Origin of the sequence: Bacillus sp. FSL R9-9410 (genome assembly GCF_038050385.1) — a bacterium.
GTDB classification, from domain to species: domain Bacteria; phylum Bacillota; class Bacilli; order Bacillales; family Bacillaceae_G; genus Bacillus_A; species Bacillus_A cereus_U.
Genome location: NZ_JBBOTV010000004.1, coordinates 115,344 through 173,014, shown reverse-complemented (window position 1 = coordinate 173,014; position 57,671 = coordinate 115,344). Strand labels below are relative to the sequence as shown.

Genomic DNA, 57,671 nt, shown 5'->3' with positions numbered 1-57,671 from the left:
AAAATTTAGATGCTTTTGTAAGTAAGGGTGTAATAGGGGTTTGTCTAGTAACGGAATAAAAACGGCAATAATATAAGAAAGTTATAAGACATTGAAAGACTTTCTCTATTTTCCTCTTAAAATCCATCCTCCTGTTTTATACTAGAAAGAAGGTAAGTTCTACGGAGGGAATTAAAAATGGGAGTAAAAAAGACAATTGATGATATGCACTTATTGGCAAAATCCAAAGGATTTCAGTGTTTATCAACTGTTTATATTAATATGTCTACACTACTAAAATGGAAATGTTCAAAAGGACATATTTGGGAAGCAAAGCCCAATTGGATTAGTAACGGTAATGGCTGTCCTGAATGCAGCAATAGAAAAAAATTAACTATAAATGATATGAATACATTGGCCGAATCCAGAGGTGGAAAATGCCTTTCCACTGAATATAAAACGAATAAAATACCTCTCACATGGATGTGTTCTGAAGGGCATACTTGGGAAGCTCGTCCTGATAACGTAAAAAATCAAGCACATTGGTGTCCTAAATGTAGAATAGGAAAAAAAGGGAACAATATAAAACTTACAATAGAAGAAATGCAGCGCATAGCTGAAGAAAGAGGAGGTAAATGTCTATCCTCAACTTATATCAATTTAGCTACAAAATTAGAATGGCAATGTCAAAAGGGACATATTTGGAAAGCAAAACCGGGACATATCAAAAATAGCAAAAGCTGGTGTCCAGAATGTGCTTTAGAAACAGCTGGGGATTCCCGAAGATTTAGTATAACAAAACTTCAAGAAATGGCTGAATCTAAAGGCGGAAAATGCTTATCAGAAACATACAAAAATTCTAGAACGGAAATGGGCTACTATTATAAAAGTAGATTTGAAGATAGCTAAAGGTAGCTGGGAACAGGTTAACAAGTATGCTGAAAATATTCAAAAGGCTGAGATTTCATTCGTAGAAGAGAAAAAATAATATTACTTCAAGAAATTGCCGAAGTAATGAAAAATATAATATACTGACTTTCCCTTTTGAAGAACACATAATGTGAGTCTCCTGTTCAAGTTTGAACAGGAGATTTCCTATATAGTTATGAAACTTGATAAAGATTATAGAATAAGAAAGTATGAAAACCCCTATTTTAATATGTTGTTTTATTTGCAATGATCGTAATTCATTTGAAGTAAAGAATAGAAGCTTATGAATTTAATAAAATACGTGATACATTTGAGAGAATAGGTGAAAAAGGTGAATAAAAAATTGTATAAGAAGGTTATTTTATCAACGATCATTACTGGAATGGCAGCGAGTAATGTAATCCCACTTCATACTTTTGCAGCAGAACAAGCTGTACAAAATAGTGTGTCCCAACAGCAAGAGGATATTAAGAGCTATTCTCTTGGTCCTGATAAATATAAAGAAGTAATGGAGAAAATGGGGGCAAGTATCCTTACAATGGATTCATATGCTCAAACAATCCGTATTCAAGAACAGACAGATTTAAGTAAAATAAGTTCTATAAATGGTAATTTACAAGCAAACATGATTCAGCATCAAAAGGATGCGCAAAGGAATGCAACATATTGGCTAGATAATCTAAAGCCTGATATTATGAAAACGAATCAGAATAGTGTAAGTTATAATGACACCTTTCAAGCGAGTTATGATCAATTACTAGCTGCTTTAGATCAAAAAGATACAGTGGCATTTAAAAATGAACTGGAGAAATTATATAATAGTATTTTGAAAAATAGCCAAGAAGTGGATGGACTACTAGAAAAGTTGAAAACATTCCGAAATACAATGGCTGAAGATACAAGAAGTTTTAAAGACGATTCTAATCAATTGAAGTCTATTTTAGAAAGTACGAACGCCGGTATTCCACTTCTACAACAACAAATCGATAATTTTAATAATATAATTAAACAAAATTATGATAATCGTGGTGGCTATATAGCTTTATCTGTATTTATGCCTCCAGTTGGTATACCATTGATTGTCACTGCTGACAAGAATATCGCATCTGCACAACAAGAAATAGAACAATTAAAGTCCAGAATTTCTGGAGCAGAGGCAGAATTAGTTATTTTGACAGATGCCAAAAATAAAACGGAACATATGACTGAAACAATTGATACAGCTATTACTGCTCTTCAAAATATATCGAATCAGTGGCATACAATCGGATCAAAATATGATTCTTTACTAAAAAATGTTGATAACATTAACCCAGACAGGATTGCTATTATAAAAGTAGATCTGAAGATAGCGAAGGATAGCTGGCAAGACCTTAAAAATTATGCAGATAAATTATATGAAGGTGCTAAGATTGTACAAAATGGAGAGATTGTCCAAATAGGACAACCACAAATAGGACCGGATTGCACCTGAATACTATTAAAAACAGACAACCTTGTATTTGTTGGTAAGGTTGTCTGTTTTTTTATAGAGATTTAACAACTTCAGGTACCTTCAATATTTTTGTGTAAGGTGGCAAAAAATGTCGAAAAACTGCTGGAATTGTCAAATTTTATTGCTGTACGACCTGTTCGATGTTAAATTCGTAGTAGGAAGAAAAAAGGAAAGGGGTTCGTTCCATTCCCATATCCTACCTTTCGTAATAATTTAGTATGAATAAGGATGGAGATTTCTTTCTTCGGTTATGTTTTATATTTATCAAACTATAGGAAGATTTACGAGCACTTATTTCTTAATTTTCAAAAAAAAAAACCGGCAGGAAATCGAAATTAATTACATTCATTCAGCGAAAGGACTTTAATGGAACTAATTGAAACGGAAAGGATTATTTATATGCAGAAAGGGAATTATTATATGTTTCAAAAACCGATGAAAGTACTTGTGACATCTGCTATTTTGACAACTACATTATTTTCACCTATCATGACAAATAGCTTGATTATTCATGCTGAAACGATTGCTGCACAGACTACAAACCAATATGAACAGAGGGATTTTGAACTTCCGGGTGTAGGAAGTTTTAGAAGTGAAGCAAAAAGAGAAAGAAGAAGTGAGCAAAAAAACTATATACCAACTGGAATCTATGTAAAACCGAATGAACAAGTTACAATTGAAGTATCGGGAACACAAAAGATTAGAGCGATTATTGGGACGCATCAATATGATAAAGAATGGGGAAAAGAAATTGATCTTTCTTCTGGTTCTAATACCATCTCCTCTCCAAACGGTGGTTTAATAGGATTTGATAATCCTCAAGATACAGGAACAGTTAAGGTGAAAGTAACACAAGGCGGAAGCCCTGTTCCATTCTTTGAACTAGGGAAGCATACGAAAGAAGACTGGATTGCGATGATGAACAAGTATCCAGATGCACATGCGGTACAATTGAAATCAGAAAAAGCAGTACTTACTGTTACGCAGGATAGTGCCAAGAAATATATTGTGGATCAAGATCCTGTTCCTCTATTAAAAAAATATGATGAAATGATTCGAGCACAAGATAAGATATCAGGGTTATCTGAAAAAGACCCAAATCCTTTACATCGTCCGACTCGTCGCATTTGGGCTTTTATAGAAAATCCTAACAAACCAGACTGGGGCATGTATGCAGGTTGGGATGGAGCCGTATTTACTACTGCTGGTAACGCAATCGAAAGTGCTTTAAATGTAAATAAATTTGGATGGGGACAAATGCACGAAGCGGGACACACAAGAGAAATACATCCTTTGACGTGGACGGACCTTCACGGTATGGTTGACGTAACGACTAATATATACTCTTTAGCTGCACAAAAGCAATTATTCCCGAATCAACCAACGCGTTTAGAAAAAGAGAGATATTACGATAAAGCTTTTGCATACTTAAAACAAACAGATAAAGACTACAAAAATATTGATAACTTGTTTGTGAAACTTGTTATGCTTTGGCAACTTAATCTAGCATACGGTGAAGATTTTTATCCGAACCTTCACAAACTTTATCGAGAGTTACCAGAAAATCAACTTCCAAAAGCGGATGAAGAGAAAAGGCAAGCATTTATTTATAATACATCGAAAGTAGCGAAACAAAATTTACTACCATTTTTTGATAAATGGGGTCTGAAAGCATCACAAGAAACGCAGCAAAAAATAGAAGCTTTGAATTATCCAATATTAATCGCTCCTATTTGGGAAGCAACTGATTCTAAGCCTGTTAAAGCGAATGTGCTCAAATTAGGTGGCCGAGTATGGGAAGATAGTAACCAAAATGGTATTCAAGATCAAAGTGAAAAAGGAATGGAAGGCGTTCGTGTTCAACTGTTAAATAAAGATGGGAATGGATTAAAAGAAGTAAAAACAGATAAAGAAGGCCACTATTTGTTTGATGGATTAATAGAAAACACATATCGTGTACAAGTAGAGAAGCTTACCGGGTATATATTCATGCCAAAACAAAGTGGGCAAGATGTAACAGTTGACTCTAATGTAAGTGAGGCTGGGGTAACAGATGCGATTACTCTTGTACATGATGATTTAACAATTGATGCGGGAGTAAATAGAAATATATTTAAGGATGTCCCACAAGGACACTGGGCATTTAATGCGATTCATCATTTAGCGAATGAAGGAATTATTGCAGGTTATGGGAATGGAATATTTGGTATGGGTGATAATGTAACACGGGAACAAGTGGCTGCATTAATTTACCGTACTTTGCATATAGAAAAACAAGATAAATATGAAAATCCATACGGAGATATCGATAAAAATTCAACAATGTTTTCTGAGGAAATACTAGCTTTAACTAAGCTAGGGATTTTCCAAGGTGATGATCAAGGAAACTTTAGACCGAAAGCTGCATTAACACGTGCAGAAATGGCTCAAGTTATTACGAAAGCTTTTAGACTAGATGTGAAGGCTCCACATAATTTCAACGACGTTCCAGCGAGTTTATGGGCAACAGATGCGATTAGTGCCGTACAATCGAACCATATTGCAGCAGGTATTGGTGAAGGGAAATTTGCTCCGGATATGAAAGTTACACGGGAACAGTATGCACAGTTTTTATATAATGCAATTTTAAATGAGCGATCTCATCAATAATAAGAAAATAAAGTTAAGTGTCATAATATAAGTTTATATTACAGATTTCGCGATACGGGAAAGCCCATATCGGACTTTAGTCCGCCTTTAGGCATGGGATGAAAGGATCGCTTTTTCATAGAAAAACAGTTCTGTTTTGGTTATACTTGAACTATAGACAAGTACAAGTCTTTAAAACGCCAATGTGTTCCTTGAAAACAAGATATCATATGGAGTTCGATAGCCGAATTCACGCTATCGGTAAAATGATATGTGTCGTCAAGAACAAGACGCTAAAACATATGAACACGAATCTGTACGGTATGGTGATAGTACCGTAGCTCACGAACCTATACGGTCTGTCGTGAGAGTGGTGATGGCACACCGCAATCTTGTACGTCAGCGATACCAGAAATGGACTTCGCCTTTGGTAGCAAGAATCCCACTGACGTTAGTCAGCTTGCCCCTTTAGGGGTGGGAGTGTCAATACCTATAAAAATTTATTTGGTGCTACCCTTAGTTGACAAATAGCTCAAAAAAAGAACCCAATTAATAGGTTCTTTTTTTGATGTTGATTATTTTTGTTCTAAAATACGTTCAATCTCATCTATGCCTAATTTACTGGCTTTAGCAATCGTTTCAAGTGGTACACCAAGTTCATGCATACCTTTAATCATCTGTATTTTCCCTTGCTGAACCCCTTCTTGAATTCCTTCTTTTTTCCCCTCATTACGAGCATGAGCAAACTTTGCAGCCTCATCCATTAAGGCCTTTTCTCTTGCTTCATATGCTTGACGGAAAGAAGAATCTTGACTCATACGTTCCCACTTATTCATTGCTTTTTGTAAAATCGGATCTTGGTTCATGGCAATGTCCTCCAATGTTTGTGTGAGATGTTCATCTTCATTCGCTGGTAATAATAATAACCAACGAACAAACGAATCTTCCCACGGATTGACTTTCTCTTCGCGCCATTGCTGTAGTAACTTTGGAATTTCTACAATATGAACTTCTATATCGTCACTTAATAACTTTTGTTGTTGCTGATTCCAAAGGATTCCTGTTGTATGAAACGCTTCATATTCTGGAAACATCACAAAGTTTAACAAGTTAATGGTAATCGTTTTATGAAGTGAACTATAAGGCATTCCTTTTTGCAATTGAGAGGTGTATAACCTTCCCCAATAATACAAGCTTCGTTTGATCATATCATGATTGTTATTCAATTGTATTTCTACATTTACCTTTGTTCCTGTATTTAATGTAGCCGAAATATCTAAAATCGATAATTTATCTTCTTCATATTCTCGATGCAAATGTGGATCTTCTAATTGCAGGGAAACAATAGGTGATTCTAAAGAATCTTTTAATATGGCATTTAAAAAAGCAACTAAAATATCTTCATTCCCATTTGTGCCAAATAACTGCTTAAACGCAAAATCGATACGTAAATTTACTAATGAATTGGACATGGTTTTCCTCTTCCTGTTTCAGACTATATCTTTACCTTTATTGTACATAAAAACAAAGTCAACATGCAAACAATCCCCTAGGATTTATATAGGGGATGCATACAAATATACACAATAGATTATCGAAGATTATTTGGGGTCACCATATCATTTTGAGAAAATTGTACGCTTAGGAATTTATAAACGTAACAAACCTTGATTTCATAGGGGTATAAGTCTTTCCCTTAAATCTTCCGTACTTAAATTATGTTTGATTCTTGGATATATCGTATCTTGAATACTAGGCATAACTAATCCCCTGGAATCTGTATATGTTTCAATATTCAAAAATCTTCATTGTGAAATAAGAACCTATCCGCAGACAGGTTTCTTGTTTATATTTATAGTATCAATTTGAATATTTCCCCAGAGTGCCCCCTCATACCTTGAATCGTTTCCGTACCCCTTTTACAGTGAAAATCTTCATTGCCATATACATTCTCATTTGTTATCTTTTTGTTACCTTCAGATGAGTCATCTATATGTTAAAATATTTATATTCCTCCTAATCAATTTATACGATTAGGCGTGCCCTTAAGAGTCCCTATCTCCTAAGGGCTCTTTTCATTAAACCTATCATTCTATCTCATTTCTTTTCTCTATAAAGCAAATAGAACCCTTATGATAAAACTTCGTACGTTTGCATACCCACGGATCATCGTCATCCTCAACATCATTGGCCAAGAATATTTCCACTTTCGCCTTTTATCCGTTCTCCATAATCACAATACCTTCTTAATAACCCTCTATATATTCTGTTTTCTCTTCTTCTGCATCAACTAATAAGCCCCATTCGTTAGGGAAACTGTCAAAAAATTGTTGCTTTGAAATAGAGTTTGATCAAAACGGATTCCTACACAACACATCTAGAGATATTATTTATAAAAAAGTTTGATTAGAACTCATGACACCATCATATAAAAGCGTTATAAAACTACTTCAATACATCATTGAATAAGCAGGCATTATAATTTAGCTATCTAATATTTCAAGGTGCGCTACAATTAATTATTCGGACGTATTCTGCTGATTACATCGATCACACAAAATCTCTTTCGCACTTTTTACTAATAGGGGTCACCATACATGCCCATCAACTTAAGAATTCAGAATTACCCCAAAACGAAAAAATGAGCTTTTTTGTTACAAGTTAGCACAAAATTTTGTTCTGAGGGTACTATCAAGTTAAGGTTTTAGACTACCCATAAATTCCAAAAGACGTTATCCTTTCTGTAGAATTGTAGCTTTGAAATAAAGTCGTATCGTTTATAAAAAAGATGTACCGTTTTGAAGAAAGATGTACTGTTTATAAAAAAGATGCACCGTTTTATCCCTTTGGATTTACTTATCTATGGGGATATTTTTATTAAGAAGAGAAATAAAATATATGAATTGAATATAAAAACGTTTTGATTCTTTAAAAATATTCCATAATTTAGTATTATTTATATATGGGATATTTTGTTTGTACGAAAGGGGTAACTTGATGTTTTTACAAAAATATAAGGGTTTGATTCTAGGGATAGTCGGTGCTGTTATAGGGATAATATCCTGGGTTTATCTTAAAGATTTAGATTATATATATAGGGCGTGTCTTAAGTTATTTTCTATAACATTAATAATTATAGGATGGGTTATTGCCTGTAATTCGAACCATTTCTATAAAAAAAAGGAGAATAATAACGTATAGGTGTTACTATTCCCAATTTTTTTATGAGTTTTATTAATCAGAGAATCAGGTTCTGGTGCGAAAACTTCAAGATAATTGCAAGTAATCTCCTAAACTTGGACATACTGATAGTATTACTCTAAAAAGGTGGGTGATCGGTATGGAAAGGGAAAGTTTATTCAAATGGAAGCATTATCAGCCTAAACTCATATTATTAACAGTAAGGTGGTACCTACGGTACAATTTGAGCTTTCGTAACCTGGTGGAAATGATGGAAGAAAGAGGATTATCCATTGCTCACACAGCGATTATGCGATGGGTTCATCAATATGGACCTCAATTAGAGGAGAAAGTACGACATCATCTTAAATCAACAAATGATTCATGGAGAGTCGATGAAACCTATATTAAAGTAAAAGGTCAATGGACGTATTTATATCGTGCCGTTGATTCAGAAGGAAATACCATTGATTTTTATCTAAGTAAATCAAGAGATAAACAAGCAGCCAAGCGCTTTTTCAAGAAAGCCTTGGCTTTTTCGTACATTGCTAAACCTCGCGTGATAACAGTAGATAAGAACCCTGCCTATCCTGTAGCAATTCAAGCGTTGAAAAAAGAGAAACATATGCCTGAAGGCATACAGATTAGGCAAGTTAGATATCTCAACAATATAGTGGAACAAGATCATCGTTTTATTAAGAAACGTGTGCGTTCTATGTTGGGGTTCAAGTCATTTAAAACAGCAATCTCTATATTGAGTGGCGTTGAAGCCATGCATATGATAAAAAAAGGACAGCTTGATTTAGAAAATCAGTCTGTCCAAAATCAAAAAGAGTTCATCCACCAACTATTCGGACTTATAGCATAAAATACGATTCCGTTAGGAATTTACTATTCTCCGTGTTATTCTTCAAATATTTGCACCAGAACCATTAAACTTTATTCCAAAGCAACAACCATCCATACCTTTACGGTCAAATTGATTCGTTTTTTTGTAAACGATTAATACCCAAAAACATTCACTTCAGCTGCTGAAGCAAGTCCATTTACTCCATTTAACACCTCTAATTTTACATATTTAGCAGATATGGAATCAAATGTTGTAAGTTTTTGTGTCTTACTATTTTCCCATGTTCCAGAAGTTACTTTTTGATAATTAACCCCATCTGTGCTTGTGTAAATATTGTAGTTTAAAATATGACCTTTTTGCACTTGATCTTGTCTTGGGAGACATGCAACTTGGGTAATTGTTCGCGTATCACCAAGATCTATTGTTAAACTGTATGGGTATTGATTCTTTATGCCCCATTTACTATGCCATATTGTATTTGGATCGCCATCAATTGCATGACTAGCTGGATTATTACGCACTAATTCTTCACTATTGGCAGTTGCTTTCATGATTTTGTTAGATAATAGAGCTAATGGTTTTACAGGTTTAGAATCAGTTGCTTCCCAAATAGGCGCAGTTAAAGTTGGATAATTCAAGGTTTCTACTTTTCCCCTTGTTTCTTCTGATGCTTTCAATCCCCATTGATCAAAAAATGGAAGTAAGTTTTGTTTCGCTACTTTTGATGTATTGTAAATAAATGCTTGTCTTTTCTCTTCATCCGTTTTTGGAAATTGATTTTCTGGTAACTCTCGATATAGTTTGTGAAGATTTGGATAAAAACCTTCCCCATATGCTAGATTAAGTTGCCAAAGCATAACAAGTTTCACAAACAAGTCATCAATATTTTTGTAGTCTTTATCTGTTTGTTTTAAGTACGCAAAAGCTCTATCGTATTTTTTCTCTTTTTCTAAACGCGTTGGTTGATTCGGGAATAATTGCTTTTGTGCAGCTAAAGAATATATATTAGTAGTTACGTCAACCATACCTGCAGTGTCAGTCCACGTCAAAGGGTGTATTTCTCTTGCGTGTCCTGCTTCATGCATTTGTCCCCATCCAAATTTATTTACATTTAAAGCACTTTCGATTGCGTTACCAGCAGTAGTAAATACGGCTCCATCTAAACCTGCATACATACCCCAACCCGATCTGTTAGGATTTTCTACAAAAGCCCATATACGACGAGTCGAACGATGTAAAGGATTTGGGTCTGTTTCAGATAATCCGGATATTTTATCTTGCGTTCGAATCATTTCATCATATTTTTTTAATAGAGGAACAGGATCTTGATCTACAATATATTTTTTGGCACTATCCTGAGTAACAGTAAGTACTGCTTTTTCTGATTTCAATTGTACCGCATGTGCATCTGGATACTTAGCCATCATCGTAATCCAGTCTTCTTTCGTATGCTTTCCTAGTTCAAAGAATGGAACAGGGCTTCCCCCTTGTGTTACTTTCACCTTAACGGTTCCTGTATCTTGAGGGTTATCAAATCCTAATAAACCACCATTTGGAGAGGAAATCATGTTAGAACCAGGAGAAAGAGTAATTTCTTTTCCCCATTCTTTATCATATTGATGTGTCCCGATAATCGCTCTAATCTTTTGTGTTCCCGAGACTTCAATCGTAACTTGTTCGTTCGGTTTCACATAAATACCTGTTGGCATATAAGTTTTTTGCTGTCCTCTTCTTTCTCTTTTCGCTTCATCCCCATAACTCCCTGTAGCTGGAAGATCAAATTCCCTCTGTTCATATTGCGCTTCGGTTTGCGTAGTTTCAGCATGAACGTTCAAATTATTGACAGTCATAGGGGTAAATAATGCCGTTGTCAAAATAGCGGATGTCATAAATACTTTCATTGGTTTTTGTAATCTACGATTCTTTCTTTTGTTCATACAAATCAATCCTTTCATTTAGCTCCAACGTTCACGAAAAACGTCGAATTTTGTCAATATTCATATATATATATTTATTACACGAATATTGGTTTGAATACAATATTTATTTTTCGTTTTGTCATATATATTTTTACTGTAAGCAAACGAACGTTTAAAAAAAGACAGACATTCCAGTAATAGGTGTCTGTCTCCAAAAAATCAATTCTTCGAAATCACTGCATAGTATGAGAGTGCGCTAAGGATCTATCTTTCTACTATAATCGTCGCTTTCGGTTATTTTACTTCTAGGGATAGCGATGGGGTACCGCCACATCGCTATCAAGCTAAGCTCATACAACGTCAATTATAGTAGAGGTTGTTTCTTTTTTCTAAAGACTACGTATAGGGAATTTAAAGATTTGCATACGAAATAAACCCTAACGGGTTTCGCTTTTTTGAATTAAGCGGCTTGATTATCAGACAGGGTACAATTGTAAACGACACCTAATATATCAAAGACCGTTTTTTTCTCATATCGATGAGATTTCCGTCCGTTTTGCTGTAGGAGGCTGAACAGGCGAAGTAAAACCTTTGATAGCTCTTGGGTGTCTTTCTGTATAGCTTGGAAAAGAAGAAGAAAATAATCTTTAATCATATATATGGCCTTATACTCACTCAATTCTCGTTTCTTTTTCATAAGAAGTAATTGCCGCATTTGAAACATGATAGAAGAACAGAGTAGAATGGCAATCAATTGTCCATACAAATGGCACTCCCATCTTTCTCGTTTTATCTTTTTGGGGTAGCACCACATGCCCATCAAGCTAAGGAATCAAAATCCCCCCATAACGAAAATTTTATACATCGTTGACTATTGATAATGATAGGTTATGTTAATAAAAATTGTATGGGTGATATATCATAGGTATTTGTATTTCAAATTATAAATTGTTATGATAACCTGGTTAATTTAGGGAAATGAAGGAGGAGGAACATGGATTTAATCAAAGAAGTCACTTTATTAAGATATCAATTTAGACTTATGCAAAGTATGATTCAGTCAGATGAATTCCCATTTTATAGATTTGTTATAGATTATGAATTTGAAGAAGAACAAGTAAATGCTTTAAGAAAAATTTTAATTGCATTTCATGATCGATTAACTAGAGAAGAAGTTTCGATTTTTGCCCAAAATGATCATTTATTTTCTAAATTTAAACTTCCTTTAGATATGCTATACAGCCCAGAAAAGCCTAATTTAGATGAGTTTAAACTATATATCACTAAGATTTTTTATCAAGAATTTGAATTGAAGTACTTGTTATTAAGTTTAAAAAAACAATGTATTTTTGTGAATGTCTGTGATTATCTTTTAGAGCAATTACAAATTAGTAATAAAGTTTGATTATGTAAATAAAAAGCCCCTTCAGATATTCTAAAGGGATTTTAATAGGATTCTAGATAGATTGACTTCTGATAACATTGATTATGTAAATAAAAATTCCCTTTAAATTTTTTAAAGGGAATTTTTATTCATAAGTACTACGGACCCTATACTTATCGTGAATTGAATAACTAATTATTACTGCTTATCAACAATTACTCCTCTGACCGCTGCCTTTATATAAGGAGCGTCTTGTAACTGTTGCAAAGACTCTGTTGTTCCTGTAATTACTACACCATATATAGGTAAATCTTTTGGATAGATACCTTTAATATTTTTATAATGTTTTTGAACATCATCATTATTAAGTTGATTATTCTCATTTAATTTTTTCATTGCATCCATAAAGTCTTTTGAATTTCTCTTTAAATTTTCTTTTGAATATTCTTCTTTTTTTGTATAGCTTCCTTGAAATCCATATACATGCGTAGACCTTTCAGCATTCAAAACAGCACCAGTTTTAGGCTCTTTTAAACCTACATAAGTATCTGGGCTATTTTCATTGTATGTGTCTACCCAATACCAAACTGGTTGTACATCTTTTGGTAACATTTTTTCAATTTGCTCAACTGTATATGCTTTATCAAAAGATATAGCTATTTCTCCAACTTTATTTTGAAGCTCTCCAATATTTTTAAGGTCATTTACATAATTTCTATATGTAACAAACGGTAAATAAAATCGCATTTCTCTCTGCATCGTTTGACTATTATAATCTGGTAATGTCTCAAATTCATCCTTCTTATTACCAGATTCTTCGTCTAATATTGTATTTCCATTAAAATTCAATTGACTATATCCCCAAATATATGAGTACTCATATATTTCATCAATCCATTTAACTGGTTGTCCAGCAATATTTTTATAAGAACTATATATAATTGTACCGCCAGTTAAACCCATACTTAATTTGGTATGTCCATTAAATAAAATATTAGGGCCTTTTACAGTATGCAATACATTCCTTTGTATTTCCATTTTAATAAAGGTCTTTTGAGAAAAATAAATAGATGAAACATAAGTTCCAATAATTACGACAATCGATGCACATATAGAGATAATCCAATTTCGCAGAAGATGCTTCCTCTTTGCTTTCTTTAGTAACCCCTTCATCTGTTTATCATCCATATCTAGTTCAAAATCTTTCCGACTCATGTTGCTTCCCCCTATACAATGCTTTAAATTGATTACGTGCCCTGTATAAATTTGTTTTAACGGTTTCTTCTTTCATATCTAATAAAGAAGAAATTTCCTTATAAGATAATTCATAATCATATTTCAATAATAAAATATTCTTATAATCTGGATTCATTGTTTCCAGCACTTCTTGTATTTCCACTTGGAATTCTTTCGTTAGAATAATTTCATCTAACGATTTTTGACCAATAAGTATAACTGACTCAATAGGTACCGGATTAAAACGTTTTGATTTTCTATATAAGTCCCGATATTGATTAATTGCTACCCGTAATAACCACGGAGTCAGTTTTTCTAACGAAATATCATCCATTAAAAACATTGCTTTGTATAATGTATCTTGTACAATATCTTCAGCATCTTTTACCTCTACACCAAGCTTTAATAAGTACTTATAAATAACCTGGGATTTTTCTACTAATAATGATTCAAATGTATCATGATTCATCTAACTCTCCCTTCTATATAATTAACGTTTGAAAACGTAAAATGTATACACACTTTGTAAAAAAAATAAAAAAGTACATCAATGTATAATGTACAATACGTATTTTCTATATAATTACATTTAATATAACACCACTTAGTTGAGGTGAAAAAAGTTAGCTCTATGCTAGCTTTTTATCATTATTGATATCAAATAAAGAAAGAGGCGCACTATATAACCATCAAGCTAAAGAAAAATTGTATCCATAAAATGAAAAAAACGTTATTCTTTTTGTAAAACTAGATAGAAAGGATGACGTTTTTGCTATGAACTTATCAATTTCTGATGAACTCGAATTGTTTTCTAAAGAGTTGCAACGATATATGTCACCCCATGCTTTGGAGCAATTAGCAAGAAATGTAGGATTTGTGGCACGAAAAAGTAAATACCGCGCACAAGATTTAGTGGCTCTATGTATTTGGTTAAGTCAAAATATAGCTCATACTTCATTGACACAACTATGTAGTCGATTAGAGGCTAACGCAGGTATTTCTATGAGTCCAGAAGGACTCAATCAGCGTTTTAATTCTCAGGCTGTTCAGTTTTTACAACAACTATTAGCACATTTACTTCACCATCAATTTTGTTCTTCTAGTAAGATTCCAACTTTGTATACAAACTACTTTCGGCGTATCCGTGTATTAGATTCTACACATTTTCAAGTTCCAGATAAATTCGCTTCTAGATATCAAGGCACAGGTGGTAGTGGTCAAAATGCTGGTGTGAAAATTCAACTAGAGTATGATTTACTAAGTGGTCAGTTTATACATGTTCATGTAGGATCAGGAAAGCACAATGATAAAACGTATGGTTCTACTTGTTTAACATCGCTTCAGCCGAACGATGTATGTATACGTGATTTAGGATATTTCGACTTAAAAGACTTACATATTATAGAAGAGTGTAATGCTTATTTTATTTCAAGGTTAAAGCTCAATACACGTATATATCAGAAGAATAAAGAGCCTGAATACTTTCAAAATGGAACATTAAAAAAGAACTCTGAGTACATTCAATTAGATATGGAACAATTCATTGACCAATTACAATCAGGTGAAACATATGAAATTCCTGAAATTTATATTGGAATGTATCAAAAACTCCCTGCAAGACTAATTCTGTATAAATTAACTGAAACGCAAATGGAACGTAGACAAAAGGATTTAGCATCTAAAGAACATAAGAAGCAAATTACCTATAAAGAACGCAGTAAGCGGCTCAGTGCAATTAACTTTTATATTACAAATATTCCTTTGGAATATCTACCAAAGGAACAAGTATACGATTTTTACTCCTTACGATGGCAAATTGAACTTATATTTAAAACATGGAAATCATTTTTTCGTATTCATCAATGTAATTCTGTAAAAATAGAACGACTAGAATGTCATTTATACGGACAATTAATAAGTATCCTTCTTTGCTCCTCCATTATGTTTCAAATGCGTCAATTACTCCTAATCAAGAAGAAACGAGAATTAAGCGAATATAAAGCGATCTATATCATAAAAGATTATTTTCCACTTCTTTATCAAGCTCTACAAAAGGGCATCCAAGATATATCAAAGATACTACTACGTTTGTTCAATCTCTTACAGAAAAACGGACGAAAATCTCATCGATATGAGAAGAAAACCGTCTTTGATATATTAGGTGTCGTTTACAATTGTACCCTGTCTGATAATCAAGTCGCTTAAAGTAAAAAAAATGAAACCCGTTAGGGTTTATTTCGTATGCAAAGCTTTAAATTCCCTATACGTAGTCTTTAGAAAAAAGAAACAACCCCTACTATAATTGACATTGTATAAACTTAGCTTGATAGCGATGGGGTAGCACCAACAAAACGCGAATTTCGTACGCTAAGCAAATTTCCATAGAAAAAAAGCCGTTTTCCTCTACGTTTAGAGATAATCGGCTTTTTCTTTGTAAATCAAAGCAGTAAAATCATATGAAACTTATAATTATATATTATTACTAAAAACATGATTCTTAGTATTCTATAATCAATTAATCCTCATCATACAAATTATCTAAAGATTCTTGTAAAGAATCTAATAGATAGTCGCTGAAGTTTTCATAAGTAATGGCATACAGTTCCTTTGAAAAACGACTCCAAAAGACAACAGGGCACTCACCATCTTTCATTTGATTCGTAGCTAAACATGTCACAGTACCATCGATATCATTTAAAACAATGTATTGTTCAGGTAGGTTATATGTTTCTCTATATAACTTGGTGTGGTAAACAACGGAAGAATCCGCAGCTGTTGTCTCACAACCATGGATATCTATACCATCCAGTCCACCGCTACCATACTGTTTTAAAAACCAAAGATAACTGTTTGGGAATGTAATATTTAGCATTTGCGCTGCTTCTTGGATCGTATCTTCATTTACACCGCCCATAAAATCTCCATCTTTTTCATATGTAGAAATGATTGAAATAATCTTGTCATTCATCTTTTTATTTCCCTTCTAAATGTTCTTTCGCTCTCGTTTTCCAATAGTTGTTTCTAAAATTATTATACTGTTTATATAGCTCTTTGTCGTTTCTAAAACTTTCCCCTGATTCCACTAAACCATGCAGTGCTTTGGTAAATTCATCATGTTTATTAGCTGGTATTTCAACCATTGCTCCAGGTTCTTTTTGCGTTAAATGATGTAACTCTATTTTATGATTATCCTTTGTAAAAGGAACACCACCATCTAAAGCGAGTTGAAGGTTCGACTTTCCGCTTTTATTTACGGATGGAGGAGCAACATAATCCCAGTCAATATTTTTCATGCGGTAAACCCGTCTACTAATATCTTTCGTTTGTCCTGCTACTTTAACAGTTCCTGTTACTTCATGTGCTGCATATTTATCACCAAACTTATCTAGCCAAGATAAATCTATCTTTGTGGTGGTAAATTTTTGTCTCTTCGTAACTTTACTTATCGAGCCTAAGAATGCTGCACCAGCTTTAATTTCTCCACCACCGAGAACAGCTAGCATGTTTAATGCATAATCAGACGCCTGGAAATCAGCATCACTATTCAAATTTTTACCAGAAAGTAATTCAGCAAGGGAGACGAAGTTACCTGTAACTGGCATAAAAGCAAGTATATTATACATTGCTTCATCACGCTGTTGTTGACGTAATTTTTCCTCTGGTGAACTTGTAGGTACAATATTAGAAAAATCAAAATCCAAATGAATTGTTTTTAAATCGGAATTTAGTGCCTTCGTTGGTGCGTCAATTATACTATTAATCTCTTTAACGGATACATCGATACTATTAGTTGCCTTATCTAGTCCTTGTTGCATTTTATTTATGGCATTTAGCATTTGCTGTATCCCAGTGTTCATTTGTTGAATTGCAGCATTGGACTGATCTATTGCACTGTTTGCTTCGTTAATGCCTTGAATCATTTCTTGAATACCTTTGTTTGCTTGGTTAATCCCTTCATTCATGCCTTTCATAGCCACATTCGCTCGGTTAACCCCTTCGTTCATCTCCTTCATGCCTTCGTTCGCTTGGTTAATTCCTTCATTCATGCCTTTAACTGCTTGATTCATTTGCTGCATGCCTTCGTTCGCTTGGTTAATTCCTTCATTCATGCCTTTAACTGCTTGATTCATTTGCTGCATGCCTTCATTTGCAACACGTAATGCGTCATTGATTTCAACAAACACTTTGTCAAATATTGCATTACTAGACTTTAAGTGTTTATTGGCCTGTTCGATTTCTTTTCCAGCTTCTCCCATAATCTTATTGAATTCTACAGAATCAAAACTAATGTTGAAATCAAACTTGTTTTGATTTGGAGGTTCAGATAGCCACTTCTTTATATCATCCCATTCTTGCTTATCAATTGCATCGTCATGCCCATTTGTAACTACATTCTTTATCTGTAATAATGAAGCGTAAACGTTAGGTTGTCTTGTGTATCTTTCCCAATCTGTTCCTTCGACAAGTTCTCTTTTAAAAAATGTTAAAAATCCATACACATATTGACCATTCCATAAAATTTTATCGTCTTCGGCCATGGTAACAATAGTACCTTTTGGAATGGTACCAATACTGGGGCTCATCAAATCATTTACCGCTTTATACTCTAAATCTTCTTTCATTCTATATTTAATACCGTTTGGTGCGATCCAATGTTTACCTTTTGAACTTTTAATTTGATACCAACCGCCTGGTTGTTCACCAATAATTGCGACTTTTTCTGAAGCAATTGTTCCTTCTAGCCCATAAAAGTCGTAGTCCTTATACAATTGTGTGGGTTTCGCAATTTGATAAGGTACGCCATCTGGAACAATCCAGCGATCCCCATATGCTGTTTTGATTCGTTTCCAACCATCAGACCTATCTTCTAGTAGAATTAAGGTTTGTTGCATTAAACCATATAGCTCTTTCTCGGCAAGAAATGATGGCTCTCTATACATCGCTACATTTTGTTTTAGTTCGTATGTAACGCCTTTAGGAGCAATCCATGTGTCACCTATATAGGTTTTGATTTTCAGCCAGCCATTTTCCAAAGCATCAACAACTCTTACTGTTTGCGGAGCAATACTACCTACAGTGTTACTTTTATAATCTGGGGAAGAATACAGGGTTTGTCCGTTTTCCACCTTATAATTTATACCTTCTGGCCCAATCCAGCGCGTACCAGCATCTGTAAGAATCTTTTTCCAACCATCTGGTTGCTCATCCAGTAACGTTACCATTTGCGCACCTAATATACCCATGCTCTTTTCCTCTACTGAAGGCTTGAGATACATTTTTACATTTGCTTGTAAATTATATTTTTGCCCTTCTGGTGCAACCCATTTTTCTCCGTTTTGTGTTTTGATTTTCTTCCATCCATTCCCTTTTTCCTCTGTTACTGTGACAGTACGGGGATAGATATCATCTTGTGTTTGTTTTAAATAAGAGGGCTCGCTATATAATAAAGTCGGCCGTTGTATGACAAATTCTTTATACGTCGCAACCGATTCATTATTTTTCATATCTGTTACTTTCATAATCGTTCTATATAAAAACATAGAAAATTGTTCTCTAGTTACATAGCCATTTGGGTTGAAATTGCCGTCACCAGTACCGCTTGCTATCTGGTTTCCAGCTAGAATTTTCACATATTCATTGGCCCAATGACCTTTCATATCCGTAAATTCAACATTTCCTTGCGGTTTTAAATCAAATGCCTTTACAAGCACGACAGCAAGTTCTGCACGGGTCATGTTATTCTTCGGATTGAATTTTTTCTCTGCATTTACACTGAAAATACCACGTGCTGTTAGTGCCAAAATTTCCTTTTTGAAATTGCTGTCACCAATATCAACAAATGGATTATTGGCATTATCTTGCGGTTTTAAATACCGATACAAGAAAGCAGCGAGATGTTCGCGAGTAATAGGATCCGTAGCACCGAAATACCCATTTCCGTATCCTGTTATAATCTTATTCTCAGCCATATACATCATTTCTTTATACGCCCAGTGGGTTGTAGGAACGTCAATAAAAGATAATGAATTCCCTTGACTATTTTGTTCTGCATAAGCTGTTCCTAATGTACCGAATAATAAAATACATACCATAGAACTTACAAATAATTTCTTAATTTTGTTCACAATAGACCTCCTATTCAATTGTTAAAGATATAATTTCTAAATCAGCACTTATTTTATCATTCATTTGTGATGTTTTATATATAATTATTCACATTTATTAATGCTGATATTTTTCATAGGGACAAACTAAGTAATTCTGTCTAACCTATAATTTATTAATAAGATGTTTCACTTTTTAAATTTAGTAGACAGCAGTTCCGTAAACGACCGTTTATGGCACTTGTTTGTTTTTTTAACAACAGCGTTAAAAACCCATCCATATCGAGTACCAAAACCCATATCCAAAAACAAAGTTTCTTATTTAAATTTAATGAGGTTTTTGGTACTATTTTAATAGATATATTTAGATAGGACGTGAAATAATTTGATTTTTGGTTATGCTCGTGTCAGCACAGAAGAACAAAATCTCGATATGCAAATAGATGCTTTGCAACAATATGATGTAGAAAAGCTATATCAGGAGAAAATGACAGGAATAAAAAAAGATCGTCCGCAACTCGAAGAGTTGCTAAAAGTATTACGTAAAGGCGATAAGATAGTTGTTTACAAACTTGATCGAATTTCTCGCTCTACAAAACACCTAATTGAGTTAAGTGAAAAATTCAAAGAACTAGGTGTAGATTTTATTTCTATTCATGACAACATTGATACCTCTAATGCTATGGGGAAATTCTTCTTTCGAATGATGGCAAGTATTGCAGAATTAGAAAGAGATATTATTAGCGAACGTACCAAAACAGGATTAAATGCAGCTAGAGCTCGTGGAAAAAAAGGCGGAAGACCACAAAAACATACAGATAAGGTAGAAATGGCTCTTAAAATGTATCAAAGTAAAGAATATAGCATTAAACAAATTACAGAGGCTACCGGTCTAAGTAAAACAACATTGTATCGATACATTAACAAATAACCTCATTACTTTTATAAATGGAGGAAATATTATGAGAGGAAAAGAACTTCTCACACCTGTACAAAGGGAAGAACTATTACATATTTCTGTTGAAACAGAACATGAGCTAGCACTGCATTACACATTCTCTGCAGAAGATCTTGAAATTATTAATCAACATCGTAGAGATCACAATCGCTTAGGATTTGCTGTTCAGCTTTGTGTCATAAGATATCCTGGATGTACTGTTACGAATATACCAGTAATTCCTGAAGGACTCTTAAAGTTTGTTGCTAAACAAATTGGTGTAGACCATACGGTCTATGAAGCATATGCAAAACGAGAACCTACTAGGCGAGAACATCTAGAAGAAATACGTAAAGAATATGGATATCGTAACTTTACCACTCGTGATTATCGAAGGATTTCTAAATTTCTACAACCATATGCATTAGAAAATGGAAATACAATGTATCTGATTCAAACTGTATTACAAGAACTACGAAAAGAGAAAATTATTTTACCTGCAATACCAACAATAGAACGAGCTGTATGGGAAGTACGTAAGCGTACAGAAGAAAAAATTTTTAAAGTACTAACATCCTCTTTGACTTCTTCACAACAAGAAAAGTTAGATAGCCTACTTCATCCAATGCCTAATACTTCAAAAACTTATTTATCGTGGCTAAGAGAAATACCTGGCCAATTTTCTCCTGAAGCATTTTTAAAAGTAATTGAACGCTTAGATTACATAAGAAAATTAACATTAAAGCTTGATACCAAAGGGTTACATCCAAATCGAATACGGCAATTATCTCGAATAGGAGCAAGATATGAACCTTTCTCTTTCCGACGATTTCACAGCACCAAAAAATATGCAATCATGATTGCATATTTAATAGATTTAACACAGGATTTGGTTGATCAAGCATTTGAAATTCATGATAAACAGATTATGAATCTTCAACTAAAAGGAAGGAAACAGCAAGAAGAAATTCAAAAACAGAATGGAAAATCAGTTAATGAAAAAATCAATCATTACGCGAATCTAGGAACAGCTTTAATTAAAGCTAGACAAGAAAACTTAGATCCATTTTTATTATTAGAAACGGTGATGCCTTGGGATACATTTGTAGCCTCTGTAGAGGAAGCAAAAAAGTTATCTCGTCCTATGAATTATGATTATCTTGATTTATTAGAAAGTCGTTATAATTATTTACGTAAGTATACGCCAACACTACTCAGAATATTAGAATTTCGATCTACCAAGTATGCAAATCCCGTTTTATTAGCTTTAGATACTATCCACGAGTTAAATGAAGCTGGAAAACGAAAAGTTCCAGAAGGTGCTCCATTAAGCTTTGTTTCCAAGCGTTGGGAAAGATATGTATATGATGAAGACGGAAGTGTTAATCGACATTTTTACGAATTGGCCGCATTTACTGAACTTCGAAATTATGTACGCTCAGGGGATATTTCTATTGTAGGTAGTAGACAACATAAAGATTTTGATGAATATCTTATTCCACAACAAGAATGGACAAAAAGTAAAAATATCGGTACCAGGTTAGCGGTTCCGATTCAAGTAGAAGAATATATAAAAGAGCGCACTGAAACCCTTTTGCATCGAATTGAATCCTTTTCTAAAAATATAAATTCTCTAGAAGGCGTAGATTTAGAAAAAGGAAGTTTGCGTATTCATCGTTTAGAACGAGATGTCCCAGAAGACGCCAAGAAACTAAGCGCTAAGCTATACAATATGTTACCACGTATAAAACTAACGGATTTATTACTAGAAGTGTCGAATTGGACAAATTTTGAACAGCAACTGATTCACGCATCAACAAATAAACCGCCTAAAGGCGATGAAATTATTATATCTCTTGCTGCAATGATGGCGATGGGAACTAACATTGGTCTAACTAAAATGGCTGATGCTACTCCAGGCATCTCCTATCATCAGTTGGCTCACGCTAGCCAGTGGCGAATGTATGATGATGCTTTTCAACGTGCTCAATCCATACTCGTAAACTTTCAGCATAAAATTCCTTTATCCTCTTATTGGGGAGATGGAACTACTTCATCATCGGATGGAATGAGAGTTCAAATTGGGGTATCTTCTCTCAGTGCTAGTTTTAATCCACACTATGGGACAGGAAAAGGAGCAACCATTTATCGATTCGTAAGTGACCAATTTTCTTCTTTTTATACAAAAGTGATTAACACAAATGCTAGGGATGCTGTACATGTTATCGATGGATTATTACATCATGAATCTGATTTGGTTATTGAAGAGCATTACACAGATACAGCGGGCTATACAGATCAAGTCTTTGGATTGGCTCATTTATTAGGTTTTCGCTTTGCGCCTAGGTTACGTGATTTAGCCACTTCTAAATTATATACGATTGGATCACCTAAAGAATTCTCAAATATAGAATCCTTAATACGGGGACAAATTAATATGAAGTTAATTTGCGATAATTATGATGATGTTTTACGGCTAGCTCATTCTATCCGAGAAGGTAAAGTATCGGGTGCATTGATTATGGGGAAATTAGGGTCTTATACCCGTCAAAATAAAGTGGCGAAGGCACTAAGAGAAATAGGAAGAATTGAGAAAACAATTTTCATCTTAGATTATCTTTCAGATAAAACAATGCGTAGACGTATTCAACGAGGATTGAATAAAGGAGAAGCTATGAATGCACTTGCTCGAGCTATTTTCTTTGGAAAACATGGTGAATTACGAGAAAGAGCGCTACAAGATCAACTTCAAAGAAGTAGTGCACTAAACCTCTTAATTAATGCAATTAGTGTGTGGAATACTGTTTATTTAAGTGAAGCAATAAACGTTTTGAAGAAAAAAGAAAAATTTGATGAAGAACTATTAAAACACATTTCTCCATTAGGATGGGAACACATTAACTTCCTAGGAGAATACCGATTTAGTAAAAAAGAAATTGCACCATTAGACTCTCTACGACCATTACAGATAACTTAGTAGTAAGAAGCCGATTATCTTCTTAGCGTACAGGAAATCGGCTTTTTCTTTATAAAATTTTGCTTAGCGTACGAAATTCGCGTTTTGTTGGTGCTACCCCTTTTTACACTGATGAATTTGAAAGAATGACTTCCACGTTTTAAATAAAATTTCGATTTGCCAACGTAAAGAATACCAATCATGTACTTGTCCCATCGGGACAGTATCTGTGGGGGTGTTTGTCATATATACATTGATACCACTGAGTCGTTTACTACGAGGAGAATACTTCATTCCTTTCTTTTTTTCTCTTACAATTTGATCTTGTAATCGTTTTTGTTGTTGTTCTTTTGTTAGCCGATGAATAATCACACGAGTTGGTACTTTATCAGTCATTCCTACATAAGCATCGGATACTTCACATATTTGTCCTGGTTGAAGAGAGTTCATTAAGACCTCCATATCTATCTGGATATACTCTGTACTCTTCTTGATTCTTCCATCTTGAAAATAATCAGGGGTGGGATTTTTTTGATAAATACGTGTATTGGATTTAATACGAGAGATATAGTAAGCCTTTTTATCTTGTATATGTTGAAGATCTTTCAAGTGAAAATAACCTAAATCTCGGATACATAAATCATTCGCTTTCAAAGTTGGGACACACAGAGAACCATAGGTTCGATCATGTTGTTTACCTGGACCTGTATGAATATGTAGGAACTGTCCACTTAATAGATCATACTCAAGCTGAATCTTCACCCCCGCTGTATGGCTGCATCCTCCTGCGCCTGGATAAACAGATGAAAATACATCGGGAAGTTGAAATGCAGTTGAATCTAAAATACGAATACGCTTGAAAACAGAAGTATAGGGAGAAGAAATCGGCATAGATGAGGTCAATTTTTGGTTTAGTCGTTCAGCTAATAGGTGTTGTAAAAATTGGACAGCCGCTTGATTAAATCGTTGATTCAATCCCTCAGGGCTGATGAGCACTTTTGTTGATGCTTCCAAACAGCTAGATAATTGAGTTAAAGAGGTCGTAGCGATATTTTGACTCATCCATACACATAAAGCGACTAAATCTTTTGCTTGGTATTTACTGGTTCGTTGCACGAAACCAACATCTCTAGCAAGATCTCGTAAGGTATTTGGAGATAAAAAGCTTTGAATCTCTTGAGCAAATAGTTGTAATTCATCAGATACAGAAATAGACATATAAAAAAGCCATCCTTTCCTATGATTCTACAGAAAGAATAGCGCTTTTTTCGTAAACTAAAAAGTTATTTTAATGTCTTTTTCACAAACAAAATAAAAATTAACAGACTAATAAACCCAGATACAGCACAAACAAAAAATAACATTTGATATCCCATGAGTTGTGAAACAAACCCTAGAATAATAGAACCTAAACCAATCCCTAAATCAAAAGCAGTAAAAAATGTAGCGTTCGCTACTCCCCTTTTCTCAGGTGGAGCTAATCGTATCATTGCTACTTGAAGAGCAGGTTGTGCTGATCCGAATCCAACTCCGTACAAAATAGCTGTAATAACTAGTCCAACAAGCCCTTTGGTCATTGTTAGGACGAATAGTGCGACTATCAGTGTAAAAAGCGCAGGAACAATAATGACTCCTTCTCCATGTTTATCAGATATCTTCCCTGCAAGTGGTCTAATTACTGTGAGCGTGACAGCATAAACTAAGAAAAAAGTACCAGCATTAACTTGAATATTTGACGCAAACAGTGGTAAAAATGTTGTAATGCCACCAAAAGTAAGGGATAGGAAAAATGTAACAATAGCGATTGGTACAACAGTTTTTTCAAAAAATGATATTGGTTTTTTTGATGTATGTTGAACTGCTGGAATTTTTGTACCCAGCGAAAGTATGAATGCAATAAGTGCTAATGCTGTGCATAGAAGAAATAGATAATGAAATGAAAATGATTTTGCTACCCAAAGACCTAATATTGGTCCTATAGCCATACCTAATGTCATTGCAAGTCCATACCATCCCATTCCTTCTCCGCGACGAGATTGTGGAATCACATCAGTCACAGCTGTTCCGATCGAAGTTGTAGCAATTGCCCAGCTGATTCCATGAAGGATACGTACTACCACTAAAAATATAACTCCTGTTACCCAACCATAAAAATACATTGTAATTGCAAAAAATAGTAGTCCGCTTATTATAAATACTCGTCGACCATATCGATCCATTAATCCTCCAACAATAGGACGTAAAATGACTGCCGATATTGTAAACACTCCTATAATAAATCCAACTTGAGATTCACTTCCACCTAATTGTTTAATAAAAATAGGTAGTGTTGGCATGAGTAAATAAAAACCACTAAATAGTAATAATGCTGTAATGGTCAGCATTATATAGTTTTTTGTCCATAAACGTTCCATTGTAATGTAATCCTGCTTTCTATCGTTTAATAAGTTGAGAATGGAAAGCTCGAATCAATTGGGTCCTTACTGCCCAATTGATTCGAGCTAAGCGAATAAAAAAGCAGTACCACCCGCTATAAAAGTGTTGGTACTGCTATATAGAGTGACAAATGTTTTGTTAATTAGAACGTACTTGCTACTTTAACAGCCTTTTCAAGCCCTGCAGCAATAATTTCTTCTGCTTTATCAGGGAATTGATTGTGTCCTTCAATCACTACTTTCTCTATATCTTTTGCACCGAAGAAGCCCATCATACTTGCTACATATTTAACAGCCATTTCCATTTCAGCTTTTGGTCCTTCAGAATATACACCGCCACTTGCATTTAATAATACAATTTTCTTATTTCCAATAAGACCTACTGGACCTTCTGGCGTATATTTAAATGTTTTGCCCGCGCGGTTTAGGTAATCAATATATGTGTGTAGTACAGCTGGGATTGTTAAATTCCATAACGGGAAACCAAATACAACTTTATCAGCTGCAAGGAATTGATCTAAATATTTATCAGCAACAGCTACTGCTTTTGCTTCTTCTGCTGTTAAATCAAATCCTCTACTTGCTTTAAATGTGCCGTTAATCATATCTACACCTACATATGGTAATTCCTCATTGTATAAATCAAGCTCTACCACTGTATCATTTGGATGTGATTCTTTATAACTTGCTAAAAAAGCCTCATATAATTTCACACTAACTGCTTGTTCTGCTGGACGATTGTTTGCTTTTACAAATAAAACTGTTGTCATGCTTTTTTCCTCCTATTACTCACTCTTACGTTTTTCTATATTTACTCATTGAAAATGGGTAGCCTATTACTTTTATAACAAAAATAATAAAGTCAACTTAATTGACTTTATTATGCATTTTACAATAGAATCCCAATACAGTCAATCTGGTTGACTTCATTTTTTGAAATTTATATTTCACCACTAATTTAATCTAGCATTAACAATCCCCATCTATACTACATTGCAGTCCATCCAACTCATTCTCTTTATTTTTTTCTATTTCTTGATCAATTGCCTTTGCTAATTTTTCTTTGCTAGTAAAACCTTGAATAACTTCGTCACCAATAATGAACGTTGGAACAGCCATAATTTGTGCTTCTACAAGGGCATGCTTTATAGCTTCTCGATGCATTTTTTGGTACTTTCGTGATACTAATGCTTCTTTAAATGCTTCCTGAGAAAGTCCCACTTCGTCCGCTAATTTTGTTAACACTTCAATGTTTTCAATACTTTGTTGCTCTTGAAAATGTGCAATAAACACTCTATGGTGAAACTCATTTCCTTTTCCATGTTCCTTTGCAAATTGGTAACCTTCAAACGCAAGGTGCGTATACGAACGCAAATGTGGTAACTTTATTTCTAATCCTAATTTTTTAGCAGTAGGATAAATAAATGAATTCCAAGCTTCCATTACACGAGGTTGAGTCCGTGGATCAATTTTCGGAGATGGACTAGGACGCAATTCAAATGGCATCCATTCTACTTCTACATCTTTTTCCTTTACAACCTCATCTAAAGGACCTGTTCCTAAAAAACAAAATGGACATATAAAATCAGAATAAACTTTAATTTTCACAGTCATATATACGTTCCCTCACTTTTCTTTTTATCGCTTCTTGTGTGTGGGCTAAAATAACCTTAAAATAATTTGTATATTAGCTCCCATAGGACAAGTGAAATTCGGTTTTTTATGGAAATGAATCAACTTTTCCTCTTCTACATCATCCTCCACTCGATACATGTCTAATAAGGTATCTACACTGGTTTTTTAGAAAAAGAAAATCGTTTCTTTTGAAACTGATATTTTTTAATCCTATCTTGATAACGATGGTATACCGCCAGGGAAATGAGACAACTCTAATTTTTCTTAATGTGAGGTCTTCCCAGTTTGCGTACAATATACCGATTATGAATACAAATTTATCTTAGTTCGATGACAATGTAGCAATACATTGACTTTACAATATTTTTTTAAAACTATAATCCATTTCTCCAGCTAGCGCTTCAGGTGTATCACCTGTTTCTCTGAAATCATGTGTATAAATTTCTTCAAATGGTCCAAAATCTATTTGCTTATAAAACTCAAAACAAGGGAATCCATCATGTGTACCTTGAATATCGACAGTACCATCTTTTTGGACACGTACAGTTAATAGATAGTCAACAGGAGGTGCATATACATTTAATGGTTGGCTAGCACTTGCACTCATTTGAAACTTGACGTCATCAGAACTCCATACAATATCAGTGCACAAAATACCTTCCGTACTAGCTTTTCCTGTTCTTTTATTAACAGAACCATCTAATGTTGTGACTTTTTCTGTTGTTATACCAGTATTTGCATATGAAAAAATTTCTTTTTTATAAAAATCTACAACTACTTCCTGTTCAACTCTTGAACGCATAGTGTTTACAGTATAAGGGATAAATTCACGTGAATCACCTTCGAATTGAATTATATTACCCGTTTGAGTATCCTTCATAGGTTCAGTCCAAGACATTGGAATAAATACACTTGCTCTAATTTTAACAATGTGAGTCATATAGAACCTCCATAGTATATTGATTTTTTATTAAATCATATTTCTTTCATAACAAAAGCAATATAGTCAATTTGATTGACTATATTACTTATAGTACAATGAGTTTTGAATAAAGTCAACTCAATTGACTTTATTCAAGGAGGTTTTATACATGAATCAACGAGTATTTAGTGAATTAGATCTTACATCACTTTTGTCATTATCCTTTAGTACGGTGATTAATGAACTACATGACAGATTGAATGAATTGGGGTTTGGAGATATAAGACCTGCACATGGTTTTATGTTTAAATGTATTACCCCTGATGGAGCAACAGGTATAGAACTAGCCGAATACTTAGGAATTACAAAACAAGCTGTAAGTAAAATGGTGGATTATCTTGAGAAAAGTGGTTATGTAATGCGCCAAACTCATCCCACTGATAAAAGAGGGAAGATTATCGTTTTGACCGAACGAGGTTGGTTAGTATTGAAAGCAAAAGAAGAAATACTAACTGATATTGAGAGACGCTGGATTGAAAACATAGGCGCTGAGCGCATGCAAATGCTCAAAGAAGATTTAACAAAATTAGTTTGTGAAACAAATGAAGGTAAATTGTCATTGGGGTTTAGACCTGTTTGGTAAATATAGAGTGTCTCAAAATATTAGATTGATGGGTATACGTGGAGGAAACTACTATTGAAGAGATATATCAACCAATATTGAATAACAAAATAGCTTCTGACTCATATATGGAATGATAACAAAGGCGAGGAATTAGCAAGACTTGTAAGTAAATATCTACTTGAAAAAAGTATTGAACTGGATATGGGTGCTATTAAGACGCATAGATATAACATCTAACATATAGTGATTATATTGAATTTGTAAATATACGCAATAAGAATAAACCACATAGACAGAAAATAAATACTAAATAAAATAAAAGGAGCGACAAATAGATGAATGGAAAAGTAGCAATCATAACAGGAGCAAGTCGAGGAATTGGTGCGGCTACAGCAAAAATATTGGCACAACGTGGAGCAAAAGTAGTCGTGAATTATGCAAGGAATGCGACTGCAGCAAAAGAGGTGGTGACATCAATTCGAGAAAAGGGTGGAGAAGCTATTGCTATACAAGCAGATGCTAGAAATATGGAGCAAATGAGTAATCTTGCAGAAGAAACTATAAAAACATATGGAACTGTAGATATCCTCGTACATAATGCAGGCGTGAGCTTTGTGCAGAAATCATTTGAAGATATAACGTGGAATGAATTTATTCAAAAAACGAATGATGAACTTCAAGCGGCTTTTGTGTCTACAAAGAGTGTAATACCTTATATGAAGAAACAGAATTATGGGAAACTTATCTATGTATCTAGTATTTTAGGTAACCAACCAGGACCTAATTTTATCTCACACGGCACTTCAAAAGGAGCTCTAAATAGTTTTGTAAGATTTATTTCTCAAGAACTGGGGAGTTGCGGTATTACAGCAAATGTCGTCTCTCCAGGATTAGTGGAAACAGATGCGACAAGCTTTATACCAGAAGAATTTAAACAACAAAAAGCGGCTTTTCTCCCACTTGGTCGAATTGGACAGCCTGCTGATATTGCAAAAGCTATTGCTTTTTATGCCAGTGATGATAGTGCCTACATCACAGGAAGTTACCTTCCTGTGAGTGGTGGAAGCGAAATGAAATAATTTGTTGATTAAGAGGTTAATCAAGTTGATAGGTTCAGGTGCAAAAGTCTCTTAAACTTGAATATACTGATATTACTACTCTAGAAAAGGTGTGTGATCAGTATGGAAAAGGAAAATTTGTTCAAATGGAAGCATTATCAACCTGAACTAATCTTATTAACAGTAAGGTGGTACCTACGGTACAATTTGAGCTTTCGTAACCTGGTGGAAATTATGGAGGAAAGAGGCTTATCAATTGCTCACACAACGATTATGCGCTGGGTTCATCAATATGGGCCTCAATTAGAAGAGAAAGTACGATATCACCTTAACTCAACAAATGACTCATGAAGAGTCGATGAAACCTATATTAAAGTAAAAGGGCAATGGATGTATTTATATCGTGCCGTTGATTCAGAAGGAAATACCATTGATTTTTATCTAAGTAAATCAAGAGATAAACAAGCAGCCAAGCGCTTTTTGAAGAAAGCCTTGGCTTTTTCGTACATTTCTAAACCTCGTATGATAACAGTAGATAAGAACCCTGCCTATCCTGTAGCGATTCAAATGTTGAAAGAAGAGAAGCATATGCCTGACGGCATAAAGCTAAGGCAAGTTAGATATCTCAATAATATAGTAGAACAAGATCATCGTTTTATTAAAAGACGTATACGCTCTATGTTGGGATTTAAATCATACAAAACATCAACCTCTATATTGAGTGGTGTAGAAGCGATGCATATGGTCAAAAAAGAACAAATTGATTTACGGGATCAGTCTGTCCAAAATCAGAATATTTTCATCAACCAGCTGTTTGGATTAACTGCTTAACAGGTGATTCCGTTAGGAATCCTTGATTCTTTTTTATTTATCATCTTTTTGCACCAGAACCATTATTTTTTCGTTATGGGGAGAAAAGAATTTCTTAGCTTGATGGCGATGTGGCGGCACCCCTAATAAGAGTTCCTGTAGCTGCATGCAGTTGACTACACAGTCTAACTAAAGAATCACTCGCTATCCGTTGACTCACCCAAACACAGATAGTGGCTAAGTAATGTCCTGAAAACTTACGCTTTCGTTGAACAAAATTTAATTCTCTAGCAAGCTCTTCTAAAAATGAAGGAGTAAAATATTGATATAATTCCTCAGTAAATAATTGGAGTTCATCTTGAATCGAAAGACTCATAAAAAATGCCATCCTTTCTGCATATTTATACAAAAAGAATAGCGGTTTTTTCGCTATATGGATACAAATTTAATCTTAACTTGATGGTGATGTGGCGAGACATGTTTTTTGCAGCGAAAAAAATGCAGAGTTGCGCAGTATATTAAATTCGAATTTTCGATTAAATATTCATTGGTGTTTAATCAGGGATGGCTTGACTTGGAGGCTCTACAGGCATGGTTTTCCTGCCAAGAACCCAGCTATCAAAAAGATTGGCAGAATTCGAACAAGTCTATCACGCCTACCTCTCCAAATAAAGCCGCGTTGTATATCGATGAATAGAAATTCTGCAACATTCTGTATTTTTATTTTGCAATAAACAGAGACCCCACCTTATACTTTTTCCTTTATATACATTTTTCTAATCGTTTTGGGTTAAGTTATTTCTAGAGGGGACATAGCAATTTCAATGAGTATATTTATATGTTACTGTTCCTAAAGTTTAAAATATAAATTTTTGAATGTATTATATAGTTTATTTCTGAAGGGAAGGGTATTGTAAATTGAAACAGCATGAAAAAATCCCTTGTTATCCTATAAAATCTTTGCATGACCTTATTCAATTGCTCAAGAAATCTGGAGATTTCACTGAATTAAAAATCCATTCAGATAATTCTCCTGTAGTGGTCTCATATTTTCGGACATTGATTGATGTAAATATGTTACAAGAAGATGTTTTACCGTACATAAAAGAAAAACCTTTCGATTCACTACAAGATATTCAAGCTGCTTTACCAATTGGAGTTTCAAAAGTAACAAAACAAATAGAAGACATTCAGAATGATATTTTAGACGGGTATATACTAATTCAAATAGATAAAGATGTATCAAGTGGTTTGTTAATAAATATATCAAAAAAAGAAGGCAGGGATATTTCAAAAGCTGAAATTGAATATAATATTGTAGGCCCACAAATCGCATTTGTTGAAGATCTGGATACAAATTTGAATTTGCTGCGCAGAAGGCTTCCAACGCCATTTCTCCAAGTAGAAGCATTGAGAGTAGGAGATCTTTCTAATACCTCTGTGGCGGTAGTATTTATTGAAGGAATCGCAAACAATCAAAATGTAGAGGAAATCATAAAACGGGTAAGTAAAGTTAAAATAGACCACATTCTTGATAGTACTTACTTAGCCCGACTACTTGTAGATAATCCAAATTCTATTTTCCCACACTTTCTTAATACAGAGCGTCCAGATCGTGTAGCTGCTGTTTTGGCAGAAGGAAAGGTTGCACTATTTGTAGATGGCTCACCGTTTGCAATCACACTCCCTACGACATTGATTGAATTTTTTTCTACAACAGAAGACTATACCATGCCTTGGGTTATAGCTTCTTTCTTTCGGCTGTTAAGAATTTTTGCTTTTATATTCTCTGTTCTAACTACTCCCTTATATGTTGCGATATTAACATATCATTACGAGCTTATTCCGAAAGAACTTCTTGAAACATTGGTGATTTCTAGAAGTAAGATACCTTTCCCTCCGGTAATCGAAGCATTTTTTTTAGAAATAACTATTGAATTACTGAGAGAAGCAGGGGCGCGCTTACCAACTAAAGTGGGATTAACCGTAGGTATAGTAGGTGGTATTGTAATTGGACAAGCATCAGTAGAAGCCAGTCTTACAAGTAACGTGCTTATCATTATTGTTGCTCTTTCAGCACTAACATCATTTACAACTCCAATTTATAGAATTGGTATTACAATTCGAGTAATCCGCTTTCCCTTTATAGTAGCAGCACAACTACTAGGGTTACTAGGGATTGTTATAGCAAGTTCTTTTCTTCTAACACATTTATTACGTACAAAATCGTTAAAACGTCCTTATTTATTCCCTTTTTATCCTACAAGACTGGCAGATTGGAAAGACAGCATTATTCGTATGCCAATCTCATCAATGTTTGAGCGACCTTTATTTTCAAGAACCAAACAGCGCATTCGTTTTAATCCCGAAGACGCAAAGAAAAATGAAATTTTATCACGAAATGATTTTGATGATTGAATCTAACATGGAGGAACGTTATGAAGAACATTCCAACTGAGTATCAAGTCTCCCCATTTGTTGTATTTTTTTTAATTTGTACTATGCAAATGGGAGTCGGTATGCTTGGTTTTGAAAGAGTTAGTGCAAAGTTAGTAGGAAACGATGCATGGATTAGTACCCTATTTTTTGGATTGTCTGTTAACCTCATGATTTGGATTATATATCAAATTTTGAATCAAGGTAATGGGGACATCATCATAATCCATCAGAATGTCTTTGGAAAATGGATTGGCGGAGTATTCAACCTCATTTTTCTAGCATATGTGTTAATGCTGGGTGCAACAACATTACACAGCTATATTGAGGTAGTGCATGTTTGGATGTTTCCTTCTATGCCTACGTGGATTCTTTCAGGGGTTTTTTTGATTTTATGTTACTACATTGTAACAGGAGGATTTCGTGTAGTTGCAGGCATTGGTTTCTTTGGAATTGTCATTCCAAGCATACTGTTCTTTACATTTTTCTATCCTTTGCAATACGCAGATTTTCGAAACCTATTTCCAATATGGCAGCATTCATTTCAAGAAATTATTAAGGGAATGAAAGGAACTATGTTCAGCTATCTAGGATTTGAAATGTTATTGATTTATTATCCCTTTATTAAAAATGCGCGAACCTCTCAGAGATATGCGCACTACGGGAATTTAGTAACGACGGTCATATACACATACCTTATGATTTTATCACTTGCATTTTTTAGTGAAAAACAACTTTCTAGTGCTATATGGGCATATTTGAGTATGACCAAAATCATCCAGCTTCCCTTTATAGAGCGATTTGAGTACATAATAATCTCTGTCTGGGCGTTTTTTATATTACCGAATATAGCCATAACATTATGGGGAGTAAGTCGTGGCATAAAAGAGACATTGAGGATAAAACAAAAATATGTATTGCCGTTTCTTATTCTATTTATCTTCATTTTAACATTTTTCTTGAATAATCGTAATAAACTGAATTTGTTGAACGGTTGGATAGGCCAAGCTGGCTTTATTTACATATATATGTACCTTCCTATATTTTGGATTATCCAAACCATTCGAATAAAACTAAGGAGATAAAGATGAAACAGTGGGTATTTTTTCTCATATTAAGTGTCCTCTTAACAGGGTGTGCTAAAACTAAAATTGTTGATGACATCGATTTAATTCAAGTTGCTTCATATGATTTAGAGGCTGAAGATAAAATAAGAGGAACGTTTGCGATTTCGGCATATACAAGTAGTGGCGGTGGACAAACAAAAATTTATTCAGCATCGGGGAAGAGTAGTAAAGAAATTCTGGCAAGAGCATCTGAAAAATCTTCTGGACCTCTAGAGTTAGGTCAATTACGCATGATTATATTTGATAAAAAATTAGCTAAAAAGGGAATGCAAGAAATTTTAGAAACTATGAACCGAATCCCAAGTATCGGAAATGCAATCTATTTAGCGATTGCAAATGAAAGTGGAGAGGCACTTTTAAGAGGGACTTACTCTAAAGAAAAAGGAGTTTCCACCTATTTATCTTCCTTAATTGAGCAAAATATTAAGAATGGGGTACAACCAAGAACAAATTTTTATTTATTTTTAAATCAACTTTATGATGATGCGAGAGATTCATATTTGCCCCTAATTTCAAAAAAAGGAAATTTATTAGAGTTAACTGGCGTGGTTTTATTTAAAAGGTATAGGATGGTTGATACGCTCTCATCTAAAGATTTGTTTATATTCAAAGTGTTGACCGATAAATTTAAAAGTGGAACGTACCAATCCCACCTTCCTGGTTTTTCTGATAATTATGCCACGATAGAAAATATTAAATCTGGAACAAAATACAAAATGAAGGGGAATAGCCGGAATCCATTCATAGATGCTCATATTCAAGTGACGGGTGAAATTCAAGAATTGACAAAAACAAAAAACTTGGATAATGCCAAAGAAATACGAAAGTTAGAAAAGATAATGGAAAAAGAAATAGAGAAAAAGGCAACTAAATTAATAAAAAGATTTATCAATAAAGGGACAGATCCTATAGGTCTTAGAAAATTTGGTAGGACTCAAACAAAAAAGTGGAACGATAAAGAATGGGAAAACTCCTATAAGCATTTACGTTTTCATGTAACCGCGGATGTGAAAATTATCCAATCTGGTGTGGCGGAATAAAAAGTCACATAAAGTATGAAGGTTTTTAATAAATGAAACAAGGTATCATATGAGTTTTCAGTAAAAAAGCCATGATAAAATAATTGTTTGTATAAGAGATTTGTGAAAGGAATTTTTTAATTCCGTAAAAGTCGGATTGGTGAGGGCTAATAATCAGTGAAGCCCCTTCACTGATTAAAGTTTCACTTTATAAATGAATAAATACTGTGTTTTATGAGGGAGCTGTTAATAGGGTATCCCCTTTTTTGTGTCAATTTTAAAAACTTATTTCACTATCCCAAAAAAGATTGAACAAAATTTCACAAGCATGTTTACACTTGTTCAAATTAAAGTTAGAATGAAGTTGTTAAAAGATATGAGGAGTGAAGAAAACGAACATTGCAAAGTTAATTGATCATACAGTTTTGAAACCAGATACTAAGAAAAAAGATGTTATGAAAGTTTTAGAAGAAGCAAAGAAATATAATTTCGCTTCTGTTTGTATTAATCCTACATGGGTAAAATTAGCTGCTGAAGAATTAGCAGGCCATGATGTGGATGTTTGTACAGTTATTTGATTCCCTTTAGGTGCAAATACAACTGAGACAAAAGTATTTGAAACGAAAGATGTATTTGCAAAAGGTGCAACTGAAGTAGACATGGTAATCAATGTTGGTGCTTTAAAAGATGGTGATAATGAATTTGTTGAAAACGATATTCGTGAAGTTGTAGAAGCTGCAAAAGGAAAAGCACTTGTAAAAATTATTATTGAAACTTGCTTATTAACAGGTGAAGAAAAAGTTCGTGCTTGTGAATTATCTGTAAAAGCTGGTGCTGATTTTGTAAAAACTTCAACTGATGGAGCAACTGCTGAAGATATCGCATTAATGCGTAAAACAGTTGGAGAAAACGTTGGTGTGAAAGCATCCGGTGGTGTTCGTACACGTGAAGATGCAGAAAAAATGATTGAAGCTGGAGCTTCTAGAATTGGCGCAAGTGCAAGTGTTGCAATCGTATTAGATGACAAAAATGGCGTTTCAGATAATTACTAATCAATAAAAGCTAGAAAGAAATTGGGAAAAACAGTTTTTTTTCCTAATTGTGAAAACGAATAGATTTTAATAAAGAAATAAATTGTACAGATTACTCGATATGTGAAACGAGTAAGAATTTTAGTTGGATTATAGTTCTTGATGGTTAAGTAAATTAAAAAATAGAAATGGAGAGATTATAATATGACAACAGCTCATAATACCGCGAAAGTTGGAGAAATTGCAAAAACAGTTTTAATGCCAGGGGATCCGCTACGTGCGAAATATATTGCGGAAACATATCTAGAAAATACAGTGCAGTTTAATAGTGTACGTAATATGTATGGCTTTACAGGAAGTTATAAAGGAAAACAAATATCTGTAATGGGATCTGGTATGGGAATGGCAAGTATAGGGATTTATTCATACGAGTTATTTAAGTTCTACGATGTAGAAAATATTATTCGTATTGGTAGTGCAGGTGCTTATACAGATGAACTTAACATTCATGATATTGTTCTTGTAGATAGTGCATGGAGTGAATCAACATTTGCAAAGGCTCAAGCAGGAGTTCAAGATGATATTCAACTTCCTAGCGAGTTATTAACGAAGAAAATTGAAGATGCTGCAAATCGCATTCATTCTCCTATTGTTAGAGGTAGAATACATTCAAGTGATGTATTTTATCATGAAACTAATGTTCCAAATCATGTTGATTTTTATAATGAACATAATTGTATTTGTACAGAAATGGAAAGCTATGCATTATTCCATACTGCAAGAATTTTAGGGAAACAGGCAGCGTGTCTTCTAACTATCTCAGATTCTTTAGTAACCCATGAGAATATTAGTGCTGAGGCAAGGCAAACATCATTCAATAAAATGATGGAAGTTGCATTAGAGGCTTGTTTGTAAAGTGTAGGAATATGAAATGTCAATAGATCCAAGAGCATGTATTGGCATTTCTATTTTCGAAAACAGGAGCTTTTTTGAGTACCGCCACATGCCCATCAAGCTAATATTTTGAGGTAGCCCCATATCCATCAACTCTATAATGGGTGGGCGATTTTTTGTAACAAAAAAGACAAATTCCAAAAGAAAGGTATGATATCCTTTTCATTGTTCAGATGCATACAATTTTTTAGACAACTATACAATATTGTATATCCCAAAGAATTATCATGCATCGTCATGAAAGCGCAATCAAAAGGTGAGATGTTTTTGGTTCTTTATGAAAACGTTTCCTTTTCAAACACCAGAACGAACAAAAATCGGTACAACTGTGCACAAGGAAGCCTCGCATATGAAACAAAAGGTGTAGAAATTACTGAAACTATCCTTTTACAAAAGGAGCAATTGGTAGTTAAAGGCCAGACAATCATGACTCAGGGAGACAATTTCCTGAATAACAAGAAAAGAGGAATATAGCTATGTCTACCATTAATGAAGATGTGAGCATGAAGAAAACTCAGGAATATAGTGCTAAGAAAGCAGTACCTATTACCTTACTGTTATTTCTATTATGTTTGATAATTGACAATTCGTTTAAGATTATTTCTGTTGATATGGCAAAGGATTTTCACATTTCAGTGACAACAGTTAGCTGGCAAGCAACCCTAGCTGGCCTTGTAATTGGAATTGGGGCAGTGGTTTATGCAGCTTTAGCGGATTCCGTTAGTATCAGAAAACTTTTTAGCATTGGTATTATTTTAATATGTGCCGGTTCAGCCATGGGGTATATTTTTCAACACTCGTTTTTACTAGTTGTTATCTCACGAATTATCCAAACTGCCGGTCTAGCATCAGCTGAAACCTTATACGTGATATTTGTAACAAAACATTTACCTGCAAATGAACAAAAGAAATTTTTAGGATTAAGTACAAGCAGTTTTGCTCTTTCACAGCTTATAGGTGCATTAACTGGAGGTTATGTTTCAACATATTTCCATTGGACAACTCTGTTTTTACTTTCTTTTGTAACACTTTTCACCCTTCCTTTTATTTTAAAGTATCTTCCTAAGGAAGAAGCGAAAAACAGTAATGTAGATGTATTGGGATTATTTCTAGTTGGAGCCATTTCAGCATCCCTACTACTATATATTACCGATTTCAATTGGATTTACCTTCTCTTGTTTATTGTTGCAATTACCTTGTTCCTTACTTATATCAGCAAGAACTCAAAAGCTTTTATCGGAATATCATTCTTTCAAAATAAACAGTTTATCTCATTGCTTGGAGTTGCTTTTATAATTTACTCTGTACAGTTAGCATATATTTTCTTATTTCCATTCTTGCTTGAAAAGATTTATGGTTTGAAGCTAGATACCATTTCACTATTATTGATTCCAGGCTATATAGCAGCTACTATAGTCGGGGCTCTTTCTGGAAAAGTTGCGAAGGTTATGGGAAGCAAGCAATGTATTACACTTGCTATGTCTAGCATTATCGTCAGCTTACTATTAGGCGGATTCTTTATAAAAACTTCGGTTGTTGTATTTGTGATATCCATGATTTTATTCTCTAGTTCATTTGCATTCATGTATGCACCATTACTTGATTCTTGCATTTGTACAATTGAAAAAGAAAAAACAGGAACAGCGATCGGTTTTTATAACTTAACACTTAATGTCGCTATGTCAATCGGAATTGCCTATACAGCAGCAATGATGGACCATTCCGCAATGCAAAAAAGCTTCCTAGGGATTACAAGTAATTTGGATGCTTCCATGTTTAGTAATATCCTATTCATTCTCGTACTCATTACCCTTTTTAGTTTATCTCTGTACTGGGTATTAGTAGGACGAAAAGCGACAAAATAGATTTATAAAACCTTAAAATGATTATTTCATGTTAGAACCCCATATCCCATTGCTATCAAGCTAGGCATTGGTGAAAAAAGGTTTACCTGATGTATACGCAGCTATTGATGCTTATACAATTAAGCCTGCTGTAGATTTGAAATAAAGTCGCGATGTTTTACCCCTTTGGATATTTTTTATCTAAATGGGTTTTTTATAGTGAAAAGGAAAAGAACATCTGAATTGAAAAGTGGATTAAGGAACTGTTGAGTGACAATAGAGTTGTTCCGTTAAAGGGCCATATTCTGGAATAACGGGTAACCCCAAGATACCTGTAACTTTTACATTTAAACTTTAGCGGAAATAATAAAATCCTTTTTGGTTAAGCCTTAGAGGATATTAGAATCTTTAATTCCTGGTGTTAATGTCCTCTATCTTGATAACGCTCATTTAGGTCTGCACGACATTCTGTTCAGGTTCCAGTTGATTCGGATTTTGAGAAAAACGGTAGTATGTAACTCGTTTTTTGTTATTAGCTTGATGGGCATGGGGCTGAACCCCACATCCATCAACTTAAGAAGTTTATAACACCCCAAAACAAAAAAATTGTACATTTTCATATGAAGATGTCAATTTTCTCGTTTTGGGGGTATTTGCATTTCTTAGCTTGATAGCGATGTGGTGCTACCCCAAGTTGTCTCTAAAAAATCGTTTTTTAACGAATTTTTGAGACAACTTCTTTTCTCATATATTGTATTAGTAAACACATATTTCAAGTTAAATTTGAGAATAAAATAGAATTAAGAATGTTATTATTTTGTAGAATTTCCTACATACCCTGAAATATCAACATTTAATGCTTCCGCTAGGCGCATACCATACTCACGGTCTGCACGGAAGAAATTGCAAATTGCAAGTAGTTTCGTTTGCTCATTCACATTTTTTAAATCGCTTGTTAAGTTTGCGATTAAATTATCTTGTTCCTCTTTAGAGAATGAACGGTAACGCTCACCAGCTTGCTGGAAGTCGTTTGGTTTATCAATTTTTTCACGAGATACATAGCCTTCAAGTTTCATATTCGAATCACGGTAAGCTGAATCTTCAACAGGATTTTCAGCATGACGACTTGGCTCGTAGTTAATTGTTGATGGGTTTTGATTGATTTGCATTGCACCATCACGTTGTTGATTACGAACAGCTGCGTATGGGCAGTTTACAGGAATTTGTAAATAGTTTGCACCAAGGCGGTAACGCTGTGTATCTGGGTAAGAGAATAAACGACCTTGTAATAGTTTATCTTCAGATGGTTCAATGCCAGGTACAGTTGCACTTGGCGTAAATGCCGCTTGCTCTACTTCCGCAAAGAAGTTTTGTGGGTTGCGATTTAAAGTCATTGTCCCTACTTCAATTAATGGGAAGAGATCTTCTGACCATACTTTTGTTGGATCTAGTGGATCGAACTCTAAAGAATCCATTTCATCTAATTGCATAACCTGTACGTGTAGATCCCATTTTGGATAGTTTCCTTTTTCAATCGCTTCGAATAAATCACGAGTCGCATGGTTGAAATCTTTACCTTGTACTTCTTCCACTTCTTTTGCACTTAAATTGCGGACATCTTGCTGTGGTTTCCAATGATATTTAATGTAAACAATTTTCCCTTCCGCATTAATCCATTTAAATGTATGTACGCCGAAACCTTCCATTTCACGATAGTTTGCCGGTGTACCATAATCAGAAAATACCCATGTCAGCATATGTGTAGATTCTGGAGTTAACGTCATGAAATCCCAGTAACGATCTGGTGTTTGAATATTTGTATCAGGTGCTGGCTTTAAAGAATGCACCATGTCAGGGAATTTAATTGCATCACGAATGAAGAAAACAGGTAAATGGTTACCTACGATATCGTAGTTTCCTTCTTCTGTATAAAATTTAACAGCAAACCCGCGTGGATCACGAGCTGTTTCTGGAGAACCTTGACCATGAATAACCGTTGAGAAACGAACGAATACAGGTGTTTCAGTTCTTTCATTTTGTAAAAACGCTGCTTTCGTATATTGCTTCATACTGTTTTTTGTTACGAACATACCATGAGCACCTGCACCACGTGCATGTACAACACGCTCTGGGATACGTTCACGATCAAAATGAGCAAGCTTTTCTATTAAATGATAATCTTCTAATAATACCGGCCCACGACGACCAGCTGTACGTGAATTTTGGTTATCTCCAACTGGAGCACCTTGGTTTGTTGTTAAGCGATTATTCGGATTCATAAAGGGAAACCTCCTATTTATATTCAATAATAATTATTTAGTTGTAAATATTATAATTTAATATATATTTAGTTTTATTACTTGTCAATAATTTAAAATCGTTTTTTTCATTTTTTTGAGATAGGGTCCGCGAAACAATCCATAAATATATCTTGTTTATTTAGCATAGCCAGTCTAAAATACTCTGCAATAAATCTAATTGGACAATAAACAAAAGAGTCATAACCTACTTTATATATAAACCTCTCGTCAAGTCTTGTACATCTGATCAAATCCATGAATCTGGTGTATTCCCTACACTTCGCCAACCAATTAGTAATCTTCTAAACTTGAGCATACTAATCACACATCTTTTCTGGAGCTTTAATTTCCTTATATTTCCGGATGTTAATCCGTAATGAGCATTCACTCATCATCCGTAGGATTATTTTAAAATCCCTTTTTTGATAACTATATGTCCAACTAAGTAATTATTACACATTATGTAGTATGTCTATTAAGTTATAATAATTATAAAATGATAATTGATAAAAGTAAATATTTTGTCGAGAAATGTTATTAAAAATCCAATATCAATTCTTTTTTTATAAAAATTATAAAAAAAGAATTGATATTGGATGGAGATTGTATTAATATCATTCGAGGACATTATGTACTATTCACTAACTAATGAAGGATGTAAAAAAGAAGATATTTAGTAAAATATAATTTTAAATAAACTTTGAATATATGGCTGTGTTAGGAGTGATTTGTTTAAAAAATAGATTGAAAGAGCTTTATTTATGTTCGTTTGCAATTATTGCAATGGGGTTTTTTGAAGTAATTTATGAACATACTGCAGCTGAGCTCCTTTTGTAGTTTGCGAATAATCGATAAAGGAGTACCGCTAGCATTTTGGAAAAACCCCACGCTAAGAAAAAAAGATATCAAAATGGACTGAAGTACGTTTAAAATCAGTTCCAAAACTCATTACCAAAAACAAAGTATCATACTAAACATCAAATACCGTTTATGGAACCTTCTTAACGTACGGAAAAACCAGGTTTCTTAAATGAAAAAATCCCTAGCGTACGATATTCGCCTTTAGGTTGGGAATATATCAATTTCTTAGGAGAATATAAGTTTGAGGGATTACATTCAACAAGTTTACATTCCTTACGTCCTTTGAATATTAAAGAGGCGATTTACTCTTAACGAGGTAAAATCTGGCTCTTTTCTTGTCTGACTTTTCTTACCGTGGGGTTTTTCTGAAATAAATGTTAATTGCGAGGAGAGGATGTCGTTGTTTGGGAAATGCCGAGATGTAGGGAGTTTATTATTAATTCTTTCTTTGCTGATCATAGCTTGTGTATTACAGGCTCTGGGAGAGGAGAATGGGGAATGATGGATGCAATTATAGAAATTTGCATAAAATTTATTATGATTTATTGTATAGGCTGTTTTGGTGGTAGTTTGTTATGGAAAACGAAAACAAATTGAAAGGATAGGAGATTCAATATGAGCCTTTCACCAAAAAAAAAGATGTTGCAGCGGGTTGAAGAAGATGAAACTTCATACTGTAATGATGATCCATTGGCTATTGCAAAAGGGATTAGAAATGGATTTCTAATGGTAATGCCATTTTGGTTAGTTGTATTGTATTTAGTTATATGAAAACTACATAATTACTAAAGGGTGAAAGAAATGATTGTTTCGAATGGAATTGCTGATGATATTCAAACGAAAAAGCAGGCACAGAAACCCGCAATGGAAATGACAAAACAAGTGCTTCATGAAGGCACTGGATTAACATGGGTGAGAAATACACATTCATTTTTAAGTGGAGCAATCCTTTATATTAAGGATAAGCATAAAGAACAGGCTCATTTATCCGATTTGAAGGCGTTTGTTGTAAAAGGTGAGAAGAAGAACGGCTTTTTAGAATATATCACTAGCCATTTGGAAAAGGATCCTCCTTCAAATCATGCTTTTCAAATCATGTTATCGTGTAAAGAATCGACGCGTGCCCTTTGTTCTTATTCTTTCTGGATTGTGTATGAGAGCAATAGAGAGATAACAAAATGAGTTTAATCATTCCACATTATTTACTTGTAGGCGGATGTTCGAAAGACAAAGTGTTACAGGCACATAAAAAAGCGAAAGAAATATTTAATCTGAAGGGTCAAACGAATAAATTGGTGAGTCAGTTGAGAAACATTTCCTTTTTTGTACTTTGTGACGGCAGCCATCACAGATGGAAAAATGAAGATGAATATATGAAAGCGAAAACGGCATATATTCGTTACCTTGTAGAGTCTGATATTCAGTTTGTAGAAATGGCAACACAAGAATTGATTTCTTGAAATCATGCAAAAGACCAAAAAAGCTAGAACACCATACTTATCATGTAGAAAGAAAAAAACAGTGTATCATTAATCAGCTGATCGATTGCGGATTTTACAAGGATGGAAGAAGACAACTCTATGAATTAGAGCCTTCAGAACTAGAAAAGCATCTAAAAAATATTAAAAAGGAGTGGTGAGTCTGACAACAATATTAGTATTAGAAAATGAGATAACAATTCGGAGTTTTATTACATTAAATATGAAGCGTGCTGGTTTCAATGTTTTAGAAGCCGATACAGGTGAAAAAGCTCTTGAGCTTTTAGAAAATCATAATGTTGATATTGTAATACTTGATGTTATTTTACCAGGAATAGATGGTTTTCGGGTATGCAAAAGAATACGAAAAAACAATGAAAAGATTGGTATTATTATATTAACGGCACGTGTTCAAGAGAATGATCAGGTACACGGTTTGACAATTGGAGCAGATGATTATATTAAAAAACCATTTAGTATAATTGAATTAGTAGCACGTGTACAATCATTGCTAAGAAGAGTAAAAGAAAATAAAAAGGATATGAAGTCGATTCATTCGGGACCATTTCAATTAAATCTTCTGCAAGGAAATTTATATAGGGATGAGATAGTAATTGATTTAACTCCAACAGAGCATATTATTTTACGATATTTAATGGAAAATTCCATAAAACCAATTTCACGTGATGAACTCTTAAATAAAATATGGGGTATAAGTTATGTAGGTAACACAAAAGTAATAGATGTGAATATCAGTCGTCTTCGTCAGAAGATCGAACCTAGTCCTTCTGATCCTCAGTTTCTCCTTACGGTACGGGGAAAAGGATATAAATGGAAAGAAAGCAAACAATGAGACGGAAAATTAGCTTGTACTTTATGAATGTCATAGTTCTTATGCTTATTCTATTTGTAGTAGTTTTTTGATTTCCATTTATCGTTATTATTACAATGGAATAGTTCGCGATATAGAATTACATGTGGAAACCAGTACACACTTTTTTTCCAAGTATAACGCATTTAATTATAACTATTTTATCTTTTTTGGGTTCTTATGCAATTTTACATATCCAAATAAAGGATATCAATATACAGATTATGAGTAAATTATATTGATAATATCCAAAATTTATTTAACTTTGAATTAATTAAAATATTTTCCCAAAAAAACCATATCTATCAAGTTGTAACTGTTATAATTACTAAAATCAAATTGAACAGTAATTTTAGAAGTATAATATTTCCGCTCATTCTAATATATTATAGTTGAATTATTTAATGTAATTCGACAAAATCCTACTATTTACGCATGGATAATTTAATGTTTTAATAAAGGTGTAATTGATTATCCACTGAGAAGGGAGAAAAATACTAATAAAAGTAGAGGAAAGTTGCAAGTAACATTATGTCGAATTAATTTCCTGAATAATCAGTGTATTTTTGAGGGAAATCTAGAATCAGCAAATTAGCACATTTTCACACAGTATTAGTTTCCTTATTTCGATAATCAACAATGAGTATGATTTCTTCAGAACACTAGGAGATGACTAATATGCTTTCTATTAATGTTGGAGCAGATGTACATGGAACTGCCGATTAAAAAATACTGGGAATATATCAGAAGTCATATGCGATTCCATCAATTCATTGAAAGCGCATTCATTAAAAAAATTAAGAAGAAAGGTTGGTCTATATGAACAGAGGAAAGAATCGTAGATTACAAAAACCAATAAAGGTGCTTGCAACATCCGCTATTTTAGCAACTACGTTATTTACACCTATAATGCCAAATAATTTAAATGTACATGCTGAGACAGTTTCCACACAGACTGTAAATCAATATGAACAGAGGGAGTTTGATCTTCCAGCCACGGGGAGTTATTGGAATGAAGGGAAAAGAGAGAGAAGAGGCGAGCAAAAAAACTATATGCCAACAGGCATCTACGTAAAACGAAATGAACAAGTTACAATTGAAGTATCGGGAACGCAAAAGATTAGAGCGATTATTGGGACACATCAATATGATAAAGAATGGGGAAAAGAAATTGATCTTTCTCCTGGTTCTAATACTATTTCCTCTCCAAATGGTGGTTTATTAGGGTTTGATAATCATCAAGATACAGGAACAGTTAAGGTGAAAGTCACACAAGGTGGCAGTCCTGTTCCATTTTTCGAACTAGGAAAGCATACGAAAGCAGACTGGATTGCGATGATGGACAAGTATCCAGATGCGCATGCTGTTCAACTAAAATCAGAGAAAGCAGTACTTACTGTTACTCGTGACAGTGCTAAGAAATATATAGTGAATCAAGATCCTATTCCTCTATTAAAAAAATACGATGCAATGATTCAAGCACAAGATAAGATATCGGGATTATCTGAAACAAATTCTAATCCGTTACATCGTTCAACTAAGCGCATTTGGGCTTTTGTAGAAAATCCTAACAAACAAGACTGGGGTATGTATGCAAGTTTGGATGGAGCCGTATTTACTACTGCTGGTGAAGCAATTAAAAGTACTTTAGATATAAATACATTTGGATGGGGACAAATGCATGAAGCGGGACATGCAAGACAACAACACCCATGGACGTGGAATGACCTTAGAGGAATGGGAGAAGTAACTGTTAATCTATATTCTTTGGCTGCACAAAAGCAATTATTCCCTGATCAACAAACACGTTTAGAAAAAGAGGGGGATTATGATAGAGCCTTTGCGTATTTAAAACAAACGGATAAAGATTACAAAAATATTGACGACTTGTTTGTGAAACTTGTTATGATTTGGCAGCTTCATTTAGCGTATGGGGAAGATTTTTATCCGAATCTTCACAAACTATATAGGGAATTACCAAATGAACAACTTCCTCAAACAGACGAAGAGAAAATCCAAGCGTTTATATACAATACATCAAAAGTAGCGAAACAAAATTTACTTCCGTTCTTTGATCAATGGGGACTGAAGGCAACGCCAGAAACAAGACAAAAAGTAGAAGCTTTGAATAACCCGACATTAGTTGCTCCTATCTGGGAAGCAACTGACTCTAAACCTATAAAACCACTAGCTGCATTGTCGAAAAAAACAATGAAAGCAAGTGCGAACAGTGAGGAATCACGTGATCCAGCTAGTAATGCAATTGATGGAAATCCAAATACAATTTGGCATAGCCAATGGAATGTACAAAATCAATATCCTTACAATTTAACATTAGAACTTGATAAAAATCAAACAATTTCACAAATAGACTATCTGCCAAGGCAAGATGGGAACCAAAATGGCCGTATTTTAAACTACAATATTTATACAAGTGTAGATGGGGTTAATTATGAAAAAGTATCATCGGGAACATGGGAAAATAACAGTGATAAGAAAAAAGCGAAATTTGATCCTGTTACTGCAAAATATATAAAAGTAGAAGTGACGAATGGAAATATTGGATATGCCTCAGCAGCAGAAGTAGATGTTCTAACTGATTCTACATCTGTTAAACCATATTTATTGCCTAAAAGCACGATGAAAGCAAGTGCAAATAGTGAGGAATCAACTGGTTCGGCTAGTAAGGCGATTGATGGAAAAACAGATACAATCTGGCATAGCAGTTGGACAGCAAATCAATATCCATACAATTTAACATTAGAGCTTGATAAAAATCAAACGATCTCAAAAGTAGACTATCTGCCAAGACAAGATGGTTCGGAAAATGGCCGTATTTTAAATTACAATATTTATACGAGTGTAGATGGCGTTAAGTATGACAAAGTATCTTTTGGAACATGGGAAAATAATAGTGATATGAAAACGGCAATATTTAATCCTGTTACTGCGAAATTTGTGAAAATAGAAGTGACAAATGGCCAGAATGGCTTTGCATCTGCAGCTGAAGTAGACATTTGGGGATATTAATCATTTAGCGATATGAATGAACACGTTATCGCAGGGGGAGAGCTATTTGAGAATCCCCTTGTGATAACGTGTAATAGTTTCGTAGAAAAGTACCAACAAGGATAAAACAAAGGGGAGGAAATGAATTCACTAGCAAGAGCAATATTTTCTGAGAAACACGGAGAATAGTAGTTTTTTATTACAAGTATTATATTGAGGCATCCTCGTATTTTGAAAAACACGTTAAGAGTTTTTTGCTAGCTAATTTTACCACGTTTTCAATTGTGTTGCATGCTGTTCTAACTTTGGTAAACTACCGGCCACTTAACGTCCTTGTGGACTGTTTGAAATGGGGGCTTCTTTGGATATTAGCTATCTATATTTACCAAGCTATAAGGGCAGTCCCTGCCCCTATAGCGAATACCAATTACATGGCCAGTTTTAGCAAGTTGATACTTGCGTTTACATCCCTATCATGATGGCTATTACATTCTGGACAAGTCCATTCACGAAGATTTAGATTTTTTACTTCTTGGTTTTTATAGCCACAGCAAGAACACAATTGACTACTTGGGGTCACCATACATGCCCATCAACTTAAGAATGGAAACAAAATGAACTTTCGTTCATATGAATTAAAAAACGCTTAAAATATTTTATGTCTTTAAAAATGAGCATGCCAAATAAGCCTCAATAGGCCTACTTTTAAAAATTATGCAGCTTTCTTTTGCTTTCGCAACCCATTATATTCATAGACAACACCCAAAATATCAAAGACTGTTTTCTTCTCATATCGATGAGATTTCCGTCCATTCTTCTGTAGGAGGTGGAACAGGCGGATTAGGAACTTTGTTATTTCTTGGGTGTTTTGTTGTATGGCTTGATACAAAAGGTATAAATGGTCTTGAATCATTCCAATTGCTTTATATTCGCTTAATTCCTGTTGTTTCTTTTTTAGAATCAATTGTCGCATTTTGAACATAGTAGAAGAACATAAAAAAATGGCAATGAGTTTTCCATAAACATGACATTCTAATCGCTCTTGTTTAATATTTTGCCAATGATGGATTTGAAAAAGTGATTTCCAAGTTTTAAAGATAATTTCGATTTGCCAGCGAAGGGAGTAAAAATCATGTATTTGTTCCACCGGAACAATCTCCCAAGGTGTATTGGTAACATATATGTTCATACCAGTTAATCGTTTGCTTTTTTCTGAATACGTAATGCCCTTTTTACTTTCTGTATACATTTGTTTTTTCCTACGTTCACGAAGTTGTTTTTCGGTTAATCGATACATAATCACTCGCGTGAATAGTTTTTTATCCTTTCCAATATAAGCATCTGTGATTTCATAGACCTGCCCTGGTTGTAAAGCATTCATAATGTTTTCTAAATCGACTTTGATATATTCGGACTGTTTTTTTATCGTCCCATTTCGAAAGGATTCAGGAAATTCATTTTTGATATATACCATATTATTTAATTTTATCCGTGATATATAATACACACCACGTTGGTCCATTTCATCTAAATCGTCCAGCGAATAATAACCTAAATCTCGAATACATAGGTCTCCGGGGCGTAAAGTTGCTAAACATTCTGTTCCAAAGGTCTTATCATTGTTTTTCCCTGGTTCAACTTGAAAATTTAAAAACTGTCCACTATGTAAATCATATTCTAGTTGAATTTTTATACCCGCTGTTTGTGCACAATCCCCTGAACTTGGATACACACTAGCTAAATCTTTCGGTACTTGGAAAATGGTTGCATCTAAAATACGAATTCGTTGAAAATAGGTTAGTGAAGAACTTGGAATTACTGATTTTTCACAAATTTCATTTTTTAATAATGCAGAGAAAATATGTTTTAAAAAGCAAACAGCTTTTTTATTGAAACGTTTATTTAGTCCTTCTGGACTCATAAGAGTTCCTGTAACGGAATGAAGCCTACTACATAATCGAACCAAGGGATTACTTGCTACCCGTTGACTCATCCAAATACAAATACCAGCTAGGTCTGAGCCAGAAAACTTGCGTTTTCTCTTTACAAACCCAAGTTCTCTTGCAAGCTTTTCTAAAAATGAAGAGGTAAGATATTGATGTAATTCTTCAGCAAATAATTGTAGTTCATCTTGAATCGAAAGATTCATAAAAAACGTCATCCTTTCTGAGCTAGCTTGTTTAGAAAGAATAACGTTTTTTTATACCTGGGTATAGTGAAAACTTCGCGTCTTTCTTACAAAAATCGTGACTCTATTCAAAATTCAAAGTTTTCTGTTCTTTTTAAGGAAACTGAATTGGATATATATGTTAATACAGAAAAGGAATTGTAAAGAAACGTACTTAAGACATCGCATGCAGAAGGGTTTATAGTGAGTATTAGTTATGGTCATTGGGAAAGTTCTTTTTAATTAATATAAGTTATATATGGAATAAAGAAACATAAATTTCATAATATTCTACTTTAGCATTTGATAAATCTGTTATATTCTTTTTATTAAGAGATAATTTAAGGTAATAGCCAAATAAGGAAGGGAGATACTTTTAAAATGAAAATAGCAAAACCAAAATCTAAAAGGATATGGAAAAAAAGAATGCTTATATCTCTTATAGTAGTTTTCGGATTGGCTCTTGTGGGAGTCAGTTATTGGAATCTTTCACCAGATCCAAAGGCATTTTTGATTAAAAAAGCTTTTGAAGGAGGAACATTTGTTCAATCGGATAACTATGACAATGCCTTAAAAGAAACAAGAATCGTTAGAGATATCAATTATAAATCTAAATTTCCAGATGGGACATTGGACATCGTTTATCCGAAAAATCATACAGAAAAAACTCCTGTTATTTTTTGGGTACATGGAGGTGGATTTGTGGGGGGAGATAAATCAGATATTACTGGGTATGCGGTAGAATTAGCTGCTCGTGGTTATACAGTGGTGAATATAAACTATGCTCTTGCTCCTAAAAGAGAATATCCTACGCCAGTACTCCAACTAGGTGAAGCTTATGAATACATAAAAAAAAATGCAAAGAAATATGATTTAAAACTAGATCGTGTTTATTTTGCAGGAGATTCTGCTGGAGCACAAATATCTGGTCAATTCGTTAATATTCAGACATCTGAAGAGTATGCAAAATTAACAAAGATTGACGCTATTGTTGATCCTTCTACAATAAAGGGCGTACTGCTATTTTGCGGTCCATATAATATGTCTGAATTAGCTAAGATAGAATCAACTAAAGAAATACAAGATTTTATGCGTACCACTGGTTGGGCTTATTTGGGCAAAAAAAATTGGGAAGGATCATCAGAAGTAAAAATAGCTTCGATTTTAAATCATGTTACAAAAAATTATCCACCAGCATTTATCACAGATGGGAACACTGGATCATTCGAAGAGCAAGGTAAAGCATTGGCTTCTGCTTTACAAAATAAAGGAGTGCCTGTAGATAGTCTTTTCTTTGATAAAAATATTTCTGGTGAGTTAGCACATGAATTTCAATTTAAAATGAATACTCCAGCAGGTTTAGAAACCTTTAACAAAGTTCTGGAATTTTTAAGTGAAAATAAATGATACGTTTAGGGGTACCGTCACATCGCTATCAAGCTAAGGTTTTGAAGTACCCCCTAAATGAAAATTTTCTTTCTCTACAGTTAGTTATTTTGAGAAGTCAGCTCATTTTTTTGTTTTGGGGGTGTTTACTTTTCTTAAGTTGATGGGCATGGGGTCACCATATCAAAAAAAGAAAATTGTACGTTTAAACACATTTTAGACACAAATCAACCGATTCCCTGTACGCTAAGGAATCGGTTGTTCATATTATGGCTTCTTCACGGAATTTTTTCTCGCAGTGGCCGTAGATTATTAAAATTTGTTTTTTGGTTTAAGTTCCATACATAATCACCTGTTAACGTGATATGTTCCCAACCAAGTGGAGATATGTACTGTAAATATTCTTCTGTAATATCCACTCCTTTTGCACGTAAAGCCTTTGATATATACACTGTATTCCATAATACAATAGCCGAAATAAGAAGTTGCAAACCACTTGCTCTATGTAATTGGTCTTCATAAGAACGATCACGAATTTCCCCTAAACGATTAAAGAATACAGCTCGTGCAAGGGCATTTTTCGCTTCTCCTTTATTTAATCCAACATGAACACGTCTTCTCAGTTCAGGACTCTGCAACCATTCTAATGTATATAAAGTTCTTTCTACTCGTCCTATTTCACGTAACGCTACAGATAAACTATTCTGCCGAGGATATGATGCAAGTTTTTTTAGAATCAGAGAAGCTGTTACTGTTCCATTGCGAACAGAGCTGTTTAATCGTAGTAGATCATCCCAATTGTCTCTTATTTTCTGTACATTAATTGTTCCTCCAATCATAAAGTCCAAATGAGGATGTTCTGCAAGTTTGTTACGTGATTCCTCATCTTTATAAACAATATGACAAACTCAGATACTTTGCTCTTCTTCGTAATGTGTACAACGACGAGTACTCCTAAAACTATCGTATTTTCAATTCATATTTTTGACACATATTTTAATTTCCTAACATTGATGTTTTAAACTTCAGCTATTACAACTTATAACCAATGAAAGACTTCTGTAACATTTATGAAAGAGATATGAAAGATGTTTAAAGTAACATGAACTTTAGAACATTGATTTTAAATTATTCAAAAGTGAAAAATCGTACTAAGAGAGGACAATAAAAATGAAAAAAACATTTAAAACAAATGGGATCGGAAAGAAAATAATTCCTGCCACAGCGGATTAGGTATTTTTGTAGAATATATTTGATGTACGGAAGTGCAATTATGAGTAATGTAAAAATTATTACTTACGTTTTAAGTAAACCAGAACGAGATCATGAAGACCTTATTAAAGCTATCAAAGATTATGAAACATGGGCAAAAATCACAGAGTTTACTTGGATTGATGAACTATTAAGCATACAGTATTCTTGTGTTAAAATGACCATTTGGCGTATATAATTATGATTTCTATTGAATGTACGTTCAATGTGTTTTATTATCAATTGGCAATAATATTCTGTTACGTTTATATGAATAACTTATGTATTCTTTAAGAGGAAATAAGAGAAATATTTTTTCGCTATCAATAAAAGAACCGAGGAGATTTTACGAATGAAAAAAAGAATTGCAATAATAGAAGATGAAGACAATATCCGAGAAATATGCAAACGGTACTTAGAAAGGGACGGGTATGAAGTATATACAGCTGTAAATGGAACAGAGGGTTGGTATATATTTCAGCAATATCAACCAGATTTAATCATTTTAGATCTGATGATGCCGAAAAAAGATGGCTGGGAACTATGCGAGGAAATTCGTCAACAATCTAATGTTCCTATTATTATGTTAACCGCTAGGGCAGAAGAAAGAGATCGAATTTTGGGTTTAACAATGGGAGCAGATGATTATGTAACAAAGCCGTTTTCACCTCGCGAATTAGTACTAAGGATTCAAATTATATTAAGAAGAGGAAATCAGACAATTATAGAAACGAAAGAACCCGTATCAGAAGTAATAAAGTTCCGAGATTTGGAGATTTATCCAACGAAGAGATGTGTACTTGTTTGTGGATGTGAAGTTGAGTTAACAAATAAAGAATTTGAGGTACTTTATATAATGGCCACCCATCCAAAACAAGTGTTTTCTCGTTCACAACTTCTTGAACAAATTTGGGAGTTTGAGTATGAAGGATGTACGAACACAGTAACGGTGTTAATGAGTCGTTTACGTGAAAAATTAGAGAAGCATTCAACAAAGAACCGTTGGATTCATACGGTTTGGGGAATAGGGTATAGCTTTGATTCAAATGGAGGAAATGAAACATGAAATTACGTTATCAATTGTTACTGATGAATCTATTAAGCACGAGTATTATGGTAGTTGCTATATGGTATAGTGATACGAAAATGTTACTTGAACCGGAACAAACACGGTTATTAACAGGAATTGCAATCATAGCAATGATTTTTTCAACCTTTCTTTACTGGTTACTAACACGTCCTATTATGAGATCTATTCAAAATTTAATTGAATTAACAAAACAATTTAGTGATAGACATTTTGAAACGATATATATAATAGGAAAAGAACCACGAGAGTTTAAAGAATTAGCAACAGCTTTTCAACAGATGGCGAAAAAATTAGAAGAGGGGTTTACTAAGTTAGAGGAAGGAGAAAAAGCACGTACAGAGCTGATTGCGAATATTTCACACGACTTACGAACACCTATGGCTAGCATACAATTGATGATAGAAGCATTACAAGATAATTTAATTGAAGATCCTGACATGAAAATGCAGTACATAACGACAATCCTAAAAGAAATACAACGATTAAATGGATTAATCAATGACTTATTTGATCTTTCAAAGTTAGAACTTGGACAAGAAGAGTTTTATCCAAGTTTATCACATGTGGACAGCATTCTACTAGAAGTACTAAATTCACATTCTATCTTATTAGAGGAGAAACATATCCATTTACAACTGTACGTTTCTGATACATTGCCTCGACTTTGGATTATGCCATGTAAAATAGCACGAGTTATCGGTAATTTGTTACACAATGCAATCCGACATTCCCCTGTATCTGGAAAAATCGAGCTGATTGTAGAAGAAAATAAACAAAGGCAACAAGTCAAATTTATTTTGCGTGATGAAGGAGAAGGCATTTCTCTTAATGATAAATTGCGCATATTTGAACGCTTTTTCAGAACGGACCCATCAAGAAGTTCACAATCTGGAGGTTCAGGGATCGGATTAGCCATTGTAAAATCATTAATTGAACTGCACAAAGGAGAAGTTGGCGTTCGAGATCGTTCGGATGGTAAACAGGGATGTGAATTTTGGTTTACTCTTCCCATTACTTCAGAACAGAAATAAGATCGTTGCAAGACTTTTGTAATAGTTATGTTATCGAAATGATAGACTTCCTTGTTAACATACATGTAAGCATTATGTTAGAGGAGGAGCTTTACTTTATGAAAATAAAATATGTATTGTTTATCGGGGGATTCATAATAGTTGGGGAAATTTTATTGCTTTGATTCCGTCCTGAAAAACTATTTATTGATAAGCAAGTGAATCAAGCATTGCCACAAACAGAAATAAAATCAAAAGAATCTCAACGACAAGAACAAATAGGAACCAAAGGGCAGTTTCAGAACGGTGTCCATGAAACAACTGGAGTAGCAACAATTCATCAATTATCGGATGGCAAACGTATTTTACGACTCACCAATTTTGTAACTTCTAACGGGCCAGATGTTCAAGTTGTATTGATTCCTACGAAAATCTTAAAAAATAATGAAGATGTTAAGAATCATCGCTATATTGAATTAGGGAAATTAAAGGGTAACAAAGGCGATCAAAACTATGAAATTCCTGATGAGATAGATGTAAGTACATACGGTGCAGTTTCTGTATGGTGTAAGAGATTTAATGAAAACTTTGGTGCAGCTTATTTTGCAAAATAAGAAATAATAAAAACAGGTGATAGAGTTGAAATCTATTACCTGTTTTTGTGTTTTATAGAACGTATAGAAGAAGGGGAAGTTGCGCGAAGATTTAGAGAAGGTAAGAACGAGTCATATCGCTGGGGATAACTGTAAATAAGTGGAATTTTCGTTTGGTAACACCCTCTATGTTAGTGAATGAAAGAGTTCAAAATTTGTTTGCGATATTAAGTAATTTAATAGAAGTCTGATTTATTTGTGATTTCATGAAAGACTTTTGTAACATTTATGAAAGAAATTTGAAAGGTATTTAAGTTATGATGAACTTCCGAACATTACATTCAGTTTAATAAGTAGGAAAAAACACATATACAAAGTGAGGAATGACGTTATGAATGAGAAATACAAAAAAAGGATACCAAAAGTCCTACCTGTAGGAATTGCAATGGGGATTTTATTCAGCGCTAGCCCATTACCAAGTCCATTAACGGAAAATAAGGTGAAAGCAGATGTTGATACGTTTGCAACAATTGTTACAACATTTGGAAGTATCTATGATGCGTTTATTAAAGAACCGTTTGGGAAATGGTTAGAGGGAATCGATGTAAAAAGCTATTATTATGCTGAGCATGAAAACCTTGCTTACAAAGCTCCTACATTTCAAAAGGGAGAGTTTGGTATTAGTGTATTTGATTATTATAAAGATGAAAATTTTAGCAAGAAAGTTAAACTTGTTTATCCAAATGGAAAAGTTGAATATAAAACGATAAAGCACGGGGAACAAATTCGTATTAAGCAAACTGGTACAATAGTAGACTTAACTCCTGATGAACCAGAACTATCTAAACATGATATTTTGTATATTACACAAAAACAATTAGATGAAGGGAAGACGGGGGTTGCACTTGCAACTTTCAAAACCTACTATCTACAAAGTGATAATAGCGGTCGTAGAAATAATTTAGCAGATAAATATTTACGAGACACATTCCCAAACGCTTATCTGAATAGCGGTCTGCCTGATATTCGTATTGATGAGAATGAACTGTTTAAGAAACTACCAGAAGAAAAACGAATGCTGGGAACAATTACTTCAGAACCGGTTGGTAAAGAAGTTCTTTCTAATTATGTTACGAATGACTCTAAAGCCCTTGCAGATTTTAATGACCGAGTAGAAAATGTATTTGCAGATACGAATCTGATTCTAGAAACACCGGTTGCATTACCATTTATTACATTAAATGATGGTAAACCTTATCAAATTATTCCTTATAAAAAAGGTTCAAATAAAGTGTTTGTAAAAGCAGGTTCAAAATACCTTTCAGGAAAAGAAGGAAATAAGCTTCAATACTCCGATTCAATTGGTGATGATGAATTGTTTGAACTTGTTGAGGTTGAGCCATTCAATTTTGACGGTAAAGTTCTGTACCCTCAGTTCCGTTTGAATAACAAGAATGGAGTAAGTTTGGCTGGTAATCAGTATATTTCCCAATTTGGTAATGATCAGAGTTTTAGATCCGAGATTCGTTTCACTGCAAAAAACAACAATGAAATTCATAATTGGCTAAGAGAGTGGTATCCGGGTAAAGAAAATGAGAAACAGAATCATGATGGAATACAGATAGTAGTTGATGAAAAAGATCCTACGAAATGGTCTGCAAAAGATTCTTCTGGGAACGTGATAAAAAACAGTTGGGTAAATCGAGATTCTGATTATTATTATGCAGGTCACGATGGAGTTTTCTTAACAGGTTGGAAAGAAATCGATGGGAAGACATACTATTTTCATCCGAATTATCATGGGGCAGTATTGTCGACAAGTGGTTCTAATGGCGATCATGAGATTGACGGGAAGAACTACCACTTTGATGATAAAGGTGCCTTGCAAAGATCAGCATGGAGAGATCAAAACTATTCTGATCATACTGGAGTGTTTGTTAAAGAAGGTTTACAAGAAATCGATGGTAAAATTTATTATTTTAAAGATTATCAAGTCAATAAAAATGAACTACGTCTAGAAGATCAAAATATAATGCTTCATTTTTCTGATAAAGGCGTACTTGAGAAGGCTTCTAGTCTGAATGGAGAAGCACTAAGTAGCCAGACTTATGTTACTTTTAATGAGAAACAAGTAGTGTTTGAAAAAGATGGTTCTATTAGA

General features: G+C 33.9%; 39 protein-coding genes and 9 pseudogenes (1 of these 48 only partly in view). 31 read left to right on the top strand and 17 right to left on the bottom strand.

Features of this window, described 5'->3' with window-relative positions; all coding sequences use genetic code 11:
• Nucleotides 1–177 precede the first annotated feature (177 nt).
• The 3 genes from MKX77_RS29875 to MKX77_RS29865 all read left to right on the top strand — a co-directional run bounded on the left by MKX77_RS29875 (nt 178) and on the right by MKX77_RS29865 (nt 5,053).
• Entirely contained in the window at nt 178–888 is a 711-nt protein-coding gene (locus MKX77_RS29875) for a zinc-ribbon domain-containing protein (protein ID WP_341308643.1), read from the top strand.
• A 352-nt stretch (nt 889–1,240) separates the two neighbouring features.
• Nucleotides 1,241–2,383, top strand: a complete 1,143-nt coding sequence (gene nheC / locus MKX77_RS29870) for a non-hemolytic enterotoxin subunit C (RefSeq protein WP_341308642.1) — start codon at nt 1,241–1,243, stop codon at nt 2,381–2,383.
• A gap of 441 nt (nt 2,384–2,824) precedes the next feature.
• Nucleotides 2,825–5,053, top strand: coding sequence for a M60 family metallopeptidase (locus MKX77_RS29865; protein WP_341308641.1), 2,229 nt, complete (start codon nt 2,825–2,827; stop codon nt 5,051–5,053).
• A gap of 554 nt (nt 5,054–5,607) precedes the next feature.
• Here the strand turns inward: MKX77_RS29865 and MKX77_RS29860 are convergent.
• Nucleotides 5,608–6,504 (bottom strand): Rpn family recombination-promoting nuclease/putative transposase, encoded by an 897-nt coding sequence (locus MKX77_RS29860; RefSeq protein WP_340804862.1) that lies wholly within the window; start codon nt 6,502–6,504, stop codon nt 5,608–5,610.
• 1,525 nt (nt 6,505–8,029) lie between these two features.
• On the opposite strand from MKX77_RS29860, the gene MKX77_RS29855 reads away from it, so the two are divergent.
• Nucleotides 8,030–8,233 (top strand): hypothetical protein, encoded by a 204-nt coding sequence (locus MKX77_RS29855; protein ID WP_341308640.1) that lies wholly within the window; start codon nt 8,030–8,032, stop codon nt 8,231–8,233.
• Nucleotides 8,234–8,372: 139 nt separating this feature from the next.
• A complete protein-coding gene (locus MKX77_RS29850; RefSeq protein WP_341308639.1) occupies nt 8,373–9,080 on the top strand; it encodes an IS6 family transposase in 708 nt (235 codons plus the stop codon).
• A gap of 134 nt (nt 9,081–9,214) precedes the next feature.
• Here MKX77_RS29850 and MKX77_RS29845 read toward each other — a convergent pair whose 3' ends face one another.
• Together MKX77_RS29845 and MKX77_RS29840 are read right to left on the bottom strand one after the other, a co-directional pair.
• Nucleotides 9,215–10,999 (bottom strand): M60 family metallopeptidase, encoded by a 1,785-nt coding sequence (locus MKX77_RS29845; protein WP_341308638.1) that lies wholly within the window; start codon nt 10,997–10,999, stop codon nt 9,215–9,217.
• A 442-nt stretch (nt 11,000–11,441) separates the two neighbouring features.
• Nucleotides 11,442–11,780 (bottom strand): annotated as a pseudogene (locus MKX77_RS29840) (IS4 family transposase); the annotation flags it as partial.
• Nucleotides 11,781–11,975: 195 nt separating this feature from the next.
• Here MKX77_RS29840 and MKX77_RS29835 point away from each other — a divergent pair.
• The gene (locus tag MKX77_RS29835; RefSeq protein ID WP_016128022.1) at nt 11,976–12,386 is read left to right on the top strand and encodes a DUF1878 family protein; all 411 of its coding nucleotides are present in this window, start codon (nt 11,976–11,978) and stop codon (nt 12,384–12,386) included.
• 177 nt (nt 12,387–12,563) lie between these two features.
• Here MKX77_RS29835 and MKX77_RS29830 read toward each other — a convergent pair whose 3' ends face one another.
• Nucleotides 12,564–13,580 (bottom strand): anti-sigma factor, encoded by a 1,017-nt coding sequence (locus MKX77_RS29830; RefSeq protein ID WP_016128021.1) that lies wholly within the window; start codon nt 13,578–13,580, stop codon nt 12,564–12,566.
• The gene (locus MKX77_RS29825) at nt 13,561–14,070 is read right to left on the bottom strand and encodes a sigma-70 family RNA polymerase sigma factor (protein ID WP_107886556.1); all 510 of its coding nucleotides are present in this window, start codon (nt 14,068–14,070) and stop codon (nt 13,561–13,563) included. Before MKX77_RS29825 ends, MKX77_RS29830 begins: the two co-directional genes overlap by 20 nt.
• 305 nt (nt 14,071–14,375) lie before the next feature.
• On the opposite strand from MKX77_RS29825, the gene MKX77_RS29820 reads away from it, so the two are divergent.
• Complete coding sequence (locus MKX77_RS29820) at nt 14,376–15,806, top strand: IS4 family transposase (RefSeq protein WP_341308637.1); 1,431 nt, start codon at nt 14,376–14,378, stop codon at nt 15,804–15,806.
• A gap of 310 nt (nt 15,807–16,116) precedes the next feature.
• Here the strand turns inward: MKX77_RS29820 and MKX77_RS29815 are convergent, their stop codons facing one another.
• Together MKX77_RS29815 and MKX77_RS29810 are read right to left on the bottom strand one after the other, a co-directional pair.
• Nucleotides 16,117–16,569 (bottom strand): SMI1/KNR4 family protein, encoded by a 453-nt coding sequence (locus tag MKX77_RS29815; protein ID WP_341308636.1) that lies wholly within the window; start codon nt 16,567–16,569, stop codon nt 16,117–16,119.
• A gap of 4 nt (nt 16,570–16,573) precedes the next feature.
• Nucleotides 16,574–19,726 carry an S-layer homology domain-containing protein gene (locus MKX77_RS29810; RefSeq protein ID WP_341308635.1) on the bottom strand — a complete coding sequence of 1,051 codons (3,153 nt, stop codon included), beginning with the start codon at nt 19,724–19,726 and terminating at the stop codon, nt 16,574–16,576.
• Nucleotides 19,727–20,090: 364 nt separating this feature from the next.
• Here MKX77_RS29810 and MKX77_RS29805 point away from each other — a divergent pair, with 364 nt between their 5' ends.
• Both MKX77_RS29805 and MKX77_RS29800 read left to right on the top strand, forming a co-directional pair.
• Entirely contained in the window at nt 20,091–20,636 is a 546-nt protein-coding gene (locus MKX77_RS29805) for a recombinase family protein (protein WP_341308634.1), read from the top strand.
• A gap of 31 nt (nt 20,637–20,667) precedes the next feature.
• Nucleotides 20,668–23,619, top strand: coding sequence for a Tn3 family transposase (locus tag MKX77_RS29800; RefSeq protein ID WP_341308633.1), 2,952 nt, complete (start codon nt 20,668–20,670; stop codon nt 23,617–23,619).
• A 99-nt stretch (nt 23,620–23,718) separates the two neighbouring features.
• Here MKX77_RS29800 and MKX77_RS29795 read toward each other — a convergent pair.
• The 5 genes and pseudogenes from MKX77_RS29795 to MKX77_RS29775 all read right to left on the bottom strand — a co-directional run.
• Nucleotides 23,719–24,816 (bottom strand): annotated as a pseudogene (locus tag MKX77_RS29795) (IS4 family transposase); the annotation flags it as partial.
• Nucleotides 24,817–24,881: 65 nt separating this feature from the next.
• Nucleotides 24,882–26,012 carry an MFS transporter gene (locus tag MKX77_RS29790; protein ID WP_090835614.1) on the bottom strand — a complete coding sequence of 377 codons (1,131 nt, stop codon included), beginning with the start codon at nt 26,010–26,012 and terminating at the stop codon, nt 24,882–24,884.
• Nucleotides 26,013–26,176: 164 nt separating this feature from the next.
• Nucleotides 26,177–26,803, bottom strand: coding sequence for an FMN-dependent NADH-azoreductase (locus tag MKX77_RS29785; RefSeq protein WP_090835613.1), 627 nt, complete (start codon nt 26,801–26,803; stop codon nt 26,177–26,179).
• A 199-nt stretch (nt 26,804–27,002) separates the two neighbouring features.
• A complete protein-coding gene (locus tag MKX77_RS29780) occupies nt 27,003–27,647 on the bottom strand; it encodes a DsbA family oxidoreductase (protein ID WP_340804890.1) in 645 nt (214 codons plus the stop codon).
• Between the two features lie 376 nt (nt 27,648–28,023).
• Complete coding sequence (locus MKX77_RS29775; protein ID WP_341308632.1) at nt 28,024–28,608, bottom strand: DUF3238 domain-containing protein; 585 nt, start codon at nt 28,606–28,608, stop codon at nt 28,024–28,026.
• 151 nt (nt 28,609–28,759) lie between these two features.
• Between MKX77_RS29775 and MKX77_RS29770 the strand changes: the two genes are divergently transcribed.
• The 3 genes and pseudogenes from MKX77_RS29770 (at nt 28,760) to MKX77_RS29760 (ending at nt 31,104) form a co-directional block, all read left to right on the top strand.
• A complete protein-coding gene (locus MKX77_RS29770) occupies nt 28,760–29,233 on the top strand; it encodes a MarR family winged helix-turn-helix transcriptional regulator (RefSeq protein ID WP_340804898.1) in 474 nt (157 codons plus the stop codon).
• A gap of 317 nt (nt 29,234–29,550) precedes the next feature.
• On the top strand, nt 29,551–30,294 hold the full coding sequence (locus tag MKX77_RS29765) for an SDR family NAD(P)-dependent oxidoreductase (RefSeq protein WP_341308631.1): 744 nt from the start codon (nt 29,551–29,553) through the stop codon (nt 30,292–30,294).
• Nucleotides 30,295–30,396: 102 nt separating this feature from the next.
• Nucleotides 30,397–31,104 (top strand): annotated as a pseudogene (locus MKX77_RS29760) (IS6 family transposase).
• A gap of 124 nt (nt 31,105–31,228) precedes the next feature.
• Here the strand turns inward: MKX77_RS29760 and MKX77_RS29755 are convergent.
• A pseudogene (locus MKX77_RS29755) lies at nt 31,229–31,459 on the bottom strand (IS4 family transposase); the annotation flags it as partial.
• Between the two features lie 542 nt (nt 31,460–32,001).
• Between MKX77_RS29755 and MKX77_RS29750 the strand changes: the two are divergent.
• The 6 genes and pseudogenes from MKX77_RS29750 (at nt 32,002) to MKX77_RS29725 (ending at nt 39,515) form a co-directional block, all read left to right on the top strand.
• Nucleotides 32,002–33,501 (top strand): spore germination protein, encoded by a 1,500-nt coding sequence (locus MKX77_RS29750; RefSeq protein WP_341308630.1) that lies wholly within the window; start codon nt 32,002–32,004, stop codon nt 33,499–33,501.
• Between the two features lie 20 nt (nt 33,502–33,521).
• Complete coding sequence (locus MKX77_RS29745; protein WP_341308629.1) at nt 33,522–34,604, top strand: GerAB/ArcD/ProY family transporter; 1,083 nt, start codon at nt 33,522–33,524, stop codon at nt 34,602–34,604.
• Nucleotides 34,605–34,606: 2 nt separating this feature from the next.
• Nucleotides 34,607–35,686 (top strand): Ger(x)C family spore germination protein, encoded by a 1,080-nt coding sequence (locus MKX77_RS29740; RefSeq protein WP_341308628.1) that lies wholly within the window; start codon nt 34,607–34,609, stop codon nt 35,684–35,686.
• Between the two features lie 434 nt (nt 35,687–36,120).
• Nucleotides 36,121–36,717: pseudogene (gene deoC / locus MKX77_RS29735) on the top strand (deoxyribose-phosphate aldolase).
• Between the two features lie 183 nt (nt 36,718–36,900).
• The gene (gene deoD, locus MKX77_RS29730; protein ID WP_341308627.1) at nt 36,901–37,611 is read left to right on the top strand and encodes a purine-nucleoside phosphorylase; all 711 of its coding nucleotides are present in this window, start codon (nt 36,901–36,903) and stop codon (nt 37,609–37,611) included.
• Between the two features lie 515 nt (nt 37,612–38,126).
• Nucleotides 38,127–39,515, top strand: a complete 1,389-nt coding sequence (locus tag MKX77_RS29725) for an MFS transporter (protein ID WP_341308626.1) — start codon at nt 38,127–38,129, stop codon at nt 39,513–39,515.
• Nucleotides 39,516–40,306: 791 nt separating this feature from the next.
• Here MKX77_RS29725 and MKX77_RS29720 read toward each other — a convergent pair.
• The gene (locus MKX77_RS29720; protein WP_341308625.1) at nt 40,307–41,773 is read right to left on the bottom strand and encodes a catalase; all 1,467 of its coding nucleotides are present in this window, start codon (nt 41,771–41,773) and stop codon (nt 40,307–40,309) included.
• Between the two features lie 1,497 nt (nt 41,774–43,270).
• Between MKX77_RS29720 and MKX77_RS29710 the strand changes: the two genes are divergently transcribed.
• The 7 genes and pseudogenes from MKX77_RS29710 (at nt 43,271) to MKX77_RS29680 (ending at nt 48,034) form a co-directional block, all read left to right on the top strand.
• On the top strand, nt 43,271–43,426 hold the full coding sequence (locus tag MKX77_RS29710) for a hypothetical protein (RefSeq protein ID WP_340804919.1): 156 nt from the start codon (nt 43,271–43,273) through the stop codon (nt 43,424–43,426).
• A gap of 30 nt (nt 43,427–43,456) precedes the next feature.
• On the top strand, nt 43,457–43,837 hold the full coding sequence (locus MKX77_RS29705) for a hypothetical protein (protein ID WP_341308661.1): 381 nt from the start codon (nt 43,457–43,459) through the stop codon (nt 43,835–43,837).
• Nucleotides 43,834–44,115 carry a hypothetical protein gene (locus tag MKX77_RS29700; protein ID WP_340804921.1) on the top strand — a complete coding sequence of 94 codons (282 nt, stop codon included), beginning with the start codon at nt 43,834–43,836 and terminating at the stop codon, nt 44,113–44,115. The genes MKX77_RS29705 and MKX77_RS29700 overlap by 4 nt, the downstream gene beginning before the upstream one ends.
• Nucleotides 44,112–44,294 (top strand): Fur-regulated basic protein FbpA, encoded by a 183-nt coding sequence (locus MKX77_RS30815; RefSeq protein ID WP_445819134.1) that lies wholly within the window; start codon nt 44,112–44,114, stop codon nt 44,292–44,294. Before MKX77_RS29700 ends, MKX77_RS30815 begins: the two co-directional genes overlap by 4 nt.
• 2 nt (nt 44,295–44,296) lie before the next feature.
• Nucleotides 44,297–44,986, top strand: coding sequence for a response regulator transcription factor (locus MKX77_RS29690; RefSeq protein WP_341026932.1), 690 nt, complete (start codon nt 44,297–44,299; stop codon nt 44,984–44,986).
• Nucleotides 44,983–45,170: pseudogene (locus MKX77_RS29685) on the top strand (sensor histidine kinase); the annotation flags it as partial. The gene MKX77_RS29690 and the pseudogene MKX77_RS29685, both read left to right, overlap by 4 nt.
• 653 nt (nt 45,171–45,823) lie before the next feature.
• Nucleotides 45,824–48,034: a M60 family metallopeptidase gene (locus MKX77_RS29680; protein WP_341308624.1), complete on the top strand. Its 2,211-nt coding sequence runs from the start codon at nt 45,824–45,826 to the stop codon at nt 48,032–48,034.
• 406 nt (nt 48,035–48,440) lie between these two features.
• Here MKX77_RS29680 and MKX77_RS29675 read toward each other — a convergent pair.
• Nucleotides 48,441–48,584 (bottom strand): annotated as a pseudogene (locus MKX77_RS29675) (zinc ribbon domain-containing protein); the annotation flags it as partial.
• 141 nt (nt 48,585–48,725) lie between these two features.
• Complete coding sequence (locus MKX77_RS29670) at nt 48,726–50,162, bottom strand: IS4 family transposase (protein ID WP_341308623.1); 1,437 nt, start codon at nt 50,160–50,162, stop codon at nt 48,726–48,728.
• A gap of 399 nt (nt 50,163–50,561) precedes the next feature.
• On the opposite strand from MKX77_RS29670, the gene MKX77_RS29665 reads away from it, so the two are divergent.
• Nucleotides 50,562–51,587 carry an alpha/beta hydrolase gene (locus MKX77_RS29665; RefSeq protein ID WP_341308622.1) on the top strand — a complete coding sequence of 342 codons (1,026 nt, stop codon included), beginning with the start codon at nt 50,562–50,564 and terminating at the stop codon, nt 51,585–51,587.
• A 257-nt stretch (nt 51,588–51,844) separates the two neighbouring features.
• Here the strand turns inward: MKX77_RS29665 and MKX77_RS29660 are convergent.
• Nucleotides 51,845–52,426, bottom strand: a pseudogene (locus MKX77_RS29660) (Tn3 family transposase); the annotation flags it as partial.
• 413 nt (nt 52,427–52,839) lie between these two features.
• On the opposite strand from MKX77_RS29660, the gene MKX77_RS29655 reads away from it, so the two are divergent.
• From MKX77_RS29655 to MKX77_RS29635, 5 genes and pseudogenes are all read left to right on the top strand, one after another.
• Entirely contained in the window at nt 52,840–53,016 is a 177-nt protein-coding gene (locus MKX77_RS29655) for a hypothetical protein (RefSeq protein WP_341308621.1), read from the top strand.
• A gap of 153 nt (nt 53,017–53,169) precedes the next feature.
• Nucleotides 53,170–53,883, top strand: coding sequence for a response regulator transcription factor (locus MKX77_RS29650; protein WP_341308620.1), 714 nt, complete (start codon nt 53,170–53,172; stop codon nt 53,881–53,883).
• On the top strand, nt 53,880–54,938 hold the full coding sequence (locus MKX77_RS29645; RefSeq protein ID WP_341308619.1) for a sensor histidine kinase: 1,059 nt from the start codon (nt 53,880–53,882) through the stop codon (nt 54,936–54,938). The genes MKX77_RS29650 and MKX77_RS29645 overlap by 4 nt, the downstream gene beginning before the upstream one ends.
• A gap of 98 nt (nt 54,939–55,036) precedes the next feature.
• Nucleotides 55,037–55,531 (top strand): annotated as a pseudogene (locus MKX77_RS29640) (DM13 domain-containing protein).
• Between the two features lie 370 nt (nt 55,532–55,901).
• Nucleotides 55,902–57,671, top strand: partial view of a cell wall-binding protein gene (locus MKX77_RS29635; RefSeq protein ID WP_341308618.1) — the 5' portion only. It continues 516 nt past the right edge of the window; the window shows 1,770 of its 2,286 coding nt (coding positions 1–1,770); the start codon lies at nt 55,902–55,904; the stop codon falls past the right edge of the window.

Bases quoted from the DNA above. Each gene is read 5' to 3' on its own strand.
- MKX77_RS29875 (WP_341308643.1), top strand. From the start codon at position 178: ATGGGAGTAAAAAAGACAATTGATGATATGCACTTATTGGCAAAATCC.
- MKX77_RS29865 (WP_341308641.1), top strand. From the start codon at position 2,825: ATGTTTCAAAAACCGATGAAAGTACTTGTGACATCTGCTATTTTGACA.
- MKX77_RS29860 (WP_340804862.1), bottom strand. From the start codon at position 6,504: ATGTCCAATTCATTAGTAAATTTACGTATCGATTTTGCGTTTAAGCAG.
- MKX77_RS29855 (WP_341308640.1), top strand. From the start codon at position 8,030: ATGTTTTTACAAAAATATAAGGGTTTGATTCTAGGGATAGTCGGTGCT.
- MKX77_RS29850 (WP_341308639.1), top strand. From the start codon at position 8,373: ATGGAAAGGGAAAGTTTATTCAAATGGAAGCATTATCAGCCTAAACTC.
- MKX77_RS29845 (WP_341308638.1), bottom strand. From the start codon at position 10,999: ATGAACAAAAGAAAGAATCGTAGATTACAAAAACCAATGAAAGTATTT.
- MKX77_RS29835 (WP_016128022.1), top strand. From the start codon at position 11,976: ATGGATTTAATCAAAGAAGTCACTTTATTAAGATATCAATTTAGACTT.
- MKX77_RS29830 (WP_016128021.1), bottom strand. From the start codon at position 13,580: ATGAGTCGGAAAGATTTTGAACTAGATATGGATGATAAACAGATGAAG.
- MKX77_RS29825 (WP_107886556.1), bottom strand. From the start codon at position 14,070: ATGAATCATGATACATTTGAATCATTATTAGTAGAAAAATCCCAGGTT.
- MKX77_RS29820 (WP_341308637.1), top strand. From the start codon at position 14,376: ATGAACTTATCAATTTCTGATGAACTCGAATTGTTTTCTAAAGAGTTG.
- MKX77_RS29815 (WP_341308636.1), bottom strand. From the start codon at position 16,569: ATGAATGACAAGATTATTTCAATCATTTCTACATATGAAAAAGATGGA.
- MKX77_RS29800 (WP_341308633.1), top strand. From the start codon at position 20,668: ATGAGAGGAAAAGAACTTCTCACACCTGTACAAAGGGAAGAACTATTA.
- MKX77_RS29790 (WP_090835614.1), bottom strand. From the start codon at position 26,012: ATGGAACGTTTATGGACAAAAAACTATATAATGCTGACCATTACAGCA.
- MKX77_RS29785 (WP_090835613.1), bottom strand. From the start codon at position 26,803: ATGACAACAGTTTTATTTGTAAAAGCAAACAATCGTCCAGCAGAACAA.
- MKX77_RS29780 (WP_340804890.1), bottom strand. From the start codon at position 27,647: ATGACTGTGAAAATTAAAGTTTATTCTGATTTTATATGTCCATTTTGT.
- MKX77_RS29775 (WP_341308632.1), bottom strand. From the start codon at position 28,608: ATGACTCACATTGTTAAAATTAGAGCAAGTGTATTTATTCCAATGTCT.
- MKX77_RS29770 (WP_340804898.1), top strand. From the start codon at position 28,760: ATGAATCAACGAGTATTTAGTGAATTAGATCTTACATCACTTTTGTCA.
- MKX77_RS29765 (WP_341308631.1), top strand. From the start codon at position 29,551: ATGAATGGAAAAGTAGCAATCATAACAGGAGCAAGTCGAGGAATTGGT.
- MKX77_RS29745 (WP_341308629.1), top strand. From the start codon at position 33,522: ATGAAGAACATTCCAACTGAGTATCAAGTCTCCCCATTTGTTGTATTT.
- MKX77_RS29740 (WP_341308628.1), top strand. From the start codon at position 34,607: ATGAAACAGTGGGTATTTTTTCTCATATTAAGTGTCCTCTTAACAGGG.
- deoD (WP_341308627.1), top strand. From the start codon at position 36,901: ATGACAACAGCTCATAATACCGCGAAAGTTGGAGAAATTGCAAAAACA.
- MKX77_RS29725 (WP_341308626.1), top strand. From the start codon at position 38,127: ATGTCTACCATTAATGAAGATGTGAGCATGAAGAAAACTCAGGAATAT.
- MKX77_RS29720 (WP_341308625.1), bottom strand. From the start codon at position 41,773: ATGAATCCGAATAATCGCTTAACAACAAACCAAGGTGCTCCAGTTGGA.
- MKX77_RS29710 (WP_340804919.1), top strand. From the start codon at position 43,271: ATGAGCCTTTCACCAAAAAAAAAGATGTTGCAGCGGGTTGAAGAAGAT.
- MKX77_RS29705 (WP_341308661.1), top strand. From the start codon at position 43,457: ATGATTGTTTCGAATGGAATTGCTGATGATATTCAAACGAAAAAGCAG.
- MKX77_RS29700 (WP_340804921.1), top strand. From the start codon at position 43,834: ATGAGTTTAATCATTCCACATTATTTACTTGTAGGCGGATGTTCGAAA.
- MKX77_RS29680 (WP_341308624.1), top strand. From the start codon at position 45,824: ATGAACAGAGGAAAGAATCGTAGATTACAAAAACCAATAAAGGTGCTT.
- MKX77_RS29670 (WP_341308623.1), bottom strand. From the start codon at position 50,162: ATGAATCTTTCGATTCAAGATGAACTACAATTATTTGCTGAAGAATTA.
- MKX77_RS29665 (WP_341308622.1), top strand. From the start codon at position 50,562: ATGAAAATAGCAAAACCAAAATCTAAAAGGATATGGAAAAAAAGAATG.
- MKX77_RS29655 (WP_341308621.1), top strand. From the start codon at position 52,840: ATGAGTAATGTAAAAATTATTACTTACGTTTTAAGTAAACCAGAACGA.
- MKX77_RS29650 (WP_341308620.1), top strand. From the start codon at position 53,170: ATGAAAAAAAGAATTGCAATAATAGAAGATGAAGACAATATCCGAGAA.
- MKX77_RS29645 (WP_341308619.1), top strand. From the start codon at position 53,880: ATGAAATTACGTTATCAATTGTTACTGATGAATCTATTAAGCACGAGT.